The sequence below is a fragment of the Micromonospora halophytica genome (genome assembly GCF_900090245.1).
Lineage (GTDB): Bacteria > Actinomycetota > Actinomycetes > Mycobacteriales > Micromonosporaceae > Micromonospora > Micromonospora halophytica.
This window is the reverse complement of the sequence record NZ_FMDN01000014.1, coordinates 1-56,191: the sequence shown is the minus strand read 5'-3', so window position 1 is coordinate 56,191 and position 56,191 is coordinate 1. Positions and strand designations below refer to the sequence as shown.

Genomic DNA, 56,191 nt, shown 5'->3' with positions numbered 1-56,191 from the left:
CACCACCAGCCGCGCCCAGGGGGAAGGCTCCCGCCACGGTGGCCACCCGGCCGACATCGGTCGACTGGCCGTCCTCACCCCGTCCGAGACCAGCGACCTGCTCGTCACCCTCGCCGAATCCCACACCGGCCAGCCGCAGGCTCCCGCCCCGATCGAACCCGTCACCACCGCCCAGGCCACGACCGCCGCACCCGATGCGCAACCTTCTCCCGACACCGAGCCGGCGCCAGCCGACGTCCCCGTCCGCGAGGGTGACCACCTGCCGGCATCCGGCCCCGAGCCCGTGCCCGCCGCCCCGACAGCAACAGCGGACAGCGCCAGCAGCGAGACCGCCCCGGCCACCCAGGCAGCTCCGCCCACCGACGCCCATGCCGGCGGCGCGGACACTGCCCGCGACGGTGCGCCCCCGCCCGCCGTGGAGGAACCGGACACCGACGGCGCGGCCGAGAAAAGCCAGGAGACCAGCCACGGGAGGGTGCAGGTCTCCGTCCTGGGCACCGCCGCGATCGTCGACGTGCCGCCAGGGCCGACGCTGCGCAAGAAATCCCTCGAAGTGCTCGTCTACCTGGCCGTGCACGACGGCGACGCCTCCGCCGAGGCGATCCTCGACGACCTGCTCCCCGACGCCCCCGCCAACAAAGCACCCGGCCGGCTCTACACCTACGTGTCCGACCTGCGCACCATCATGCGCCGCACCGCAGGACGCGGCACCTACCTCACCCACCCCCACCAGCGGTACGTCCTCAACCGCGACGCCGTCGACGTGGACCTGTGGCGCATGCGCGCCGCGATCCGCGACGCCAACCAGGCCACCGACCCAACCGAGCGCCTCGCCGCGCTACGCCGCGCGGTCGACACCTACCGCGGACACCTGGCCGACGGCGCCGACTACGAATGGATCGAGCCCTACCGCGAAGCCGTCCGGCAGCAGGCACTTGATGCCTACCTCGCCCTCGCCGACGCCCTCACCGACAACCCCGCCGCGCAGCTCACCGTCCTGGACGCCGCGATCGGCCACAACCCGTACGCGGAAGAGCTGTACCAGCAGGCGATGCGGGCCCGCGCCGCGCTCGGGCACCTCGACGCCATCCGCAGCCTGCGCCGTTCTCTCACCCGCGCCCTCGGCGAGATCGACGCCGAACCCAGCGACGACACCATCGCCCTGGCCGACGAGTTGGTCGCCCAGGTCCAGCGCCCCGCCCGCCGACCCGACCTGCGGCCGGCGCCCCGGCCCGGTGACGGAGCTGCCGCATGACCGCCACACCGCTACCCCGGCATACCGCCGCCCGTACAACGGAGGTAGCAGAGGCCGACCTCCGGCACCTGACCCGCCTGCGGTGGGCCGTGCGGGCGGTGCTCGCCCTCGGCGTCGCCGCGTCGATCGCGGCGAACGTCCTACACGCCCGGCCGAACCTCATCAGCCAGATCATCGCCGCGTGGCCGCCGCTGGCGCTGCTGCTGACCGTCGAACTCATCTCCCGCGTACCCGCGGACCGCCGCAGCCTGGCCGCCGCGCGGCTGATCGCCGCCGCCGTCATCGCCGGCATCGCCGCCTGGGTGAGTTACTGGCACATGGCCGGCGTTGCCGCCCGGTACGGCGAAACCGACGCCGGCGCCTCGTACCTTCTGCCCATCTCCGTCGACGGACTGGTCGTCGTGGCTAGCATCAGCCTGGTCGAGATCGCGGGCCGGATCCGCGCCCCCTCCCTCAGCCCGGCCGACGGCCAGCAACCCGCCACCATGCCAGCGGAGACGCAGTCCCCGACGGCCGAACCCCCGAGCCTGAAGGCACCGGCCCCCGCATCAGGGCCGCCCCATGCAGCGCGGCAGGCCCGAGGCTTCGACGTATCGCCGACGGACATGCCGGAGGCTGCGATCCGCGGCGACGAGGGCGAGCGTTCGAATGCGGACGCCATCGGGCACTCGCCGACCGACGCGCGCGACACCAAGGAAGTTGCACCTGAGCCCCCGCGGGACGATGCACGGAACCACGAGGACGCTCACCTCGTCCGGACCGGTAACGACGCCTCGGCGTCGCCGCACACGGCGCCGTTGCGGGGCACTGACCTCTCTCACCACGACACGGACCGGTCCGGAAGCAGCAGGTCCCGCCCCACCGGCTCTTCAGTCGCGCCGGTCGAGAACTCCGACGAGCAGGACAGAGTCAATACTCCGGACGCTGCCCAAGAAATTGAACCGGACCCCCTCGAGGGCCAGGGACATGACCCCGAACCGGACGACGGCACAAGCAGCGCAGAGGCGCCGCCCGACACCGCCGGGGCCGTGGCCTACTGGTACCGCCAGGACCCGTCCCTGCACCCAGCCGACATCGCCACCAGAATCGGCCGGTCCGAGCGCACCGTCCGCCGGTACTGGCCACCCGTGCCGCGAACCGCGAACGGACACGGAACCAGCCGCGTCACCGAGGAGGTTGGAGCCTCGTAAGCCCGCTGCCGGCCGCAGAGGCCCTGACAAGCGCGCGAAGATGATCTTTCTACCGGCCCAGTGGCTGTGCCACGCTTCAGGGGTGGAACCGAGAGAGCGGGTTCAACGGCTAGTCATGGCCGCCGAGCTGTACGCCATCGAGGTGAGTACGGCATACGACGAGGTCATCAAGCAGGTCATCGCCCGGGTGGCTGATGCCGGGAGTCTGGGCAAGCTCGACCTGGGGGCTCTGAGCGCCTGGAAGCGATTACGCGCGGACACCCCTTGGATGGCGCGTCTGATGAGCTGCCCTGAGCAGGAGATCCGGCAGCATACCGAGCGGGCCGTCACCGCGGCACAGGACGAGTCACGAACGGTTGCGGAGGCAGCAGTGGCCGCCCGCTCCGCTCTCACACCACTGCCAGGCTTCAGCAACGGAGATGCCCTGGCATCGGTCGTGTGCTTTGTAGCGGCACCGACGCGGCTCGCCGTATACGACAGTCGAGCGCATTCAGGCCTGCAGCAGTTGGGCCTTATGCTCGACAACCGGCCGGGTCGTTACGGTCGCTACCTGGCGCTGGTGGAGCGATGTCGCGCCGAGTTAGCCGGCCAAGGTTACGAATGGTCAGCGCGTCAGGTAGACCTTGCTCTCTACCAGCTCGGTGGTCAGAAGCAACGGTAGATCTTGTCGCGGCGTGCCGTGCCTCGGCCCCGCAGCGCGGTCATCGATCGGCCGTCGACATGGCCCGCGCTTGCGCACGGTACAGGCATCAGCTGGCGCCCAGCCGTACTTTGCCACCAACAAAAAGAGAGCCGCCTTCTCACTCCATGCCCGGCGAGCCGCCGGGAAAGCCGGGCATTCGCTAATGCTGAGTGACTGGCTAACGGTGTGTTGATCCCAGCGACGGCCTTGACATCGGTGACGGCACAGCACGAGCCGACGTGGGCCAGCGCATCCGGTCGTGGCCGGAATCCGAGCGCCGGTAGAGGCGCCCGGATCCCGGTGGACCGCAGTTGGCCTGCCCTGTTACAGCTGCGCGATCAGCGGCTGTGCGTGCCGGTCGAAGTTGTATCCGTCGTCCCAGGGGAACCGGCCCTCCTGGTCGGGCCACACCATCTGCTGGAGGCGGATCTGGTCGCGGCCGTAGCGGTTGATCGCCATCGCGGGTAGCAGTTCGTCGGTGGGTGGCCCGTCGATGATGATGGCGTCGTAGCCGGCGATGATGTCGCTGATGCGTTGGCCGTGGGTGAACCGTTCGGCCTTGTCGTAGACCCGGCGGGCCAGGTCGTTGAGCAGGCTGTGGGCGACCTCGGGTGGCAGCCCTGCGGTGATCAGTTCGGGGTAGTCGTGGGCGGTGAGTCCGACGGTGTAGGCGAACGGGGCGGTGGTATCGGGGTCGTCGTCGGTGGGCAGGACGTGCGTGACGGCCCAGCCGGTGGTGTCGATGATCTGGTCTTGGCGTCGGAGGAAGTCGTCGATGTCACGCATAGTGGGTGTCGCCTGGGCATTCGGGGGTACGGGCGGAGTCCGGGTCGGGTGGCTCGATGTCGACGAAGCCCCAGAGTCGTTCCATGACCTGGAGTTGCCAGGTGCGGTAGCGGTCGGCGAAACCACGGCAGACCGCGGGCGGGACCGGGTTGCCGGCGTACGGCAGCGTCGAGTGGCAGATGATGTAGCCGGCGCCGCCGCGCGCCTCGGTCACCATCTGCTTGAGTCGGCCGGGGTCGAGGTGCATCGGGTTGCCGGGCTTGAAGATGCAGGTGTCGCACTCGCGGGCGAGCCGTCGGGTCTTGCGTAGTTCCGGGTCGCCGACGCTGAGTCGGGGTGACCGGTCGGCGTCCGGTTCGTCGGCGGGTTCGAACATGCTGTCCATAGTCAGCTCCATCTCGTTGCGGCGCGGGGCCCGCATGCGTGGATGCAGGCCCCGCGAATCCGGGTGAACGGAGTTCCTCGGTGCCGGTATGGCCTGGTCAGAGCTGACCCAGCCAGGTCAGCACCGTGTCGACGTCGGCGCGGCGCAGCCCGTCGTACGGGTCGACCGAGTGGAGCAGGGTGGGTGCGCCGTCGGCGGTGCGATGGTCGGCGGTGGTGAGGTCCTTGCCGCCGAACTCGTCGTCGAGGACGGCGAGTGGCCGCCGGACGGCCCAGGCATACAGGGGGCTGAGTTTGTTCTGGTGGCCGAAGCGGACTCCGCCGGCGTGGACGGGGACGTGCGGCCAGGTAGTCGGCAGGCCCAGCCGCGGCGCGATCCATGCGGCGGCGAGGTGGTTCCAGCTGGTGCACCACACAGGTTGGGCGTGCTCGGCCAGTTCCCGCAACCATGGCCCATGGTCGGGGTTTAGCCAGACGGTGCCGGTGACGTGCCGACCGTCCGGGCCGGGCCCGTCGTAGCGGTGTGGCCGGTAGCCAAGTGTCTCGGCGTGGGCCGGGTTGGCGGGGTTGAGGACGCCGTCGACGTCGATGGCCACGATGGGTGAGGAGGCGGGGTGTGCCAGCGGGCGGGTACTGGTCACGGCTGGGCCTGCTCGATGGTGATCGGGTGCAGGGGCACGGTGAGCCGGTCGGCGGTGCGGCCGGGTCCGTCGGCGGGTTGCCACGTGTCGGCGGCGGCGTGGTTGGGGAACGGGCCGACGGCAGCGAGCCACCCTTCGGTGCGGTCGAGCAGCACGAGAACGGCGGTGCGGGCGTCGTCGAGGGTCGGCCGCAGAACGTGGGCGAGGTCGGGCGGGAGGTCGACCCAACCGGTGGCGGGTAGATCCGTGACGGCGGGGTCGTGCAGCGGTACGGGCCTGGTCACGGCGAGGGTGGTGCTGTCGAGCGCGAGCGTGGCGGCGTGGGAGTGGGCTGCTTCGGCGCCGCTGGTGGGGCCGTGTGCGCCGAGGTCGCCGTTGGTGTGGACCGCGAGCAGGGCGTGCGGGTCGCGGATCTCCAGGGAGTCGAGGACGGCGAGGGTGACCGTGTCTCCGGTGCGCATGTCGCGCAGGGTGAGCAGGACCGGCCGTCCGTCCGGGTCCCGGTTCCAGGTGATGGCGTCGAAGTGTTCGCTGGTGACGTCGCGCAGGCGCCGCCAGGCGCGGTTGTCGGTGTCGAAGGGGTGTTCGTCGTCGGTGCCGTAACGCATGAGAACTCCTTGTTGGGCAGCGTCGTACCGCGTCCGGACCCGGGGTCGGTCAGGACGCGATGCATGCACGCTTCGATGGCGTGGGGTGGTCAAGTCGCGGGGCAGCAGCGAGGCCGTTCGGCATCGGCCCTCCGCGAGATGCGGGTGGGGCCGCCTGTGGCAGCCCCGCATTCCAGGCCCTGGTATGTCCTGGGTCCCGGCGTGCGGCGCTGCGCGGGCCGCAGCCGGCGCAGCGCCGCAGCGCGGAGTGGGACTGGTTGGCTGCCGGATCGGGGCCCGCTCAGCCCGGGGTTCAGGCCTGGGTGAGTGCGGTGACGGCGGCGTCGGCGATCGCCGCGATGGCCTCGGTCGGGTCGGTGACGGTCAGGGTGGTGGCGTGGGTGAAGGTGTGCCCCCAGATTTGGTCCGGGTCGGTCGGCTCGCCGTCGGTGGGCGGGTCGGCGGGGTGTAGCCACAGCACGGCGCAGCCCGCGCGGTGCAGGGTGGTGACGAGTTGTTGCCCGGCGGGGATGTCGTCGAGGTAGCCGTCGGAGACGACGGCCAGCATCCGCAGGGCGCGGCCGTGGCGCAGGTCGAGGAGTTGGTCGGCGACCTTGACCGCTTCCGGGAAGGTGGCGGTGGCCAGCCCGGTGCGCATGTGCAGCACCTGCCTGGGGTAGGTGCGTGGGGGCACCAGAACGCTGGTGCGGTCGCCGAACCCGATGGTGGTGGTTGTCGCCTCGGCGCGGCGTGCCGCGTTGGCGAAGATCCACGCTGCGGAGGACATCGCCTCGGTGTAGCGGGCCATCGACCCGGACAGGTCGACCAGGATCGCCAGGTGCAGGCGCGGTTTCTCCGGAGGCAGTTGCGCCCGTTGCTGCCACGGGGCAGCGGTCGGCATTTGCCCGGCGGCGGTTTGCGCTTCGGCAGTGATGGCCTGCCGGGTGCGCAGCCGACCGGGTGGGATCGCCGAGGGGCGCCGGCCGGGTTCGGGGTGACGGGTGCGGGCCTGCCGCAGCCGGTTGGCGAGATCGCGGGCCGCGCGGTGTTCCTGCTCGGTCGGGTCGGTGCGGTCCCACTCTGCTGGTGGGCTGTGCCGGTGAGCCAGCAGCGCCGCGGCGTACTCGTCCGGGGTGACACCAGCGGCGACGGCGAGGTAGTCGACGAGGGCCGCGGCGAGGCGACCGGGGAACAGGCCGGCGTCCGGCACGGGCGTGTCGTACTGCTGGTCGGGGTCGATGCCGAGGACCTGACACCACCGGCGAGCCAGGCAGATCATGGTGTCAGCATCGGCGTCGTCGCAGGTGTGGGCCTCCCGCCAGATGTCCCGCAGTTGCCGCAGGCGCTTGCGTCCGAGGACGCCGGTGACGGCGGCGCGGACGGGGCGGACGTCCTTGCTGGTGACGATACGGGCGTCGACGCGGGCCAGGAGCAGCGCGGCGAGTTGTCCGGCGTGCCACGCGTCGTCGACGGCCGCGTCGTCGGGGTCGAGGAGGGTCTTCACGACGTGGCGCAGCCAACGGCGGTCGCCCCGGCGGCGGGCGCGTTGGCGTCCTTCGGCCCGGGATTCCTCCAGCATGTCGGCGACAGCGGCGAGGATCGGCGGGGTACCGGGCGGGGTGGCCCAGCGGCTGTGCGCGGCGTGCGCGGCGCCGTGCACGAGCAGCCCGTAGCCGGTGGGCACGAGGCGCTTGTGCCGGGCCTTGGCCGGGTCGGTGACATCGGGGCGCTCGGCGATGTAGGTGGCGTCGACCTCGATCCGGTTGAGATCGGGGTAGAAACACTCGGGCGCGTTCCCGGCGGCGCCGGGGGCGACGAGGACAGTGAGGTCGGTACGGCCGGTCAGCAGCGGGACGTGCTTGGTCCACGCCGCGGACCAGTCATGCCAGTCGCTGGCGCCGGCCGACGTCGGCGGTGCGCCCTGCTGTAGGGGGGTGCTGGGGTGTGACACGAATTGGCTCCTTCCAGAAATCTGAGGTGAATGGCGGTTAGCGCTTGCCGAGGGCGAGCGCGGTGATGGGCGTGCCGGTGTGTCGGGACAGGGCGGCGGTGACGTCGTCGCGGGCGTCCTCGGGGGCGATGCCGGCCAGGTTGGCCAGGGCGGCGGTCATGCCCAGGTGGTCGCGGACTTTGACGAAGCCGAGCAGTTCGCGTAGCTGCGGCGCCCACACGGTCTTGCTGGCGGCGAGGTCGGCGTTGAGGTCGATCGCGGCGGCCACGACCTGCTTGGGGACGCCGAGTTGGCGGGCGAGGTCCCAGTCGGTGGTGACGTGCAGGTGGACGGTGAACCGGGAGGCCAGGGCCTCGGTGAGGACCGCGCCGTGCACGCCCGGGTTGTGGCCGGCGACGATGTAGAACCCGTCGACGGCTTCCACGGCCTCGTTGCCGTTGGCGGGGATGGTGATGACACCGCGGCCGTCCATGGCCGGGTACAGGACTGCCAGGACGCGGGGTGGGATGAGGGTGGCGTCGTCGACCAGCAGCACCCGCCCCTCCCGCATCGCGGTGACGAGGGGCCCGTGGATGAACTCGTAGCCGCCGCCGGGGATCGGGTTGTAGGAGCCGAGGAAGTCGTCGACGACGGTGTCGCCGGTGCCGGCGACGGTCAGCAGGTCGGGGAACGCCGCCTCGACCATGGCGGTCTTCCCGGTGCCAGGCGGCCCGTACAGCAGCACGGGCACCTGCTGGGTGCGCAGCCGCCGGAGTTCCTCGACGTCCCAGCCCTTGCCGAGCCGGCGCGGGTGATACAGCGTCCCGTTCGGTCGCGGTACCGGCGCGGGCCGCGCCTGCCGGCCACCACCAGCACTGCCGCTGGAGCGGGTGCGGGGTGCGGCGGGTGGGAGGGCGCCGGCGGCGTCGATGCCGGCCTGGGTGATCTGGAACCGGTGCGGGTCGCGGTGGTGGGTGGTGTGCCCGGCGGCGGCCATCTTCTTCAGCGCCTCGAACACCGCCCCGGACGACGGTGCGCCGATCGCCCGGGTGATCTCACCGACCTTGAGAATCTGGTCGGGGTGGTCGGCCAGGTGAAGGGCGACCTTGCGGTAGAGGTAGCCGGACCGGCCGGCACCCGCCTCGGTGGGGAGAGCGCCGGCGCCGCTGGCCGAGGCCTGGTCGTTCTGCGGTGAATCGGCCTGCGGGGCCGGCGGGTGTGGTGTGGTCATGGGGTTGCCTCGATTTCAAGGGTCGGGCCCGCGCACCCGTCTCCGGGTGCGCGGGCGGTGGGTACCGCACAGCGGAGACGGGTGGGGCCAACCCCTGCCGGCCCGTTTCGGGCCGGGCAGGTGGGCGACCACACCCGGTGGTGCTGAAGGGTTACGGCGACACGTCGGGTCGCCGCTGGTGCGTGCTGGTCGGTGTCGAGGCCGCGCGGGCGCTGTCGGCGCCGACGATGCAACCCCCGCCAACCCAATCGATCAAGTCGAATGGGTGCGCGGGTGCGGGATCGAGGGAGCGCCGGCTGACTACGCGTGCAACGTGAGGGCCGACAGCGATGCTGGCGGCGCGGTCGTGGTCAGTCGGCGCAGCCCCGTTCGCAGCCCTGCGGGTCGCACTGCTGTCCCTCGGCCATCCGGGCCAGGGCCAGCCTGTCGTCGCCGTCGAGGTCGTCGAGGAACGGCCAGCCGAACCCGTCGGCGAACGCCTTGACCTTGGGCGCCCCGTACATCGGGTAGCCGGCGTGGTCCATCGCCGCCACGATGTCGTCGCGGCCGAGGAGCCAGGCGAGTTCGCGGAGCTTGTCCACCGACCGGCTCGCCGAGTTGCCGCGGTGGTCGAGGATCTTCCCGACGGCGAATCGCAGGTAGTCCCGGGCGTAGGTCTCCTGGTCGACCCGCTGGGTCCACTCGCCTGGGTGTCGGGGGGCGATGACCTGGCGGGCGTGGTCGAGGTCGAGTGCCTCCACGAGCATCTCCTCGCGGAAGCCGAAGATGTCCCCGCGGTCGGCCCGCAGAGCCCAGATCCGGGTGACGATCTCCTCTTGGGTACGGATGGTCACTTGTTTCCTTCCTGGTGGTCTTACCCGTCGTGGGGTGTCGGATGCCGCCGCCGAATTCGGCTCAGCCTCGGCAGGCGCGGCGCGGTCTGGTTGGGGGTGCCGGCCTATGCCTGGTCGGGGTCGGGCAGGTCGCCGACGATCCGGTCGCAGGCGTACGGGTCGACGGCCTCCCAGCACCAGCTGCGGCCCATCACCACGTACCGGCCGTCGCCGTCGGGGGTGATGCGGTCGATGGCGTCCGGGTCGTCGGACAGGGCGCGCTGGTCGGCGACGATGACGTCGCCGTCGAAGGACAGGTCGGCCAGTTCCGCGTCGACCCGCCGGTCCAGGTCGTCGAGCGGCACGCCCTCGTCCCGGAGGCTCTGGCGGTGCTGGTCGCGGTGGCGCTGCTGGTCGGCGACGATCGCCTCGGCCACCGGGCGGGTGCAGGAGAACACCGCCCACCCGTTCCAGTGGTCGATCAGGGTGCCGACGAACCCGACCTCGATCCGGTCGTCGCCGTCGGGGCCGGTGGTGCGTGCCCAGTCGCCTGCGAACACGCCGACGTCGCCGATACGGACCCGGTCGGGGTGCAAGTGGGACACGTCGCGGCCGGTGGGGCTGGCCGCGAGGTGACACAGGTCAGCGACGCGGTTGGTGGCGGCGGTGTCGTAGGCGTCGCGGTAGACGGCCATCGCCTCGTCGCGCTGCTGGAGGCGCAGCCCGAACCAGCCCGTGGTGTCGCTGGTGGCGTCGGCGAACAGCTCCCACCCGGCGATGTCGACCGACTCTCCCGCTGCGGAGAAGTGGGGCAGGGCGTCGAGGACGGCGGGATCGCCGTCGTCAATGCCGGCCAGGATCCGGCGCGCGGCACGACGGGTGTCGCCGCCGGCGGGGGCGCCGATGGTGTCCTGCGCCCACCATTCTGCGGCGGTGCGTCCGGCCTCGGTGCCGGCGGCGCGCATCCGCTGCAGTGCGGCGGCCCATCCGGTGGCCTCGCCGACCAGGCCGCCGGGGCGAGGCGGGGTGGTGGTGACCGGTGCGATGCGGTCGCCGGCGTCGAGGCACATCGACAGTGTCGAGCCGCTGTCCCAGGTGACCTCGACGACGTTGTGCCGCTGGTCGTGGCGGCGGACGGTGCCGGTGTCTCCGGGGCGCAGCAGGGTGTGCGGGTCGCTGGTGTGGACCAGGGCGACACGCTGGCCGGCCTTATAGCTGGTCATGATGATCTCCGATCGGTCGTCGGGGTCGGTGGAAGGGCGGCCGTCATCGGCGGCCGGCGCGGGCATGTGGTCGGTGTTCACCTGGCGCTGCCCGTCGCATCACCGGTGGCGGGCTGCTGCGGCGGCCAGGGCTTGCGGACGAGGTGGTCGCCGAACATCGGGTCGGTGGCGACCGAGGAGCCGCAGCGGGTGCAGCTGGTGGCGGTGTCGTAGCCGTAGCCGGCCATGGACGGCACCTCGACGTGGTCGATCTCGTCGACCGCGCCGCAGACGGTGCACACCGTCATCTCCGGGCCGCCGTCGAGGGCGGGTGTGGTGACGAACAGGTCCTCGACCGGGTCGAGGTGGTGGGCGCTGTGCCGCAGCCAGCGGCCGTGGACCGTCGCCTCGTACACCACCAGCCGCCGCTGGTCGAGGTGCAGCAGATACAGCCACTCGACGAACCCGTCGAGGTTCTCCCGCAGCGAGCCCCGCCGGATCGTGTTGTCCTCGGTGACGATCGGGTAGCCCAGTCCGGGCACGGGCGGCTGCCGGTCCCAGCGCCGGGGCTTGGGGTTGATGGCAAGGGACCACCAGTTGCGGGCCAGCAGCGCGGCGGCCATGGCGTCGGTGTCGCGGCCGAACGTGTCGGTCCAGATCCGGCGCAGCAGCGGCACCAGGATCTCCGGTTTCTCGCCGAACTGGATGTAGCGGGCGGTGTACCTGCCGCGGAACGCGGCAACGCCGATCAGCGTGGGTGTGCTCACGTGCCTTTCCTCCTCAGAAATGTGTGGATGGGGTTGCGGCGGTCGTCCCGGGCGGGACGACCGCCGAGCTTGGGTGCCATGGATCCGCCGGCATCGCCTCTAGGGCCTTGTGCCGAGCGGGGCGTTCTGAGCCGCCATGAAGGGCACCGGGTCGATCGCGCCGTTCGGGCTGGCATCGCCGTTGTGGTGCAATTCGTAGTGCAGGTGCGGGCCGGAGCTGTGGCCGGTGGAGCCGACGACGCCGATGGGCTGGCCGGCGGCGACCGGCTGCCCAACCGTCACCATCGGCGGCTGGTCCATGTGGCAGTAGCGGGTGAGCAGCCCACCGGCGTGGTCGATGTCGACGTACCAGCCGCAGCCGCGCGTGAGAACGGGGTCGCCGTCGCGGTCGCAGCCCCATTCAGCGCCGGTGTCGGCGTGGACGGCGTTGCAGCGGACGGTGCGGACGGTCCCGGCGGACGCCGCGCGGATGACGGTGCCGCGCGGGGCGCTCAGGTCGACGCCGTCGTGGCCCGGCCGGTCACCGGTACGGAACCCCGACCCGACAGGGGCGAGGACCGGCTGCGTCCACGGGCCGCTGGCCCCGCACCCGGCCAGGCCGTCGGTGGGCAGGCCGGCGGTGTCGGCGATCGCGGTGACCAGTTGGGTGGCCGGTCCCTCCCACTTCGCGTAGGCGTCGGGGAAGGCGCTGACCTGCACGGCCTGGGCGGCCTCGGTGAGCGGCATCGCCTGCCAGCCGTCGACGGCCTGCAGCCTCTGGTAGAACTTCGTCGCCGCGTACTGGGGATCGTGCAACTGTTCGGGGGTGCCCCAGCCTTGGGAGGGTCGCTGTTGGAACAGGCCGACCGAGTCGCGGTCCCCACCCGGGGTGTTGATCAGGGAGGATTCCTGCATCGCGGTGGCCACGGCGATGACCCAGCCGCGGGGTGGGACGCCGAGGCGCATGCCGACGGCGGTGATGGTGGCGGCGTTGCCCACCTGCTCGGCGTTCCAGTCACCGATCGGAGCGATCCCGTCCGGAGCAGGGCTGAGCGCCGCCGACGACGCGGTGGCCGTGACGCTGGCGGGCATACCGCAGGCACCGGCGTCGCCGCTGAAGAGCAGGGTGGTGGCCAGCCCGGAGCACAGCAGCAGGACGCCGGCGACCACGATGGCGATCCAGGACAGCACGCGGATGGTCATGACTGGTCACTCCTTCAAGGCAGGGCGGGGCGGCGGGCGGGTGGGGCGCGGGGACGGCGAAGGCCGCGCGGGCCTGCAGAGGCGTCGCGCGGCCTTCGGGCGGGTACGGGAATCAGCGGGCGAGGACGGCGACTTTCTCGCCGTGCAGCAGGGGCGCCCCGTCGGGGCCTTTGATGTGGGCGTTGATCCAGATGCGGTACGGGTGGCCGTCGCGGTCGATGAGGCGTCGCCAGTGGCCGCGGACGACGAACCGCACCCGGTAGTGCCACTTGGGTTCCCCGCCGGTCGGCTCGGCGAGGGGGCTGGTGCGGCGCAGCATGACCACGCGGGTGTCGTGGCGGATGCTGGCGCGCACGGCGCGGCGGCGCGCCGCGCGGTCCAGGGGGGCGGCGGCGACGGTCGCGAGGGGTTGGGCCTGGATGCGCCAAAAGGCATAGGCGATAGCGGCGCAGGCGCGCATCGGGGTGGTGGTCTCGTCGATGCAGAACCTGCCGTCGGGCGCCGGTTCCCAGTCGCGGTCGTCTCCCTCGAGGACCGGCAGGTCGGGGCGGGGGTCGACGGGCTGACCGATGGGGATCTCGGTGAAGTCGGTCAGCACGTAGGGGCCGAACTGGCGGGCGAGGTCGGGCCGGTCAGCAAGTTGCGCCCGACGCCGGACGGCCGCCGGGTCGTGCGGGTCGCGGTGGTCGGCCCAGCCGGCGATGGCCCAGAAGGACCGGCCGCTGCTGGTGTTGGTGGTACGGGCCCAGGTGATCGCCCCGATCGAGGACACCTCGCCGCTGAGGCTGCGGTGGTAGATCGGTTCGGGGAGGAACAGCACCCCGCCGTCGTCGGGGGCGATGTCGGCGGGGAGCACCTCGCCGGTCAGGTCGAGGGCCGCCGCGGCGGCGGCGATGATCGCGGTCATCGCGGGGGCGATGACGTACGGCTCGCCGAATCGCCACGGGTTGGCGGTGATGGCGCGCACCGCAGTGAGGACCTTCGCCATGCCCGCTGGGCTGGGACTGGGGTGGTTGGCCAGGCGGCTGCCGAAGAACGCCCGCAGGTACTGCGCCGCGAGCGGGCTTCGGTGGTAGTCGACCATGCGGGCACGCAGGTCGACGGCGGTGCGGGCGTAGCCGGCGAGTGTGTCGTTCGGTAGGAAGTTCACTAGTTGCCTCCAGGGTGCGTACTCAGGCGGCCAACGCCGCCACGGGTGGACGCCGGTAGACGCGGGATTCCGGCGGCACCGCGTCCGGTACGGGCGCGGGCCGCACCAGGGGTGCCGGCGGGCAGGCGGGGGTGAACCAGCCGGTGAAGCGACGCGGCGCGGCGGGAACGGGGGCGCGTCCCCGTGCGACCCCGGCCGGGCGCGGCGGGGGCGCCGGGGCGAGGGTGGTGGGTGCGCTGCGGGCTTGTTGTTCGGCGCGGAGAGCGGTGCGCAGCGCCCAGCAGGGGCCGTCCTGCCCACGGCACTGCAGGTTCGTGCAGGCGCCGTCGGGTCCGAGTTGGTGGGCGGCGGCGACGTCGACCGCGAGGGCCCACAGGAGCCGGTCAGTGACGTCGTCCGGGACGGCGGTGCGGTCGCTGGGGCGCCGGCTGCGGCCCTTGGGATGTGCGGGGTGTGCCATGGCGGGTGGCCCTTCGGTCGGCGGATCGCGGGCATGCGCGGTCGCCGCCCGACTCGCGTCGGAGCCCTCGGGAATGCTGGTGTCCGGACGACGGACGACGACCAGCGCTGATCGACGCTCATCTTTCAAAGAAGGTCAAGTCCTGTTGGGCGGGCAGGACGGGACCGCCCAACACAGCGGCTCTGCCCGTCAGAGGAAGCTGGCTTTAATGCCGGATTGTGTCTTGCATGCCCGGGTGAGGCCGCGCCGAGACTTGGCGGGGTTGTGGATGCCTGGTGCCCGGCAGGTCAGAATTGGTGGTCGGAGTCGGCCCATAGGGAGGCGATCAGCGGTGTAAGTCCGCGGACACCTCGGTCATGCGCTGTTCGTAGACCGACACCTAGTTCGGAGTAGCCAACCGTGCGCCAGCGGTGGTTGTGTCGGCCGTTCGGGAACAGCGTGCTGACTGGTCTGGAGAACGGATCCAGCAGCACGAAGTCGTGGACTTGGCCAGCCTGGATTCCCCACAGCCAGCCGGGCGGATCGGGTTCATTAGCATCCTCAACGGCAACGTCCGTTTGAGGCAGCCACTCACCTCGCGCCGACAGGCACCAGTTAGATGGCGAGTAGAACCGCTTCGCCTCGATCACTATTGCCGCGCGTTCGAGTCCGCCGAAGCCGAGTACGAGATCCATGACAGGCTTCGGGGCACTGTGCAGCGTGAGCGGTCCCCGATCTCTCAATGTTTTCGAGGGTGTTTCTGCGAGTAGTAGGTCCGTGATGACGTCGCAGGTGTCCGGGTCGAGGAGTGCGGCGAGCAGAATAGCTGTGAAGGACTCCTCATGGAGCCAGCCCTCCATCTCCCGGATGCCGCGATCGGCCAGCCATACGCGATGGAGACTCCGGGCAGTGATCGCCACGCCCGTCTGCTGTGGTGTCCGGGGTGAACGTGCCATGGGCTATCACCTTTCTGGTAACTCGCACGGCAGACCTCTGCTCGGGCCAGGGGTGGCCAGCGGATCCTCAGAGTCAGCGTCTGTCGAACCGGCTCCGGCCGACGCATTGGTCAACTATTACTGGTAGTTGCTGTGGTGTGGGCTTGCTGGTCAGGTGGTCTGCGCGGGGTCGCGACGTACGCGGGTGGGGTGGGCCTCGCGCGCGTCGACGGGCGCGAGGCCCACTTGGTGTGTCCGTGAGCGGTCAGCGGCGGCGCAGGTCCCGCAGGCGGGTACCCGGCGGCGGTCCGGTGTGGCCGGTGGTGGCGGTGGCTCCATGGACCCCGGCTCCGGTTTGTTTGGCCTGGTACATGGCGATGTCGGCCTGGTGCAGCAGGGTGCGCGGGCCGACGCCGAGGGCGGCGGTGGTGTGCCCGACGCTGGCGCGCACGGCCACCGCGTGCGTGCCGAGGTCGACGGGGTGACGGCCGACCGCCCGCCAGGCGGCGCGGGCGGCGGCGGCGACGTCGTCGGGGCCGCCGGCGACCAGCAGGGCGAACTCGTCGCCCGACAACCGCGCGGCGAGCCGCACCGGCCCACGTATGGTGGCCAGCCGCCGACCGACCTCGGTGAGGACGTCGTTGCCGGCTTCGTGGCCGAAGGTGTCGTTGACGGCTTTGAAGCCGTCGAGGTCGAGCAGGACGAGCCCGAACGGGGCATCTGCGCGTGTGGCGCTGGTGAGGGCAGCGAGCAGGGCCCGCCGGTTGGGCAGGCCGGTGGTGTCGTCGTGGTCGGCGGCGTAGCGGGCGCGGGTCAGCGCCTGCTGCTGGCGCCACAGCAGCGCTGCGGCGAGGGCGAGACCGGCGAGGATTCCCCCGACGGCGGTGACGATCGAGGTCACGATGGGAGACACTTCGAGAGCTCCTTGTGAGTGAAGGAGCACCGGGGGCGGGCGTGGTTCCGGGAAGTTCGACGCCCGCCCCCGGGCTACCGGCTGGCGGGGTCGTTCAGGCGGTGGAGTCGGCGAGGGCGAACGTGGCGGGTTTCTCGGCGGCCAGGACCGCCCGCCCGGTCCCGACGAGCTTCACCGCGGCGTTGTGGACCGCGCCCGCGCTGGCCTTCTTCGCGCCGGTTCCCTCGTTGGCCCGGTCGACCAGCTTGCACAGTTCGCTGACCTTGTACTGCTGGCCGGGGTTGGCCTCGAGGATGTCGAGGATCGCGCCGCGCAGGGTGCCCGACGCCCGCCGGGTAGGGGCCTGTGCCGCCTCGCCCACCGCCTCCGTGGCCGGCGGGGCGGGTGCTTCCGCAGCGGGTTCGCCCGTAGTGCTGTCGGTGGCCGTGCCGGCAGGGACACTGTCCGGTGTGGCTGGTCGGGCGTCCGCCTCGTCTGCGGCGGGCGTCGGTCCTGTGACCTGGTCGGTGTCGCCGGTCGTGACCGGCACCTCGGGTTCGGCAGTCGAGCGGTCGCTGTCGTCGCCGTGCTCGGTTTCGGTGTCCTCGGCTTCAGCGGCCGCATCGGGTGCCGCGTCGGCATCACCAGGAGCCGGCGATGCCGACTCCTGGGCGGCGTCCGGCTGTCCGTCGGTGGGAACCTCGGCGGCTGGCCGCTGGTCGTGGTCCTGCCCGGCAGCCTCTCCGGCTTCCTGCGTGTCGTCGCCGCGCGGTCCGTGTTCCGCTGCGGTGCCGGGTGTGTCGGTGTCGCGGGTGGCGGGCTCCGGTGCGGTCGGGCCGTGATGCCCCTGTTCGGCGTGCGCGCGGCCGGTGTCGGTCAGCCGCCACAGGCTGCGGCCGGTGTCGCTTCGGGTGGGCTCGGCCAGTCCCGCGGTTTCCAGGGCGCGCAGTTTCGGGGTGGTGGTGGAGTAGCCGAGGCCGGCTTCGGTGGCAATGGTGGCGGCGGTGGCCTCGCCGAGGCGGTGCAGCGCGGCAAGGACCTTCGCGACGCTGGGTGTCAGTGGCGCTGTCGCGGCCGTATCGGTGGTCGTGTTGGTGGGGGTGCTGGTCATGGGCGCGTGGCCCCCTTTCTCCTGCCGTCGGCAGGGGTCGGTGAGTGAGGCGCGTGCACTGATGCACGCTTCGGATCAGGCATTGATCAAGTCATCTGCCCGGAGTGCGGGACTCCGGCGACGCGCACAGGTGTGCCGCCCGGCGATCGCTCGCCGGGCGGCATCGGGGATCGGGGTCAGTGGGCGGCGTGGTAGGCGTCGCGCACCGCGGCGGGGATGACGCCCCCGGTTCGTGGCCGGGGCAGGTTCAGCTCCTGCCAGTTGACGGTCCACCACCAGGTGCGGATCTCCTGGCTCTGGGTGCGGCCGGTCGCGGTGCCGTGCTGCCGCCGTGGTGCCCGGGGCTGTTTCGGCAGGCGCCGTCCGGCCGTGATGAACGGGCCGAACGCGGCGGCCATCCGGCCGAAGTTGCCGGCGGACAGGTCGATCTCGTAGGTGACGCCGTTGAAGGCGAACTGGTAGGTGGCGACGTCTTCGGTGGAGCCGTCGAGGTCGTCGACGAGGATCGCGGTGGTCTTGGTGGCCATGAGAGGGCCACCTCCTTTCTTCGAGGGGTGGGTTACTGGGCGGGTTGGTGGGTGCCGAGGCCGAGTTGGTTGCCGATGACGGGCCCGCGGTGCACGGCGGCGACGGCGGCGGGCAGGTGTCGGCGTTGCCAGCCGTGCAGGGCAGCGGTGAGGTCGGCGGCGTACTTGCGGTGCTGGGTGAGGGCGGCAGCGAGGCCGGCGGCCTGCTCGATGCCGTTGTTGGCGCCGCGGGCGGTGTGCGGGCGGACGGGGGCGAGGGCGTCGCCGAGCAGCACGGCGTGACCAGTTCCAATCGGCCAGACCATGCGCTGCGGTGCGGTGATGTCGAGGACCGGTACCGCCATCCGGGTGGTGGTGGCGTGCACGATGGCGGCGTGGGCGACCGGCAGGAGCAGGTCGGCGTGGGTGTCGACGTGGGCGCGGGCGGCGGGGCTGACGTGCCGGGGCAGGGCGAATACCCGGCGGGTGGGGTCGGCGCCGAACCGCTGCGTGTACTCGCTGCTGGTGCAGTTGAGGTAGAAGGTCCAGTCGCAGCCGCCGGGTACCGGGGCGAGGTTGAACTGCACGCCCGGGCAGGGCTGCAGCCGCAGGAAGTCCCGCAGCCCGGGCTGGGGGGTGATGTCGGCGATGCCGCGGTGAGCGACGTAGCCGGCGTACCGCAGGGTCCGGTCGGGATCCAGCAGCCGGCGGCCGGTGGAGGACCGGCCGTCGGCGAACACGACCAGGTCGGCGAGTGCGGTGTGGCCGTCGCGGAACCGCAGCACCGGCTGGCCGGCCTGCTCGGTCAGGGCGGTGACCTTCATGCCGGTGTGCAGGACGCCGGCGGGAAGGCGGCGGGTCAGCGCCTGGTGCAGCAGCGTCCAGGTGGTGTTCCGCCCCGGGTAGGTGCGTCTCGGCCGGCTGGCGGTCGCGGATGGTCATCTGGACGATGGCCTCGGAGTCGTGGGCGACGACCTCGGTCTGCGGGATGCCGAGGCGGTCGAGCACGTCGAGGGCGGGGTGTTCCAGGCCGATGAGGCCGCCGCCCAGGGGCGCGGACGCCGGCGCCGCCTCAAAGACGGTGACATCGTCGAATCCGGCGTGCAGCAACAGCAACGCGGTGACCGGGCCGGTGATACTGCCGCCGACGGCGGCGATGCGGGGCCTGCTGGTGGATGTCATGAGGTTCCCTTCTGCGGGGTGGGAACCCGGGCACGGCCGTGCCCGGGTCTGCGCGAGTGCGCGGGTGGCCGGGCATCGGCCAGGTCGTGCCAGTGAGAAGGCGCGTCAGCGGCGGTGGGCCGCGGACACGCTGATCAGCCGCCGTGGTGCGGCGGGCGGATAGAGGCTCGGAAGACGCGGCGCCGGGCTGCGTCCGCTGGTGCGCGAGGTGCGACCGGACGGGCAGAGCAGCGCGGGAAGGTGGCCTTGGCGGGTTACCGGCCGGGCGTGGTGAACGGCGGCGGCACGGGAAGGATCCGCCGCGCCCGCTGCAGCACCTCGTCGGCGACCGGGGCCAGCGGCGCCGCGTCCGATGAAGCGGTCGGGGTCGTGCGGTGCCAGCCGCCACCGGGGCTGCTCGCGATGATCGTCCAGGTGAACAGCGGGGTGAGAACCTCGGCGACCGCCGTGCTCTGCTTGGCGTAGCTGTCGCGGTAGACCCGGACCCGCAGGACGTACCCGTCGGTGTGGTGCACCCGGGTCAGCTCGTAGCTGCCAGGGCCGCCCTGGTGGAACACCTCGTCGACGATCACTGCGACCGGTCCTTCGGGTCGGCGGCGCGGGAGGTCGCCTCGGAGGCGACGAGGGTCCAGGGCCACTGGTAGGCGCCGATGGCGTAGCAGCGGTTGGCGTCCGGGGTGACCCGGTCGTCCTCGACCCAGCGACTGTCCAGGCCGTCGTCGTTCTCCCACTCGACGGCGACCTCGTCGCCGTCGAACCGCAGCCGGGGGTGCTCCCCGGGCATGTCACCGGGGTAGAGGCCGTCGAGGTGGGCGGCCATTCGCTGCACCGAGAACCGGGGGAAGCGGCACAGCACCCCGCTGTGGGTGAGGGTGGTGTAGCCGGGGGCGACCATGGCGCGGTAGGCGCCGCCGCCGACCACGTCGCAGGTGACGGCCGCCGGGGTCCAGGTGGACAGCGGTGGGGTGATGTCGCCGCGGTGGCGGGAGATGCGGTAGCGGTCGTTGGTGTCGTCGCTCGCCGGGTCCGGGTGCAGCCCGAACCAGTGCAGCCCGTGGTGGCGGGCGTAGCGGAGCAGGTCGAGCAGGTCCCGCCGGCCATCGACGTGGTCGGTGTGCAGGGGCAGGAATCCGTGCCCGTCGTCGGCGGGGACCGGGTTGCCGGTGGCGCCGGTGGCGGTGTGGGTCCAGGTTTCGGCGAGGGCCCGGTGGTCGGCGCCGTCGGCGTTGTACCAGCGGGGGATCCCGTTGGAGGACAACCAGTCCCCGTCGGTGTCGTGGGACCAGATGAGCGCGGCCTGGTCCGGGACACCGGCCCGGTACTGCTGCCGGGTCTTCAGGTGTGCGCGGGTGGCGGCGGCGTGTTCGGCGAGGGGCAGGACGTCGTCGACGCGGAACCACAGTCGGTCGGACATGGCGAAGGAACCTCCTGATAGGGGAAGAGGGAAAGGTCGGCCGTTCGCCGGCCGGGCTTGCAGGGAGCCCCAGCCCGGGGCGCCGGGCGGGTGCCATACGGGGCCGGCAGTGGGTCCACGCCACGCCGCTTTGGCCCCCCGTGGGTACGGCGGATGGCCCGCAGGAGCGGGTCGGATGTAGTGCAGGCGGGCGTGGTTCAGGTTGTGGTCAATGTCGTGTGGGGGTGTGGCCGCACTCGTCGCGGAGGGTGTGTGCGTCGCAGGGCCGGGACGCTCAGGGACGCGGCTGCAGAGCTCGCGTCTGCTGCTGGTGCGCAGCGCGGCGCGGGTGCAATTGGGGTGGAGCCGGTCGGGCCGCCGCCGATCCCAGGGAAGAGGGATGGGTGGCAGTGCCCGACCGGTTCCAGATCCGGTGGTGCTACAGGGCGACGGCGAGCAGCCGCTGGTCGGCCTCGATGGTGTCGAGGTACCGGGTCGCCTGCTCGAGGTAGGTCACCCGGTGGGTGAGGGCGTCGCTCGCGGGTGCGAACTTGTGCCCGTCCGGCGTGAGCAGGGCGTCGCCGCACACGGCGGTGGTGGCGCTGTAGTGCTGGTAGGCCATCGGGCCTGCCTGGAACATCTCCAGCTCCCCCACGGCGAGGTGGGCGGCGCCGTAGCTGGCCGCGTTGTGCATCCGCATCGCGTTGACGCGGGGCTGGTTGTGGAAGTCCGCCTCGGCCCGCTCGCGCGGGTAGCGGGCGGGGTCCGCCAGGTGGCGGGCCAGCAGGGTCGGCCACGGGGTGGCCGGCCGGGTGCCGTGCACGACCTGCTGCCACAGTTGGTGGCGGATGCCGGCGCCGACGCCGGCGGCGTGACGCATGGCGGCGAGGTCGAGCAGCTTGACCGGTCCGCCGGCGCAGTACACCGGACGTCCCTTGCGCGGTGCGACCAGCTGGCCGCGCTGCCACAGCCACATGTCCGGGGTGGCCCAGAAGCGGGGCTGCAGGGTGCCGGACACGCCGAAGTGCCGGTCGAGCTGGGTGGCGGTCAGGGCCTGCGACGGCAGGCCGTCGGGCAGGCAGACGATCATGGTGTTGATCGTCGCGGTCGGCGTGACCACCGGGCTGGTGGGCGCCGTGGTGCTGGCGGTGGTGGCCGCGGGGGCGGGCTTGCGGCCCGGGCGGGGCGTCACCGTCGGCACGCGGGTGCCGTAGCGGCTCAGCGGAGTCGCGGCACCGTTGGTTGCGGTCATGAGGGGTTCCTCCTTCGGTTGGGCGCGCTGTTGGGCGCGCGGAAGTGGCCGGCCCACCGGGTACATGGGTCGACTCACGGGACGAACAGGGACGGGTGCAGCAGAGTCGCTGCTGGTGGAGCGGGATGGTGCGGGGTGGTGCGGGTGGTGCGGTGCGACCTGGGGGTCGCCGCGCGGCGCGGGCGCCGACCGGCCGACAAGGGCGGGTGGGCGGAGCGCACCGTGAGGTGCGGCGGTGGTTCCCGAGGTGGGACCGGACCGGGTGGAGCGATATATGGGTGAAGGTGGTGCCGATGAAGGTAGCGGCCGGATCTGTCAGCGCCGGCCGCCGGCATGATCGTCAGTAGTGCCGTTGACCTGCACTGTCAGACGACCGCTCGATTCCGCGGGTGAGGGACGGCGGGACTGTGAGATCCGGTCGGTCTCACAGCCGCCCACGACGGTGGACGGCTCCCCTCCGCGTGCGTTGAAGGTGAATGTCAGGGCTCCGGGTCGGGGCCGCTGAGGTCGGTGTCGCGGAAGCGGTGCGGGTTGGTGGCCGGGTTGTCCGGGCCGTGGTCGGAGGGCAGTTCGTGCAGCCAGCGTCGCGGCCCGGGGTCGGTGGTCAGCGTCCAGGCAGGCCCGGCGGGGTGCTCGCCGTGGAGGCCGGTGGCGACCGGCATGGCGGTGGGCACTCCGGCGAGGGCGTCGAGGAGGTGCTGTTCGCGGCGGCGACCGGGGACGCGCAGCAGCACCGGGTACCGAGGCCCGTAGATGGCCAGCTGCTCGTAGGCGCGCAGCTTCCGCAGCACGGTACCGAGGGGTTCGGTGCCATTGTCGTGTTCGAGGAAGAACCCGACGGTGCGCCCTCCGGCGTGCCAGATGCCGTGCCCGTCGGGCTGGACACCAGTGCCGCTGCCGGCGGCGTAGGAGGCGGCGGCGAAGGCGGCGGTGGTGTGCTGTTCGGACCACCACCGCGACAGCCGGGCGTGTTCGTCGGTGCGGGCGTAGCTGATGAGGTCGATGAACAGCTGGTTGGTGCCGAGCAGGTGGGGCAGGCGGCGGCTGCCGATGATGCGTTCGGTGCGGTCGATGCTGGTGCGTGGGGCGCGGGCGTCGGCGTGGTTCGGGTCGTTGAACTGGGTGGGGTGGACCACGGCGCCGAGCGGTCCGAGGGTGTAGAGGTACTGGCCGCTGCCGGTGGTGACGTCGACGAACCGGCTGACCGCCTCCATCTGGTGCAACTGGGCGAGTCGGAGCCGGGCCGAGCGACGCGACGAGAACAGCGCCGTGGTGATCTGGTCGGTGGACAGCACGTAGTGCTCGGCGAGCAACCGCAGCAGCTGATGATCACGGGCGGTAAGGCGACGAAGCCGGTCAAGACGAGCGAGACGAGACGAGGAACGGGAACCAGGCGAAGAGGCGGAGGAAGAGGCAGAAGCCGAGCGGGATTCGGAGTTGTTGGTGGGCACGGTGGATGCTCCAAGCGGAAGAGGAGTTCCCTCCGAGGGAGGGTGTCTGAGTTCGGTGAGGTGGTCACCGGAGGCTGGACACGGCCGGTGAGCGGCACTGACAGACCCGGACGGCCGGATCTGTCAGTGCGGTGTGGTGATCGGTGGTGAAGGGCTGGTGAAGCCCTCACGGAAGGGGTGACCGGGACGCGGTCGACCTCGGTCGACCGATCTGTCGATCTCGCTTCAACCGTCCTGCGGCGTTCAGGTGTTCGCCTTCGGACCGCTCTTGCCCCGGGACCGGCGGTTGTCGTCGGGGCGGGCCGAGAACCGGTCGACGAGGTCGTCGATCGCGCTGGTGTCCTGCGCCGGCACCGCCTGCGCGGCGGCCTGCCGGATTGCCGTCGCCTCGCCCACGACCGGCTTCGGCGGGCGGGTCTTGAGGGTGAACGCCGGTGTTTGCCGCCCGCCGACGACGAGGCGGCCGGCGGCGGTGTAGGCGTCCAGGTGCGTCAGGTCGTGCTCATCGAGCTCGGGCAGGGTGTGCCTCGCCAGGACGCGGGCGTCCTCCGGGGCGACGGAGAAGTACAGCTTGTTGCGGGCGTTCGCCGACGCGGCTGCCAGGAGGTCCTTCGGGAACTGTGCCAGGTCCTGGTGAGCGAGGACCATCGACAGCCGGTACTTCCGCGCCTCCGCCAACATCGAGTCGAGGGAGTTGGCGAGGGTGAGGAAGTTCTGACATTCGTCGATGATCAACGTGGCGTCGCGGCGTTTGTCCGCCGGCACGGCGGCGCGGGCGGTCGCGGCCTGCCAGACCTGCGCCAGAACGAGGGAGCCGAGCAGCTTGCTGGTGTCCTCGCCCAACTGCCCCTTTGGGATGCGTACCAGCAGCGCCCCACCGTCGAGGACTTTGCCCATGTCGAAGCTGGAACGGGGGTAGCGCATGGTGCGCTTGACGAAGTCCCGCAGTAGGAACGCCCGCAACCTCGCGAGGACGGGGCCGATGACCTGTGAGCGCAGGGCGGGGTTGAGGTCGTCGTACCACTGCCAGAACCCGGACAGGCCGGCCGGATCGTCCAGGCCAACGGTCATCGCCGACCGGAACTGCGCCGAGTTGAGCAGGGGTGGGATGTGTTGGAGGGTGACGTTGGCGTGCCGCAGCAGTGTCAGGCAGGCCACCCGCATGACGTCGTCCATCCGCGGCCCCCACGCCTTGGCGAAGATGTTCCCGAAGATGCTGACGAGGTTGTCGACGACCAGGTCCGGGTCGTTCCCGGATAGCGGGTTGAGGGTGGGCGGGTTGGGCTGGTCGGGGTCGAACAGCACCACTCGGCCGGCGACGCTGGCGGGGAGCCGGTCGAGGATGTCGAGGACCATGTCGCCGTGCGGGTCGATGACCACGGTGCCCCGCCCGGCGGTGATGTCCTCGACGGCCATGTTGACCAGCAGGGTCGTCTTCCCGGAGCCCGTCGATCCGACCACATGCATGTGATACCTCGCATCGGCGACGGACAGGGCCACCGCGTGGCCACCGACTTCGGCGTCGCCGAGGACCTTCATTCCGCGGCCGCCGGTCGGCACCGCCACCGGGGCGGGCATGGACTTCGCCCGCGCCCGGTCCAGCCCCGGCACGGCCAGATCCCGCGGCAGGGCGGCGAGGACGGCCAGCTCGGGGGTGGAGGCCAGGAACCCGGATCCGAGCCGCCGTGTGGCCAGCACGGCCACCGGTTGCGCCATACGCGCCCGGTGGGCGAGCCGGTTGCGGCCGGCGTAGACGGCGAACGACGAGGCGACCGCGTCCGCGACACCGCGCAGCCTGGCCTCCGGCCGGGACCCGCCGCGGTGGTTGTTTTTCGCGATGGCGTAGCGGATGCCGGTCGTCCATAGCGGGTGGGCGGTCTTGTCGAGGATCGCCCGCACGTCTCGCTCCACGCCGGGGTCCCGGCGGCCGGCCGGCTGGCCGCCGCTGCGGGTGGTGGGGCGGCCAGGTAGGAACGCCTCGATGAGCCACAGGAGTGGGGCGGCGGGATTGATGGCCGGTACGGCGGTCTTGCCGTCGCGGAGCCGGCCGGCGGCGCGGCGGGCTCGTGCGGCCCGGCGGGGGGTGGCGGGGCGGGCGAGGACCTGCACGCAGGCGTACTCGTCCGGTTTGAGCTGCGACCCGGCCGACATGAGTGCTCGAAGCGGGTCGTTGTCGTGGTCGGTTTCGAACGGCAGCCACTCGGCCGCGGTCGGCAGCAGGTGCCCGCCGACGGCGGCCGGCACGTCCAGTGGGATCGGCGGTGGTGCCTGGTCGTCGGTGGTGCAGGCGGCGCCGGGCCAGGCGGCCCGCACGGCGGCCTCGACCGCCCCGTGCGGCACGCTGCCGGGCACCCAGATGGAGATGAGGAGCTGGCGGCCGGTCCAGGTGTACTGCCACACCACGTGCGGGCTGCCGTAGAGCAGCCGGCGTCGGCGGGACGGGGTGAGGGTGCCGTGCAGGTTCGCCCACAGCGCGGCGGCGCTGTGCGGGTCGACCTCCGGCGGTGGGGCGACGGTGACGAGGCGGGCGCCGTCGGTGTGGCGGCGGTGCCGCCACCCGTCGAGCAGGTTGCGCCCGGCGACATAGGCGACGAGCAGGGCGGCGGCGACGCCGAGTAGCCACGGCCGGTCCACCGCCCACTGCGCGGCGTGCAGAACCCAGCGCGTGGGCGCGCTCGGCGGGGGAATGACCCCGGCGCCCGGCCCGGAAGGGCCGGACGCCGGCGTCGGCGATAGGGCAGGCAGTGGTGTCACAGATCCTCCTCTGCGTCGTCGGGGTCGAGGTCGGCGAGGTCGGACGGCTTCGTGGTCGCGAGAAGGTGTTCGGCCTGCGAGGAGATCGACTCGAACGCGGTCCGGTTCGTGCCGGATATCAGCAGGCCGTGCCCGACGCGGGCCGACAGCAGCATCCGCCGTTCGCCGGCGGTCAGGCCGAACGCGTCGGCGACTTGGCCGATGGCCTGCGGGGCCTGCTTGAGCAGCACCTGCGTGGCCGCGTTCGACACGACGGCTTGGCCGAGGTCGGTGCCGAGCACGTCGGCGACGTCCTGGGTGATGACAGACAGGCCAGCGTTGCGCTTCCGGCCGGCCTTGGACATCTTGAACAGGAACCGGGCGCCTTCACCGTCGCGCATCAGCAGCCACGCCTCGTCCACCACGACGAGGCGGCGGGTGGTCAGATGGGCCCGACCGGGTGCGTCTACTGACCGCCAGATCGAGTCGAGTGCGAGCAGCGTGCCGACGGTGCGCAGTTCGTCCGGCAGGTGCCGCAGGCTCCAGACGACCAAATGCCCGTCCGGGCGGGTCGTGGTCGGTGAGTCGAACAGGTCGGAGAACGAGCCAGCCACCCACGGTGCCAGCCGGGCGGCCAACTCGTGGGCGGCGGCATTGTCGTCGGCCCGCAGTGTCGCGACCAGATCCTTCAGCAGTGGCGCGGGCCGGTGGTGGGTGGCCGGGTCGGCGGTGATGCCCGCCTGCCGGTAGACGGCGAGGATCGCCCGGTCGAGGGCGGCGCGCTCGGCGGGCGGCGGCAGCTGCCCCAGCAGCACCGAGATGAGGGTGTGCAGAAACAGCCCGCGGCGGGTGAGCACGTCCGGGCGGGTGTCCCCGGCCGGCAGATCCAGGGGGTTGATCTTCATGCCGGGTGCGCCGAGTCGCACGATGCTGCCGCCGACCGCGTCGGCGAGGCGCAGGTACTCGTCCTCGGGGTCGACGACGGCGACCTGCACCCCCTGGTACAGGTTGCGGAGCACGTCGAGCTTGACGAAGTAGGACTTGCCGGCGCCGGAGCGGGCGAGGACGACGCTGTTGTGGTTCTCCTGCGCCCACCGGTCCCACCAGACGATGCCCTGGGAGTCCGGGTTGACCCCGTACAGCACCCCACCGGTGGTGGCCGGGTCGCCGGGCAGCGGTGCGGGCAGGTCCGCCGACGCGAGAGGAAACGCGGCGGCCAAGGCCTGGGTGTCCATGGTGCGGCGCATCTGCAGGCTGTCCGTGGCCAAGGGCAGGGTGGTGGTCCAGCCGGGAAGGTGCCGCCACGTCGCGGGCTGCACCTCGATCAGGGTGGAGGCCGCGGCGGCCTTCACCTGCGCGCACGCGTCGAGGAGTTCGGCCTCGGTGCGGGCGTGCACGGTCAGGTACAGGCCGACGCGGAACAGCTTCGCCGCCCCGCGGGCGAGGCGTTCGGCGAGGTCGGCCGCGTCGTCGGCGGCGGCCTCCACGTACGGGTCGGCCAGCTTGCCCCTCTGCTCGTCCGCCCGCCGGGACGACTCGAACCGGGCCCGCTGGTTACGCAGCCGCGATGCGGCCACCGGCGCGGGGATCGGGTCGATGTGCAGGGCCAGGTCCAGCCGGCCCGGCCAGGACAGCAGCGGCTCCAGCCACGCCGGCCCGACCTCGGCCGGGTAGCCGGTCACCACCAGGGTGGCGGCGTAGCCGTCGCCGACCCGCAGGAACCGCGGCGTCACCTCCACCGAGGCTGGCGCCACCGTCGCCGCCAGTCCTGCCGACGGCAGGCTGGCACCTGGATTGTCGTCGTGCGGGGCGCGTCGGCGCCTGGCGGAGATCACGATGTCCTCCTCGTGCGCGGCCTCCTCGCCGGAGGCGCGGTGATGATGGTGTGCGGGGCGGCCAGTCCGCCGGGGCGAGGCGGCCGGTAAGGGTCGGCCGCGGCGGCCAAGGCCGTGGTTGTGGCGTGGCCGTCCAAGGCGCGGGTGGTGACGCCCAGCCCGGACAGCGACCGGACCGTCTGGTCGGCGCGGCGTCGGGCGGCGTGCTCGCCACGCTCGCCGCTGTTGGTGCGGGTGACGATGAGGACCTGCCGGCGCAGTGGGTCCCGCCGTTCGGCGAGGTCGTCGAGGAACCGGGCGTGGTCGGCCGCCGCGTCGGCGAGAGCCGGGTGCGGCATCTCTTCCGCCGCCTGGGCGAGGGTGCGGGCTGCGGAGTGCAGGTCGACCGGCTGCGCCGACACGACGATCTGTGTCGGCGTGGACAGGCTGTTGAGCCACCGGCCGAAGGTGTCGACCAGGGCGGCCTGCTCGTCGACGGTGCGCAGAGCGAGGTTGACGCTGGTTGCCGCGACCATCGCCGCCTTCACCGCCCCGAGGCTGATCTCGCCGTGTTCGTCGATGGCGTCGGCGGGCAGTTTCAGCGGCGCCGGAAGCATCACCTTCGCCGCCGGGGCCTGCACCCAGTCGGGTGTCCTCGCGGTGGTGTCGGTGGTGGACAACGCGCGTGGCGCCCGGACGTGGCGCACCGCGGAGGCCAGCCAGATGTCCATGGGCAGTCCGTCGCGGCGGCCGACAGCGAGGCCGAACACCAGGCCGCCGAGGACGACGGCTGCGCCGAGCAGCACCGGCGCGGGCACGACGGTGTGCAGGGCCTTCCAGCCGCCGTAGAAGACGACGGCGGCCACCGCCAAGATCGCCAGTTGCCGGAACGTCAGCCCGTAGAGCACCTTGTCCGGCGCGTCCACGTCGGCGGGCATGCGGGCGGTGACGGCCTGTTCGTCGCGCCGGTCGCGGCTCATCGGCGCACCGCCCCAAGGCCGGGAATGCGCAGCCCACGGGTGAGTTGCTGCACCACGACGACCCGCACGACCGCGCCGAACGCGTTGCCGCCACGCCCGCCTGCGCCGCTGGTGGCGTAGCGGCGCATCAGACCCGGCACCTTGACCGTGGTCCACAGCAGGACCATCACGACGAACAGGTTGAGCACACCACCCGGTTCGACCGGCAGGCCAAGCAGCGGCAGCATGGTGCTGGTGTCCAGCAGCATCCACTGGCCGGCGAACAGCACGAACGCCTGCACCACCGGGATGGCCAGCATGGCGACGTACGACCGCCACCACATGCGGGCGACCGGGTCGGTCTGCGGCAGGGCGTGGCACGCCAACGCGATCGGTGCGACCGCAGTGAGCACCAACGCGACCGCGAAGCGGACAATCACACTGCAGGCGGTGGCGGCGAGCAGGAACACGATGATCGCCAGGCAGACGACGAACAGCAGACCGGCGGTCTGGTCACGCGCGGCCATCAGGTGGGTCTTGACGGCGTCGAGGGCCCCGTCGCCGTTGAAGTCCTGCGCGGTCAGTGCGGTGGTGAACGCGTTGGCGAACTCGATGAGCTTGCCGGCGATCAGTTGGGAGAAGTGGGCGGTGACGAACCCGACAACGCACCGCGGCAGGAGATCCTTGGCGGTGTAGCGGGCGCGTTCGTCGCCGCCGGCGACCATGGTCAGGACACCGGCGGCGACGAACACCAGGACGAAGACTGTGTCGACGACCCAGATCGACCGCCCGGTCAGCGCCTGCACCTGCGGCAGGCTGGTCACGTCCGGGGTGATCAACAGCGCGCGGGTGATCGCGGTGATGAGCCCGTTCAGACAGTCCAGCAGCAGGCCGGCGAACCAGTCGAGAATCTGGTTGAGCGCCCAGGCCATCGTCAGCCTCCGACGATTCCCTGGACGACCTCCAGCAGGATGGGCGCGAGCACGGCCAGGCCATAGCCGATCAGGGCGTTCTTCAGTGCGCCCTTGGCCTTGTCGACCTGGGCCGGGTCGCCGCCGGCGGTGGCCCAGTACACGCCGGCTAGGACCAGGAACAGGGTGGCGACGGCGGCCAGGATGCCCATCACCCAGGTCTGCAGGTTGGCGATGACGGTGGGCAGGTCGTTGGCGGCCAAGACGACCGGGCCGCCGGGGTCGGCGTAAGCGGCGGCGGGCACGGTCAGCATCCCGAGGACAGCCGCGGCGGGTGCGGCGACCCGGGCGACGAGGCGAAGCGCGCGGGTCGTCATCGGTGCGTGGGAGAGGGCGGTGGTCAGGGCACGGGAACGTGCCAACAGCGGGCGGAACATGATGGCTGCACCTCCCGCCCCGGCTCGCGCCGGGGCGATTCGTCGAAACGGTGGGCGGATAGCCGCCGCCGGGCTCGGGAAAGACACGTCGGCCGGGAACCGGGGTGAACCTCGGGAGGAGCTCGTCCTCCCGTTCGGGTTGGCGATGATCGATGAGGTGTCAGCGCATCAACGTGGCGCGGCACCCGAGGCACCCGGTCCCGTGCCGACCCGGCCTCCCGGCCCGGCGGCGGGCGGAATCAACCCCTTGCGTGACGCCGTGGTGGCGTCGGAGGAATTCCGCACCCTCAAACCGGCGTTTGTGAGCTGTGGCGAACACCTGCCGATCCCACGGCGCTCCGACACGACCTCACAGGCCTCTGACAGCCCTGGTCAGCGGCCTGTCCGACGATCATGCCGCTGGTGGCGGGCCTCGCCGTCGGCGTCGGCGCGGAATCTCACAGCTGCCGAATCAACACCCCGTCGGCGCCGCTGTCAGATCCGTGGGAGATCCGTTAGGCCCGCTTGGCAGCGGCCACGGCGGGTCTCCCCGTACCGGGGTTGGGCCGGTCGCAGCGGTGAGAAGTGGCGGGTTCGTCGCACGCGCTCGCGGGCCCGACCAGATGGTCGGGCCCGCGACCGGAGAGCCTGCGGGATGGTCGGCGGTCAGGCGGCTGCCAGCGTCACCTGCGCCGCCGCTGGTCGTGCGGTGCGGCCGCGGGCGGCCCGGATGTGCTGCCGTCGCTCGGCCGCGGCGGCGAGGTCTTCCCGCACCCGCGGTGAGGTCACCTCGGTGAGCATCCCGGCGGCCAGCGCGTCGGCGATGCGGATGTCGATGCGCTCGACACGTCGCCGCAGTGTGTCGACCTCCACGCCGAGGCGGGCGGCGATGGGTTCGATGGCCCGGTGGCCCAGCCGCACGTCGATGTAGGGCTGCTCGTCGCAGGCGTCGACGATGCCCAGCTCGACGGCTCGGCGTACGAGGAGGTCTGGATGGCCGTAGGGCCGCTTCGGGGTGCGGGGGCCGGTGACGTGTTCGAGGTTGTCCACCGGCATGGCCTCGGCGCCGTCACGTTGCCGCAGTTCGTGGCCGGCTCGCCAGGCCGCCATGCACAGCGCCGCGTACGGCGCCGGCTTGGCCAGGTCGACCCGGTCGCGCAGGGCGGTCAGGAAGCCGGTGAGGATCTCGGCGTCCAGGTCGTGGGCATCGCCGGCCCAGCCGGTGTGCAGCCGGCCGGCGTAGCGGCGCAGTGCGGGCATCGCCAGGGCGACCGCGGCGATGACCCAGGCGGGTCCGTCGAGGCGGGCGCGGCGGATCAGCTCCCGCCACACCACGTCACGCGCCGTGTAGGCGCGGGGATGGTTCAGCAGCCACTGCCGCAACGCCGGCAGCGCGATGACACCGCCGGGCAGGCCGGTGTCATCGCCGAGCTGGCCGACAAGTGGGTCGAGGTCCAGGGACAACGGGTCGGGGTCGCATGTCAGGTCGGCGAACGCGGTGTCCACGGCGTCCAGAGGTGAGTCGGGCCAGTCGGTGGCGGAGGCGGTCATGTCACGAGCTCCCATGTCAGAGACGAATGTCGATGACGGGCCGGAGCTGTGCAGCCGGCGCGCCTGACCGCCATTGCGCCACCCCGGTCTCACGGACCCCTGACAGCGCAGGCTGCGCAGGCATGGACACCGGGTCGACGGCGTCAGTCGCCCACCGGCCACCGCTCACTGACGATCGACGTCGACGTGCGTCATCGTTCTGACAAAGCCACGCTGACCTGCCCGTTGACACGATCCGAGGCGGCGGACACGGTCCGCAACGGCGGCAGCCGGCCGGTGAGGACACGGCACCGCCGCGCGGGTCTGACGACGCGTCCCGGCAGGTCTCACAGCGCCTGACAGCGCCTCACGGCGCAACGGTGTCAGACCGCGACCGGCTGGACACCCCGCCGACTGTCGGCGTCCACCGGGCGCCGCCGCGTCTGCGTGCCGGCTGACAGCGTCCGTCCGGCGGGCCTCGACGCTCTGACGAACCTCTGTCCGAATGACAGACCGGAGCCGGTGTCCTCGGTGACGCCGCTGCCGTCCGGTAAGCCGGACAGCGGTCTGACAATGCCGGCCAGCACCCCCGTGTCATCGGTGTACGTCGCTGTCATGGTCGAGGTGGTCGTGACGCTGGGTGTCTGACAGAGCTGGGTTGATCGTGGGCGGCTCTGACAGTCTCCTGACGCTGATCCCGCCCGGTGGAGCCGGCGTCTGCGAGGGCGTGCCGAGCGGCCGGGTCAGCCACGCGGACGGGAACCCGCTGTCAGACATCCGTGAGATCACCGTGAGATCGGCAGGTGTTCGCCACAGCTCACAAACACCGGTTTGAGGGTGTCAGCGCACCACGGCGCGGCGCGGAGCCGACACCACATGAGCGAGTACACGCCGCAGCACCACAACCCGCATCCCGATTCCACCGTCGACACCGGCCCTTGGGCCGAAGTCGACCCGACACCGACCGACCTGGTCGCCGGCGACCCGCCGGTACCGCTCACCGTCTGGCGCACCGCCCGCACCCCGGGCGACGCCGGACGCAGCATCGGCACCCGACTGGCCGGCCGCCTCATCAGCGCCTACAGCCGCCCCGGCGAGGCGGTCATCGACCTCACCACCGACCACGCCCTCATCCAGGCCTGCGCGGCCGGGGCGCGCCGTCACCACCCGGCGTGGTTCACCGACGCGTCCAGCCTGATCATCGGCCCGGCCACTGCGGTCCCGCCCGCCGGCACCACCGGCGGTGCGGAACTGGACGGGGAGGACGACTTGCCTGAGATGGGCGCCTGGTTCGGTGACGATCTCACCGATCCGCAGCTGCACTCACCGGCCGACACGGTGGCCGACCTGCCACCCGGCGGCTCCCTGCAGGCAGCGACCAGTCTCGTGGTCGCCTGCTGGCCCCTGCACGGCAGCGCCGCCGCCAACCGGGTCCGGCTGGCGTGGCTGCTGACCGGCTGCGCCGCGCTGCTGCAACCGGGCGGCTGCCTGATCCTCGTCGTCACCGTCCCGGCCGGCACCACCGCCGGCCCGGAAGACTTCTCCGGCGTGGTCCAGGCCGCCGCCGGTGTCGGACTGGGCTACCTGCAGCACGTTGTCGCCGTCACCGCCGACACCGACGGGGACGCGTTCGTCTACCACGTCACCGACGAGGAACTGCTCACCCTCACCACCGCCGTCGACCAGCGGTGGCAGGTGGCGCACCTGCGCGTCCACGCGGACCTGATGGTGTTCAGCCAGGCCCAGAGCCAGCGCCACGCCCCGCCTCGACGGGGCGGGCGCGAGGGCGGTGGTCGCCGTGGCTAAGCACCGCGCAGACGCCGCACCGGCCGAGCCCGACGAGCAGAGCACGCCGACTGCCGCCACGAGCGTCAGCCCGATCGGGCGTCATCGGGCTGTTCCCGGGCCGGAGGGCCTGTCGGTGTGGGCGACCGCGCAGTCCACCGGGCCGGTCCAGCGCCGCGGCCGGTACGTGCGCGAGTCCGTGCAGCACCCGGCGCGGATGCTCCCGGCGATCGCCGCGCACGCCCTGACCGCCTACACCCAACCGGGGGACCTGGTGCTCGACCCGATGTGTGGGATCGGCACCACCCTGGTCGAGGCGATCCACGCCGGCCGCGACGCGATCGGGGTGGAGTACGAGTCCCGCTGGTCCGACATCGCCGACGCCAACATCAAGCACGCCCATACCCAGGGCGCGACCGGCCGGGCCGGCGTCATCCGCGGCGACGCCACCAGCCTCCTGTCGCTCGTACCCGGGGCTCTGGCCGGGCAGGTCGCCCTCGTGGTGACCTCACCGCCGTACGGGCCGACCGTGCACGGCCTGGTCCGGCCCGGCGCCGACGGCGTGGCGAAGTTCGACAACGCCTACAACGACGGCACCGACCGCGGGAACCTCGCCTACCGCGACCTCACCGGCCTCGCCGACGGGTTCGCCCAGATCCTCGCCGGCTGCCACACCCTCCTACGCCCCGGTGGAGTCGTCGTCGTGACCGCCCGACCGTGGCGCAAGCACGGCGAACTTGTCGACCTCCCGTCGGCCGTCATCGGCGCCGGCATCCGGGCCGGCCTCACACCCGTCGACCGGTGCGTGGCGCTGCTCGCCGCCGTCCGCGACGGCGGGCTCGTGGCCCGGCCGTCCTTCTTTCAACTCCAGGCCGTCCGCAAGGCACGGGCCGCCGGCACCCCCATGCACCTGATCGCGCACGAGGACGTCCTCGTGTTCATCAAGAGCCAGACCGACTCGGGTTCAGGAAACCTGAAGGACACCCTCGGGGGAGGGGTGGTCGCGTGAGTGCACCTGCCCACCGCCACCCGAGTCGCGCCGCGGGAGTACACAGCTGCTGCCTTCTGCTGTTGGCCGCACGCGGTGAGACTCCGACGCTCGACGCGGCGGAGGTGCGTGATTGACCACCGACCCGCACCGCGCATCGGATCGCTGTGCACCGGCTACGGCGGCCTCGACATGGCCGTCGAGCTGGTGCTCGGCGGCCAGCTCACCTGGTACGCCGAAACCGATCGGCACGCCGCCACCGTCTGCGCCTACCACTGGCCCGGCGTGCCCAACCTCGGTGACATCCGCACCGTCGACTGGACCCGCGTCGAACCCGTCGACGTCCTCACCGCCGGGTTCCCCTGTCAGGACATCTCCAACGCCGGCAAACGCGCCGGCATCACCGGAGAGCACTCCAGCCTGTGGAGTGCCGTCGCCGACGCCGTTCGCGTCCTTCGACCGCCGCTCGTGTTCGTGGAGAACGTCGCCGCCCTCCTACGGCGAGGGTTCGACGTCGTCGAAGCCGACCTGGCCGCGATCGGGTACGACACGGGCTGGACATGCCTACGCGCGTCCGACATCGGCGCCGCCCACCGCCGCGACCGGCTGTTCCTGCTGGCCACACCCACTTCAGGACCGGAAGGGGGTGCGGACGCTGCCGACACCGTGCGCCCGTGACGGCAAAGGCCCCGGCCACCAGCACGGGCTGCCCGACCTCATCGAACCGTCAGGCTCGACCCACGGCCTCCTCTCCACCTCCACCGCGGGGCGCACGGTTGAGCACCGGCATACGCGGGCCGATGGCGCGCGTCTGCTGCCCACCCCCAGGGCGAGCGACACCGGCACGCCCGGACGACGTGCGGGGGCCGGGTTCCGGCCTCCGCTGTCCCAGGTGCTGCTGCCCACCCCACGGGCCAGCGACGGTGAAAAGGGCTGCCCTGGGCAGCGCGGCTCGCACGGCGACCTGACTCTCCCTTCCGCGGCGGTGCGGGTCCCGGCGCGGATCCTGCCCACCCCCCGCGCGTCGGACGGGCGCGGTCCCGGGCGCCACGGCGACGGCGGCGCGGACCTGCGCACCACCATCGCCGGGCTCGGGCAGCCCGACCAGCAGCGGTGGGGCGGCTACGCCGCCGCGGTCGCCCGCTGGGAGCTGCTTCTCGGCCGGCCCGCACCGGAACCCACGCAGACCGGCCGGCACGGCAAACCCGTCCTCGCGCCGCCGTTCGTGGAGTGGCTCATGGGCCTTGACCCAGGCCATGTCACCGACGCCGACCTGGGGCTGCCGCGCACGCTCGCGCTGCGGGTCCTCGGCAACGGGGTCGTCCCCCAGCAGGCCGCCGCCGCCCTGCGGCTGCTGCTGTGCCCACACACGTGGCAGCGGGAGTAAATCCCTTGGCCTACCGACATGGCCAGTGATGGCGCGCCAGCTGAGGCCAGGGTGCCAGTGAGATCCCGCTAACCGGTATCGGCGTGCTCCGTGCCCCCACGGCCTCGCTCCTTGGTGGCACCGCCAGTCCGACGCGATGGCGGTGCCGCCTCCGGAGATCCAGCCCTCATCTGAAACCCAGGACCCCCCACCGCCCCTGCGACTGGCGGTCTGAGAATAGGAGTCAAGGCCATGCGATCAGCACGACGAACCCGCAACCCCGCCCCCGCCGCCAACCCAGACAGCGACGACGCAGCTTGTACCTGGACCACGGAGCGCATCCTGGCGCTCGGGGCGACAACGGACCTCGCCACCGCCGCAGCCATCCTCGGCATCTCCCGCTCGGCGGCCTACAAGCTGGCCGCCCGCGACGCCTTCCCGGTGCCCCTGTTCCGGGCCGGAGCGTACTACCGCGTACCGACCGCCCCGATCCTGCGGAAACTGCACCTTGAGTCCCCACCGGTATCGACAGCTGATGACACCGACAGGGCGGGTGCCGACGAGGACGGTGGGTATTCGGGCGGGGACAGCGACACCACGGGCTGCAGCCCTCCGCCGTGACCCGCCCGGGCAGTACGCCTGTGCACCGGCACGGCTCCGTACGCCGTGCCGGTGCAGTCGCGCCGACTACTGCTCCACGACGCCGGAGAGAAGCCGGACCAGGGCGCGGCGCAACACCCGCTCGATGTCATCCACGACAGCTGACAGGTCATCTGTCGGCTGACCGGTGAGCGTGCGCAGATCCTGCCTGCTCGGGTCGTCGCCGTGCATCTCGTCGTTGCGGAGCCGGTATCCAAGACGCAGGAGAGCCTCGAGCCGCTCGGGCGGCGCCTGCAAGACAGGGTCGTCCGCCAAGAGCGCGATCGCTCCGTCAACGACCTTGTCCTGTTTCCAACGATCCGCTGGCAGGCCTGGCAGTTTGATGAACAGCACTTCGGCGCAGACGATCAGGTCGATGAGCCGGTCGGTCGGTACCCGGTCGGCCCCCACAAGGACCAGCCGGCGCAGCGCGGTCTGCAGACCCCGGTTCTTTCGGACCGCGGGATGCGCGAGGAGGCCGTATACCTCGCGCACGGTGTCGACCTGCTCTCGCCCGAGGATCGTCGGTCGCTCCTCGTCGAAGGTGGGCAGCGCCGACAGTAACGCCGTCGGCCCGAGACCCTGGGGAAAGTCGTCGTCAGGCGGGCAGCGGATCGCCCGAGTCGCCGTGACGGACCCGCCGCACACCAGCCGCAGCGCGGTCACCAGGCGGCTGGCCGGCTCGACCAGCGAGGGAAACTCCGGCGCCGTCGGTTGGGCGGGTACGTCCGTGGACGAGCACACCGGGTACGAGATGCAGCGGGTCAGTGCCCACTGGTGGAACCGCGACACGGTCACCGAGTTCGGGCCGCCCGCGAAGGTGATCGGAACCGCGAGGTACCCGATCGCGGCGCTCATCTGCCGGTCGCTCATCGCTTGCAGCACCAGGCCGTCCGGCAAGGTGACCGCCTCGGTGCCCGCAGTGGGGGTGAAGGCATTGAGCGGGACCACCTCGACCAGCCGCGCCCGCGTGGCCAGCAGACCCTCCTCCAGCCGGCTGTACGCGGCGTCGAAGGCGTCCTGGTCGAACCGGTAGCCCCGGACGGCGGCAACCATGGGTTCCAGGACGTGCTGCACCAGCGTCCACCCCAACTGGCGGTACGTGAGCGCGAACTCCACCCCGACAAGGCAATCCACCCGCTCGCGCAGCACCTCATCGGCGACCACGACGGCGCGTACCGCCGCCATCTCGGCGAAGGTGTCCAGGAACCGGTAGTCGGCGACCCGGCTCGGCATCTGCCAGGCGCCGCGGCGGATCGCGACGAACGACTCCTGCCCGTGGCGGTGCCACTCGCCGAAGTCGGGAACGGTCGCGAACACCGGGGCCCCATCGCCAGCGGCGAGGTCGGTGAGTACCGCCGCCATCAACTGTGCCGCTGCCGCACGCAGTTGTGGGCGCCGTACCCGATACCCCACCAGCTCATCCGCCACCATTGCCCATCCTCCATGACCCGAAATCAAGCGAACCGGCCAGGATCCCAGCACCGTCAGCGGCGCGCACCCGAATTTCACCGCTACAGGGTCCCGGCGCGCGCGAATTCCCCTCACCGGCCTGGGCCCGCCGCGACTTGATCGCGCCCCCCGATCACGCGTGGATGTCGATCGACAAAACCGATGCCTCACCCCTTGACGAACGGGAGCACCACCAGCCATGCCAGACGGAAGCATCTTCAAACGCTGCGGCTGCCGCCACCCCGACACCGGCAAGCCCCTCGGCAACGCCTGCCCGAAACTACGCCGCCCGAACCGGGCCTGGAGTTCCGAACACGGCCACTGGGCCTACCAACTCGAACTCCCCGCCACCGGCGACGGCTGCCGTCGTCAGCTGCGCCGCGCCGGGCTGGACAGCCGACGCGACGCCGCCGCCGAACTCGACCACGCCCGTACGCTCCTCGCGCTGGCCGGACACGACCGCCGCCGGCGTACCGAGATCGCCGACCTGCTCCAAACCACGGTCCGCGCAGGCGGCGTCCTTCCCGACATCGACGGTGTGCGTCAGCGGCTGCGCGGCGACGGCCCACTCGGACCGATGCCGACCGTGGCCGAGTACCTCACCCAGTGGCTCAGCGACCTCACCATCGACGCCAACACCATCCGCGGGTACGAGTCGATCGTGCGGGTACACCTCATCCCGCACCTCGGCCAGGTCGCCCTGGACAAGCTGCGCACCGGTCACGTCCGCGCCATGTTTACCGCCATCGAACGCCGCAACGAGGAGATCCGGGCCGCGAAGGCCAGCACCGATCCCGGCGTCCGCGCCACGGTCGCTGGCGTCCGCCCGACCGGACCCTCAACCCGTCAGCGGATCCGCGCCTGCCTACGCAAGGCGATCAACGACGCTCTCGCCGACGAACTCATCGTCGGCTCCAACCCCGCAGCCCTGGTCAAGACCCCCGCCAACCGGCCGCTGCCCATCGTGTGGGAGGACGAACGGGTACAGAGGTGGAAGGTCACCGGGAAGGTCCCCGGCCCCGTCATGGTGTGGACCGACACGCAGATCGTGCAGTTCCTCGACTACGCGGCCGTCCATGCCCCCGACCTGTACCCGATGTGGCACTACATGGCCTACCGCGGGCCCCGCCGCGGTGAGGCGTGCGGGCTACGCGACAGCGAGGTCCGCCTGCACCGCCGCGAGACGACGATCAACAACCAGATCGCCACCCACGGCTACACCGCGGTGCAGAAGCCGCCCAAGAGCAGAGCCGGTAACCGTGACCTGGTACTCGACGCCGAAACCGTCAAGGTCCTCACCGCCTACAAGGCTCGCCGCGCCGCCTGGCAGCTTGCCGCTGGTAACAGCTGGCCGGACACCGGCCTGTTCTTCGTCCGCCCCGACGGTCACCCGTGGCACCCGAACGCCGTCACCCAACGCTTCCGCAGACTCGTCCGCCAGGCCGGGCTGCCCCCGATCCGGCTGCACGACCTACGCCACAGCGCCGCCACCGTGGCCCTCGGCGCCGGTGTCGACATCAAGGTCCTCGCCGAACAACTCGGCCACTCCACCACCACCCTCACCCGAGACACCTACCAGAGCGTCACCAAGGACCTGCACCGCAGTGCCGCCGACGCGGTGGCCAACACGATCGACCGGCGCCGCCCGAAGACCGCGTGAGAGAAGTCTTGAGTGATCGATGGCCAAGACGTGCGGGGCGGTGGCGCCATGGACAACCCGTACCCGGGCAGCCCACGCGACCCTGATGATCGATCCCTGCGCTACGTCGGTACCTGGCCCACGTCCGTGCCGGCCGCCCACTGGTCACCGCGCGTGTGGTGTCCGGCGGGATTAGCCGGAGACGCTCGCCCCACGAGGCCGGCTGAGAAATGTCGGGCCCATAACTGACCTGAGGGTGCGCGCGAAACGCGTGGTTCGCGGCAGGGAAGGGGCACGGTGCGAACCTTCCTGGACGCCGTGCTCGAGCGCAACCGTGCCTTGCCGACGAGAACACCCTCGGGCTGCGCCGCAGGCTCGCCAGAGAGCTCGGCAACCGATTAGCCTGAAGACCTATACAGCTCTTGACCTATATATAAATATAGGTATCATAGGCTCCATGACACCGACGCCACGCTATCGTCAGATAGCCGATGACCTCCGCAGGAGGCTTGCCGACGAAGAGTTCGGGCCGGTCGGCTCCAAGATTCCCCCGATCGCAGAACTTCAGAGGGAATACGACTGCGAGAACAACCTCAACATGATCCGCCACGCCCAGTCGGTCCTCATCGATGAAGGCCTCATCGAACCGAGACAGGGTCAAGGCACCTTTGTTATCGCGGTGCCCCCTCGCCAGGACAACCAGGACGACCTGTCGGAAGCGGCCGAGGAACTCAGGATTGCGCTGGGTACTGCCCAGGCGGCACTCGCGAAGTTCATCAGCAAGCTCACCCCGCCCCCCAGCGACAAGAGCCGCTGGCCCAAATAACCCGGCAGGAGCGCTGGGCGACCGCGCTCCTGCCGGGCACGACAGACGAGCAGTTGGGGTGAGACCAGACGTCGCACAGCGGCAGCAGCGGCGGTTCCCAAAGTTCCGCCGGAAGGGCTTCCCGTCACTTCGGGCGTGACTCTGGGCCGTGGCGACGACAATATGCGGCTGAGGCGGCGGGCGATCTCAGAGGAGGCCTGGACAACGAGCAGACAGCGAGACCGGGGCAACCCGCGTAGGGGGCGTACGACGAATCCTCCGGCTGCCCACCTGAAGCGCGTTCATCACGTTTCCACGTGCTGGTGCCGTTGATCAGCGCAGTACTGCCATATCCGGGCCAGGTGCCCGACCATCTTTTCGGTGGCGGGATGCCCTGGGTGGGCGCGTCGGTGGAGGGTGATGGTGTCTGCCAGCAGGGTGCGGGCTCGGACGCAATGCCCCAAGGCATGTAGGACGACGGCGAGGTTCGCTTGTGCGGCGAGGGCGGGGTGGGCGTCGGAGCCGGCCGAGATCCTGAGCGTCTCTGACAGGTTTAGATACAGGTGGTACGCCCGCTGGTAGTGGCCGCAGAGGCGGTGTGCGGTGGCGCGTAGGTGCATAGCGGTGAGCGTGCGCAGCGCTGCGGGCCCGTTTAGGCGCGCGAAGCTGTGTTGGGCGTAGGCGGCCCAACTGGTCGCTGCTGCTGGATTGCCGAGCCGGATGAGGATCTCGGCGTAGAGGTTCGCAGCGTCGGCGTGGCCGTGGTGGGCGTCTGCGGTGGCGGGGTCGACAGCGGCGAGGGTGCGGCGGAGGACCTCGCGGGCATGAAAGAGATCTGTATCGGCTAGTTTCCGAGCGTGGCGAACAGCCTCGGCGGCCGGCTGTCCTGGCTGTGCCGTCGAGATCGAACACCAGGCAAAGTGCAGGTCAGTCGCGTTCTTTCCGGCGGTGATGCGGGTGAAGACGCGGTCGGCGTGGCTGGCGGCGGCCTCCGGCGTCTTTGCTCCTGTGGAACTGTCGACGAGCTGTGGTGCGATGCGAAGGACGGCGCGGCCGATGGTGTCGACCAGGATGCCTGCGGGCAGCGGCCGGCAACGGCAGTCGGGCAGGCACTGGTAGACGAGGGTGCCGGTAACGCCGACAACAGAGCTCATGAGCTGCGCGCAGCGCTGGCAGTGCAGCAGGCCTGGGGGTAGGACGACGGTGACGTCACCGGGTAGGTGAGACATAGGCGGGGAGCCCAGTGGCGGCGCCGGTATGTGGGCGGCGCCCCGGTTGGCTTCGCTGACCCATGCCTGAACGAGGCGCCGTTCCAGGCCGAGTTCGCGGGCGACGGTGGTGACGGCGCCGTGGTGGCGACGTGCACGCTGCTCGGTGACGCGTTCAACGACCGAGTCGATGAGGTCTTGGGAGTACTTGCGGGGGTAGGCCATCGGTGGTTGTTCCTCGCCGGGTGTGGCGGTCGTGGACGGATGGTGGCCGGGCTGGATCGGTGCAGCCCTGTCGTTGGCGGCTGGACAGCGGGCGGCAGCGGTGCAGAATCGCCAAGTTCGTGTCAGCGGCGGTGCGTCGGATTCGGAATGCCAGTGCGGACGCGGTCCGCTTCGAGGCACGCGGGCGTGCAGGTGGTGGTGGCAGGCCTCTGGCCGGTGAGTCGTGCGAGGCCGGTGAGGGCGACGCGGGTCAGCGGGTCGGGGATGTGGCGAAGGCCGGCGAGCGCGATGGCGGCGATCCCGGTGGCGTTGTGGTCGTGTGGGGCGAGCTGGGCCCAGGTGAGGCAGCTCGCCGTGGCTGTGGGGTGCAGGTGGCCGTGGGTCTCGACGAGGTCGTGGACGAGGGTGCTGATGGTGGCCTGGACCCGGTGGTCGGCGCCGAGAGCGTGGAACACGGTCAGCATGTCGAGGGTCTTCCACGTGGCGAGGTGCTCGCCCGGCAGAGCGCTGTCGGCGACGGTGGCTCGGTAGTAGACGGCGGCCAGTGGGGTGGTGGGTTGCGTGGCGAGGTGCCCGGCGACGGCGAGGGTCGCGGTGATCGTGTGGGGATGTGCCGGGCCGTGACGGTGCTGTGCGGCATCCAAGTCGGCTAGGAGGGCCCGGGAGCGGTGCTCCCACGCGGGGTCGCCGGGCAGGTTGGTGGTGGAGACGATGGCGCGCATCGCGGCGGCGACGGCGGCAAGGTGTTGGGGCGGGCGGCGTGCAGCCCACAGGTCGATCGCCCGGTGGAGCACGGTTGTGTGCATAGCTGGTCCTCAAGGGTGGTCCGGATGTGGGTGCACGGCACGACGGATAGGGCATCCAGGCGTGCTGGCCGTAGACAGGAAGCATCGTCAGCTCAGCCTTGGGCGTTAGGACGCCGGGGACATGACGTTCTCCCGGCACCGGTTGTACGGCTTGCGTTCGTGTCCTGTGATTGGGGCCGCCTTTCTGGTCCGGAAGTGATTCGGGTGCCGTAGACGCCGCCGGCAGAACTGGTTGCCGAGGTTGCGCTCAACGGGCGACCGAATTGCGGGCGAGACGGCGAGGCGTCCGCGCCTGAGCTTCCTTAGCGGGGTTTGCGGGCGGTCGTGGAGGCGAACTGGTAGCCGCGAACGAGGACTGCCGGGTCGGTCATGAGTTCAGCGAAGCGGTCCAGGTCGGCTTCGGAGAGGTCCTCTTCGAGGAGCTTGTCGCGTAGCTGCCGGGCGTTGTCTGCGTAGAGGCGGCAGCCGGCGCTGCCGCCGGCCCACGTCTCGGCGATCCATCGGGTCTGGACGTCTTCGAAGCCGTTGCCGAGTAGCACGGATGGGGTCTTGTCGCCCCAGTGCAGGTCGACGCCGCGAGCCGAGAGCACGTCGAGGACGCCGTGCACGACGCGAGCAATAAGGTCGCCGTCGCTGCTGCCGGGAGTGTGGACGGACACGGGGGCGTAGACGATCTCTCCGAGGACGAGGTGCCCGCCAGGCCGCAGCGCCGTGATCATCTGGTTGAGTACGGCGTGTCGGTTGGGCAGATGCTCGAGGACGCAGCGGGCGGTGGCGAGGTCGACGGTGCCGCGTTCGACGGGCAGGGCCTGGGTACGCAGGTCGCGTTGGTAAATGTCGAGAACGCCGGTGGGGTCGAGCAGGGTGGTGTCGAGATCCACGGCGATGACCTTGCCGGTAGGCCCGACGAGCTCACACAGGCGTCGGGCGATCGATCCGGCGCCAGCGCCGACGTCGAGGGCGGTCTGCCCTGCAGTGATGTCCAAGCGGGTCAGCTCGTCGAGGGTGATCGGGTCGAGGACCTGCTGTAGCGGGTGGAGTTGAGTGGGGCTGTTGCGGAACTGGTAGCGCTGCGGCGTGGTCGTGCTCATCGGCGTGCTCCTGGTTTTGGGTAGGGCGGAATCTCGCAGGGCTGGGTGGACGTCTGCAGCCAGTGCTGTTGCGGCCGCGGATATAGGCGCCGTTGAAGCGGGGGAACTGGCCGCGCCGGGCTGGGAGGTTCCCACCAGCGGCGGGCGGCGTGGCCGTGGCCGAGAAAGAGGACGTAGGTGGCGACCTGCCAGCCGGAGCCTGTCGCGTGGGCAGCCTCGTAGGCGAGGACTTCACCGGTGTGTGGGTGCAGGATGAGCAGGTCGCGGCTGGTGCCCTCGGCGCCGGTGGCGGCGACGCCGATCCCTCGGCGGTCCGCCCGGTCGACAACGCGTGGGTAGTAGCTGAGCCCGTTGACGTCGGCGAGCACGGCCACCATGGTGGCCCGGCCGTCGCGGCGAGGGCTGTGCCAGGTGGCCAGGTAGGCCAGTTTTGCAGGACCTCGTTCGGTTCGGCGGGCTGCGGCCCGGTAGCGCGGACCTCGGCGCGCAGCATGTCGCCGCTGCTGAAGGTGTGGGCCATGCCCGCGCGCGTCAGGTCGCCGGACCTCCAGTAGTCCTTGCTGACCTCGACCAGGCCCGGAGGGTGTTGGGTGGCGAGTTGGGCGCCGGACTCATCGTCGGCGCGCCACCGGATGACCTCCCGCAGCGCTACCCCGTGTAGTGGTGGAGTGCTTGACTGCTGGTAGCGAATGAGGTCGAACCGCCCGGAAACCAGGTCGCACGGGCTGTTGGACACGCTGCGGGCCATAGCTCGTAGGGCCTGGCTCGCTGGCGCAGGGTACGACAACCGGGTGGCCGCGATGTGCCGGGTCGCCTCGGCGAGGACTTCTAAGCGCGTCGTGGGGGTTGTCGGCTGCTGGCATGACGGGGCTGCGAGGGCGAGAGCCGACGGCTGGTGCCTGGCGGCGGTTGCGGGCACCGGGACGCCGATGGCCAGAAGCACGACAGTGGTGACGCCGACGGTGGCGCGTCCGGTGTGCATGCTGGCGGGGCTGCCGGTCGTCGCCCCCTGCCGGGCCCGAGTACCAGCCGTCGCCCGGGTGGCGGTGGGCGGGTGCTGATCGGCAGTGGGTGGAGGTCCGGTCCGGTTCATCGGTTGTGCTCCACGGGTGGGGTGCGGGTGGGGCGGGCCGCTGAGGTCAGGGCCAGGTGGTGTCGTAGGGCGTCGTCCGCGCCGGTGCCGTGGGAATCGATGGGGCCGTTGAGGTGCCCGCCGGTCAGAACGTGCAGTGAGCTGGCGAGGGCGGCGGCTGATCGAGCATGGGGCAGTGCGACGCAGACGGGGACGCCGTGGCGGGGCAGGTCGGCCAGAACCGTCTGAAGGTGGGCGGCTATGGCTGGGGCCAGGCCTTCGGTGGGTTCGTCGGCGAGCAACAGCCGGGGTGCCAGGCGCAGGGCGCGGGCGATGGTGAGCATCTGCTGTTCGCCACCGGATAGTTGGTGGGCGTGATGCCGCAGCCGGGCGGCGAGGGCCGGGAACAGGTCAAGCAGATCGCTGACGTTCCATGCTCGGCCGTGGGCGCGGTGGCGGGGCGGGCGGGTGACGGTGAGGTGATCGCGGACGGTCAGAGAGGGCCACAGCCGGCGGCCCTGGGGTGCCAGGGCGATGCCGGCTCGGGCGGCGTCGGGGGGCCGCCAGCCGGTGACGTCGTGGCCGTCGCAGAGAACCCAGCCGGCGGTGGGGCGCAGGTGCCCGGCGAGGGTGTGCAGCAGGGTGGTCTTGCCCGCCCCGTTGGCTCCGACGATGGCGTGGACCCCTTGGGAGCCCATGTCCAGGGTGACTCCGTGTAGGACGGGCGCGTCGTGCTGGTAGCCGACGGTAAGGTCACTGACGCTCAGCATCATCACCTCCGGTGGTGCCGAGGTAGAGGGCGGCGACGGCGGGATCGGCGCGCACCTGGTTGGCGGGGCCGTCGGCGTAGCGGTGGCCGTGGTGCAGCACGGTGATCCAGTTGGCTAGGGCGGCGACGACGCTCATGTCGTGCTCGACGAGGACGAGAGCGATCCAGCTGGACAGCCCGGTGAGGACGTCGAGGAGACGGTCGGTTTCGGTCTCGGTGAGTCCGGCGGCGGGTTCGTCTAGCAGCAGGATGCGGGGTTGTCCGGCGAGGGCGACAGCGAGGTCGAGCATGCGCCGGTGCCCGTGCGAGAGGCTCGCGGCGGGCCGGTCGGCGTGATCGGCGAGGCCGACGAGGTCGAGCACTTGCTTGGGGGTGTATTCGGGATGGTGGCGGTGGTGCCAGCCACCCATGCGCACGCAGTCCAGGCAGGTCAGGTCGGGGTAGACGGTGGGGTGCTGGAAGGTGCGGCCGATGCCGGCCCGGGCGCGCCAGGCCGCGCTGCGGCGGGTGATGATCTGCCCGTTGTAGGTGATTCGTCCTGCCTGTGTTCGGGTGGTGCCCGCGAGGAGGTTGAGCAGAGTGGACTTACCGGCGCCGTTGGGTCCGATGACCGCGTGCCGGTCGCCGGGGGCGACGGTGAACGCGTCGAGGTCCAGCACGGTCAGCCGCTGGTAGGCATGTCGCAGTCCGGCGGCGACCAGTCCGTTGCCGTGGGCGCGGTCGATGTCGCCGTGGCTGCGCTGCGACGGCACACCGTTGGGGTCGATGCGGTGGATGATCCTCACGACATGCTCCTCGCGACAGGTTCGGCCACGCTGCTGCCATCCGGGGCGCGAGTGAGCCAGCGGGGACGGGGGAGGTGACGGATGCGGGCGGGAAGGGCGGCCAGACCGCCGGGCAGCACATACACGGCGGCGACGAACAGAACACCGAGCAGCAGGGGCGCATGGCCCGGTGCGGACAGGGCGACCACGTCACGGACGGTCAGCACCGCGACGGCGCCGGCGACAGCGCCGGGCAGAGAGGTCGCCCCGCCGATGACCACAGCGAGGAGGACGATGGCGGCGGTGGTGAAGCCGACGTCGGCGGGGGTGATCCACCGGTGGGTGTGGATCAGCAGCGCCCCACCGATCCCGGCCACGGCCCCGGCGCCCGTATGCACCAGCCACAGGTAGCGGTTCACCGGGTGACCGCTCGCGCGGGCCCGGTCCTCGTTGCCCCGCGCGCCGAGCAGCAGCAAGCGCCGGGGCCCGTGCAGCAGCAAGATCGCCGCTACGGTCGTCGCCGTGGTGACCGTAGCGGCGTAGAGCAGCACTGCTCGGTCGTCGACCAGCGCCGGGGTGACGGGCGCCAGGCTGGGGGCGGGGATGCCAGCGAGGCCATCCGTGCCGCCGGTGACCGCCTGCCACCCGGCGGCGCTGGTCGCGCTCAGCTCGGCAACGGCGAGGCTGAGCATAAGGAACACGGTGCCCCGGTAGCGGACCAGCGCCGCGCCGAGTACGCCCGCCACCACCGCGCCCGCGAGCGCGCCCGCCGCCAGGTGCACGGGGGCCGCAGTGATGCCAGCGAGGGCGAGGCGCGCGGTGGTGTAGGCGCCGACGGCATACGGGGCGACCTGCCCGAGGGTAGGCAGGCCGGCGTGCCCAGTCACTACGGCGACGCTGACCGCGAGCACCGTAAAGGGTGCCATTCGGGAGATGCTGGCCTGCAGGTAGGCATCCGGCGAGGCCACCACGACTATCAGCGCGGCGACGGTCACTGCCGGCGGGACCCACTGCCGCCCGCGGCTAAGCATAGTGCGGTGGCTGCGTGAGGTAGGCGCGGTGCTCATCGGTGGACCTCGCCGGTCAGCGGGGTACGGCGTGCCAGCAGGACCAAGGCCATCGTGAAGATCAGCAGATACGGGGCCAGTCCGGGGATCGTGGTCACTCCGACGGTCTGGACCAGGCCGACAGCGACTGCGGCGGCCACCGCGCCCGGCACCGATCCCAGCCCGCCGCAGACCACGATGATCAGCGACAGCAGTAGCACCGTGTCCGCGGTGTCCGGCCCCACGCCGAGGATGGGGGTGGACAGCGCCCCGGCCAGCCCGGCGAGAGCGCCGGAGGCGACCAGCACGGCCGCGTCGACCAGGCGAGGGTTGACGCCAATGCCCGCGACCATGCCCCGGTCATCGACGGTCGCCCGGATCAGCCGGCCAGCGCGGGTGCGGTGCAGCCCCCCGTACCCGGCGACGGCGATGGCGACGGCGATGCCAAGGACCGCCAGCCGGTCGGCCGGGTAGGGGCGTCCCGCGACGATGACGGTGCCCTCCAGCACGGCGGGCACGCGCGGGCGGAGGATGTCCGGGCCGAAAATCGTGGTCAGCAGGTCCCCGCCGATCAGGGCAGCACCGAAGGTGAGCAGCGCTTGGTCGAGGTGCCTTCGGCGGTTCAGAGCGGCGGTCGCGGCGGCCATGACACCGCCCCCGGCGGCGCCCACCGCGGTCGCCGCCAGCATCCCTGCGGCGAGGCTGCTCCAGGTGCCGGAGCTGGTGGCTACGGCCAGGTAGCCGCCAGCGGCGACGAGGGTGCCGTGCGCGAGGTTGAGCACGCCGCCGGCACCGAAGGCCAGGGTCAGGCCGGCGGCCGCGATCGCCAGCAGCAGCCCGTAGGCGATCCCGTCGATGGCCAGTATCAGGTTAGCGTCCATGCGCACCCCACCCCTCTGCGATCGGCGGTGTCAGCTGGCAGGCAGGGTGGTGAGGTCCTGCACCAACACGTTGGACAGCACGGGCCCGTCGGTTTTCACCTCGCGCAGGTACCAGCGCTGCACCGGCCGGTGCTCGGTGGGGTGGAACTGCCAATCGCCGCGCGGACTGACGATCCGTCCGACCTGTCCGATGGCGTTGTTGAGCTTGTCGCCGGTGACGTCGCCGTCGACGGCGGCGAGGGCGCGGTCGAGGACAGCGGCGGCGTCGTAGGAGGCCATCGCGAAGGTGGTCGGCTGCCCGGGGTGTCCGGCGGCGGACCAGGCGGCGACGAACTTTTGGTTGGCGGGGTTGGCCAGGGTGGGCGAGTAGTTGAGGACGTTGCGGATGCCGGTCGCAGCTGGGCCCTGTGCGTTCAACACTGACCCTTCGGTGAGGAAGCCAGCTGCGTACAGGGGCACGTCCTTGAGGTCCGACTGGGCGTACTGCTTGACGAACGCCACCGCCGATGCTCCGGCATAGAAGGTGTAGACGGCCTTCGGTTTGGTCTCGGCGGCCTTGTTTAGGTACGGCAGGAAGTTCTCCGTCGCCGGGAACGGGGTGAACAGGGTCCTGCCGCCGGGGTTGGCCAGCTTCCCGCCGAGCTTGGTGAATGTGTCGGTGAACCCACGCAGCTCGTCGTAGCCGCCCTGATAGTCCGGGCCGATCGCGTACACCTCACCGTCGTCGACCTGGGACTTGACGTACTCCGCGATCGCGATGCCGGGTTCGTCGGAGTTGTAGGAGGTGTGCCAGGTGTAGGTCAGGTCGCGGGGTTTGCCGGCGACCGGGGCGAACGCGGGCCGGGCGTTGGCTCCAACAAGGGGGATCTTCCTCTCGGTGGTGAGGGTCTGCACCTTGTCGACCGTCGCGCCGCCGACCAGCCCGGTCAGGGCGACGACGCGGTCGCGTTCGAGGAGCTTCTGTGCGGCGGGGACTGCCGTGGCCGGACCGTCGCCCTCGTCGGCAACGACCAGGTCGACCTTCCGGCCGCCGAGCTTGCCGTGGTGGCTGTCGAGGTAGAGCGTGAAGCCGCGCTGCATGTCCTCACCGACGGTGGTGTAGGTGCCGGAGAGCGATACCAGCAGGCCGACCCGTACGGTGCCGGCGTCAGCGGCGGTGCCGCTGCACGCCGCGCCAGCCATCAGTAGTCCGGAGGCGGTCGCTGCGGTGAGTCCGCGGCGCAGTCGTGAGACGGGGTGTGCCATGAGTGTGTGCTCCTTCGCGGATGAGCAATGCGGTCCGGGGGCGGTCACGTGCAGACGGAAGGCGGGGCGGGCGTGGTGCGGGTGATGACGTGCTCGACGAGGGCAATGAGCAGCCGCCGGACGCTGTCGCGGTCGCGGGCGTCGATGTCGACGATCGGCACGTCCGCGGCCAGGGCGAGGGCTTCGCGGATGGCCGACGCGGGGTAGGAGCGGGCACCGGGGAACTGGTTGACCGCGACGACGTAGGGCAGCCGGACGTGATCGACGTAGTCGAGGTGCCGGAACGAGTCCTGCAGCCGACGGGTGTCCACGACGACCACGGAGCCGGCGGCGCCCCGGACGATCGCGTCCCACATGAACCAGAAGCGGTGCTGGCCCGGGGTGCCGTAGACGTAGAGGGTGACGCCGTCGACGTCGAGGCGGCCGAAGTCCATCGCCACCGTGGTGGTGGTCTTGGCTGGCGTGAGGGACGTGTCGTCGTCGGCGTTGCCGGCGGACATACGGGCCTCGGTGGTCACGGGCGCGATGTCGGAGACCGCGCCGACGAGGGTGGTCTTCCCAACGCCGAACGGCCCGGTGAGCACGATCTTCAGGCTCGGCGGCCCGCCGGCGGGTCGCGGCGCGGCGATGGCGGGTGCGGTCATCGCTGGCCGGTCGCCGCGGTGGTGAGTGTGCCGGCGAAGGCGGGGGTGAGCTGGTCGCCGACCTGGTCGGCGAAGCGGCCGAGCTCTTCGGTGACGAACGCGAGGTCGGCGTCGCGGGTGGCCAGGGTGAGCAGCGACGCGCCGGTGCTCACCGCGACGAGGATCAGAAACCCGTGGGCCAGCTCGGTGAGGTTGCCCTGCACGCCGCCTGCGGACAGGTCACGGGCGGCGCCGTTGAGCAGGCTGTTCATTCCGGCAGCGACCGCGGCGAGGCGCTCGGCGGCGTCCCGGTTGAGCCCGTCGGTCCAGGCCAGCAGCAGCCCGTCGGCCGACACGGCCACGGCCTGGCTGATCCCGGGTACGCGGGCGACCAGGTTGTTGTTCAGCAGGTAGCTCAGATCGCTGCTCATCACGAACCTTTCGAATGGGAGGGGCGGCGGCCGAGACCGCGTTGGTATGCGGCTGCCGTGCTGGCCAGGCCGCCAGGTGCTCGGCGCGGTGCCTCGGCGGCGGGCACCGCAGGGGGGTGGAACGCGGCCATCGGCTGCCTCTTGGGAAGGCCATTGGGCGTGGTCGCGTTGCCGGCCGCAGGTGGAGGCGAAGCCGAAGCCGGGGGCATGTGCACCGTTGCGCCCTCGACGAACCACGCCGGCGGTGGCAGAAGCCGGGCGGCCTCGTCGAATACAGGCGTCGACTCCCGCGCTGGTACTGGCCGCGGGGCCGGGATGACCGGCAGCGGCTGGGTCGGACTATCGGCCGTGGGCGGGGCCGATGGCGCCCGCCGGACAGGCAGCGCCGGTGGCGGGTCCCCATGCCGGCCGGACGCGCGGGTGGCGGCGGGTAGGGGGAGGGTGGACGCCGGTGTCCCACCAGGGGCGCGGCGGCCCGCGATCGGCCCAGCGGGCAGGGCCACCGGCTCAGGGACCGCGACGAGGAGCTTCTCGGCGGGAATCTCGACTTCCGCGACTGTGCCGTGCGGCTGCGCCGCCAGCAGCCTCACCCGCAGGCCGTGCGCTGCGGCCAGCAATGCCACGGTCGCCAGACCTTGCCGGCGAATGTGCTCCACCTCGATCATCGGTGCCGGCGCTGCCAGCTCCCGGTTCAACCGCTCCAGCAGTTCCGGCTTGATTCCCGTGCCGGAGTCGGTGACCTGAACGATCGCCCGGTTGCCTAGCAGGTGCCCGGTGATCAGCGCGTCCCCAGGGCTGTACCGGGTGGCGTTGTCCAGCAACGACGCCAGCAGGTGTACCAGGTCATCGATCATGACCGGCGGCACCAGGACCCGCTCGTCGATCGCACCGAGGGTCACCCGCCGGTATTCCTGGATGCGGCCCTGCGCCGCCTGCGCCACCGTCACCAGCGCCGCCGGCTCGGGATGCACCGCCCCCAGCGACCGGCCCGAGAGCACCAGCAGGTTCTGCACGAACTGCAACAGCTGCGCGGCGAGATTGTCGACCGCGAAGAACGTCGCCAACGTCGCGGCGTCCTTCTCCTCCCGCTCGGCCATGTCCAACTCGCGTAGCAGCCGGTGCGTCATCCCCTGACACCGCCGCCCCACCGCCTCCACCGCACCCGAGGCCACCCGCCGCTGCCGAGCCAGATCCGTCGAGATCCGGTACGTGCTCAGCGCCAAGGTGTCGAACGCGGCAGCGACCTCGTCTACCTCGTCCCGCACGGACGCTGCAGGCGCAAGTGCAGCCGGCGGAGGCGGCATCGATGACTCATCGGCCGGGTCAGCGGCGCCGACCCGGCGCACCAGGTCAGGCAGTTCCCGCTCCGCTACCCGGGTGACAGCGTCGCGGACCCGCCGCAGCCGCTGCGCCAACGCCCGGCCCTGCCGCCATACCAGCGCCCCCGCAGCCGTCACGAGGGCGACCGCGACACCCGACAACACACCCGTGGTAATCCACTGCTCGGTACGCTGACGACCCACCTCTGCGGCGACGTCAGCGTCCACGCGGGTCTGCACCTCGTGCAGGCGCTCACGACGCTCGCTGGTCGCTGCCGCCCAAGCCCTGGCATCGACGCGCAGACGCTGTCCGACCTGCGTGCGGGCAACCTCGTCGTCGAAACGCTGCGCCGCCAGCACCTGAGGCCCGGTCAACGCCTGGTCCAACCACGACTGCCACAGCGCCGACGACCGCTCTGCCACCACCAGCAGCGCCTCGTCGTAACCAGCCCGCGTCGCCGCCAGCTCCGCCTGCACCGCCGGGGTCAGCACCACTCCATTGCCGGCCGCCACCGAAGCCTGCTGGATGCCCGCGTATTCCGCCGCGCGGGACAACGCCGCCGCCACCCGCAGCTGATCCGCGACCGCCCCGTCGGCGCCGCCGACCTGACCAACGCTTTCCCGAACCGTCAACCCCTGCGAGATCAACACGCGGTAGCGGACCAGAACGGCCGTCAACGGCGTCGAGCGAGCCTTGACCTGCTCCCGAAGAGCAGGCAACAGCCGAAGCTGTTCGTCGAACGGCCCGACCAACTCCACCAACACTGCGGAGTCCACCCGGTTGCGGTGCTGCTGGTAGACATCCACCGCACGGTCGGAGCTCGCCACCTGCTCCAGATAGACATTCAGGCTTGCTTCGGGATCCGACACCAAGCTGGCGGCGATTTCACGCTCCCGGCTGAGCTGATGAACCGCCTCACCCGCGCTCGCCGATACTGCAACCAACGACTCCAGGCGGTCGGCTCCGAGTGCTTGCCGGCTCGTCGACGCCACACCCCACGCAGCGAAGACGAGGGTCGCCGCCAGCGGGATGAACAACAGGAGCGCGAGCCTCCTGGCAACAGGCACAACAGTCCTCTCGATTTCGGTTAATGCGCAGCGGCTCGATCGGATCGTTGACGCAATGCGATGAGCAGATGCGTTGGCGCACCTGGAGGTCGAGTTGGTCTGCTGGGCAAGCCAACGCGACAGGCCACCATCCGACCCCGCCTGAGGGTGTCCCGTACACGATCGTCCGGCCGCGATGCCCCGCAAAGCTCACGGTGGGGGTCCACCGTGGACCCCCACCGTGAGCTGTCTCGGAAGCGATGCGCTTCGACAGAGTGAGGCATCGGCAACTGTCAGTATCCGAACGGCAGGCTCAAAAGAGGGGGACCCCTTGCGTGTCTCGGCCATGACGTCCGATCCCGCACCGTGGGAGTGGGAATTCGACTGGCACCTGACGAATCGCTGCAACTTCTACTGCGAGTACTGCCACCCGCAGATTCGCTACGTGCTCAACAAGAAGCACCTGACCGAGCCCGATCCGGATCTGGTCGTGCGGCGGTTTGAAGATCTCGACCGCGCATGTCTGGTGCACATGTCGGGTGGGGAGCCGTTTCTGTTCCCCGGGTTCGTGGAGCTGTGCGCCGGTCTGACCCGCCGTAACTGGATCAGCATCAACACCAACCTGGCATCGCCCGAACTTGTTGCCAGGTTCGCCACTGAGGTCGACCCCTCGCGCGTGGCGAAGATCGTCGCGGCGCTGCACGTGCCTGAGCGTGAGCGGCTCGGACTGCCGATGGGTGAGTACGCCGAGTCGTTCCGGATCCTGCGCAAGGCCGGATTCGACGTGGTGGCGCTGTACGTGCTGTACCCGCCGCTACTGCCGAGACTGCGCGAAGACCTCACCACCCTGGCAGCGTTGGGGGTCGAGCCGCTGCGAGCCAAGGTGTTCAAGGGCGTCTACGGAGGTCGCCGATACCCGGAGTCTTACACCGAGGCTGAGCGTGAGCTGATCCTGGCGAACTCCGGCGAGTACAACTTCAACCGGCCGTACCTCGACGGGATGCTCGCGTTCCGCGGCCAGCCCTGTACGGCCGGCATGACCTCGTTCAAGGTGACCGTGACGGGCGACGTACGGCGATGCGCGTCGGTGCCGACCAGCTACGGAAACCTCTACGACGGCACCTTCCAGCCTGCTGCCGTACCGGAGCCCTGCCCAGCGAAACGGGTGCTCGTGCTGTCGCAATGCATGGCGTATCTCGTCGACCCGCCGCAACCCGCATCCGCCCCCGCTGCCGCCGCGCGTCCGTGATCAGGAGAGGAGGAGGCGCCATGAGAGTCATCACCAGCCTCGGAGCGGTGCACCCCGACCGCGCGCCGTTCGACGTCGCGGAGCGCAAGGGCATCGGACACCCCGACAGCCTCGCGGATCTTGTTGCAGACAGTTTCTCCCGCCGCTACTCGACGACCTGCCGGGAGCAGTTCGGCGCGGTGCCGAACCACTGGGTGGACAAGGTGAACCTGGTGGGCGCCGCCGCTGACGTTCGCTTCGGCGGCTACGACATCCGCAAGCCTGTGGACTGCTACCTGTTCGGCAAACTTACGGAGCGAATCGACGGAACGGAGGTGCCCGTTCTCGAGCTGTTCGATGACGTGGTCCGTGCCGTGCTCACGGACGTGCTGGAGGACCGTGCGGTTCTTGGTCACCTACGGATGTATGCGAACAACACCGCCGGCACGGCAGTGGACCATGACGCACAGTTCTATCAGCCCCGTACGGCTGCGGCCATCAGCCACGTACTCGAGAGTGAGCTGGTCGCCAATGACACGGTCATGTGCGCCGGTGCGGGCCTCCGCGGCGTTGCGGCGCGGACGGCGGTGTGGCTGGAAACGGTGTTGACCGGCACCGCCTTTCGTCAGCGGTACAAGACCGGCACAGATGTCAAAGTCATGGTCGTCCGGGACGGCAGCGATCTGGAGGTGACCGCCGCCGTGCCTTTTCGCCCCGAGTGCACCGAGAGCTGGTCGGCCTATCGGACGGCTCTGGACGCGATCCGCGACGAGATCTGGCGGGAACTCAAGCGTTTCCTCGACGAGACACCGATCCCGTTGACCATGGGACGGTTGTATCTGAACACCAAGGATGTGCCGGGTCGCGGCTACCTCGCACCCTTTGGAACATCGTTGGGCAAGGGCGACTGCGGGGCGGTCGGTCGAGGCAACCGGTACAACGGGGCGATAGAGCCGCTCCGCCCGGCCAGCGGTGAGGCACCCGCCGGCAAGAACCCCCTTCACCACGTCGGCAAGATCTACACCGCCGTGGCGGATGACCTCGCCCGACGCATCCTCGCTGAACTCGGCGTCTACGCGGAGGTGGTCATTGCCGCACGCAACGGCGATCGACTCGATGAGCCGGCGTACGTCCTCATCCGATCTGAGGCGCCGGTCGGCAACCTCGGTGAGGCACTCGCACTGGAAGCGGTGGGGACTGCGCCGAGCTACTGCGAACGGTTCTTGACGACCGATCCGGTCAGCCGGTTCCGCGAGCCGGGGCACTCCTGATGCCGGTCGAGCTGGATGAGACCCATATCCGTCACCTGCACGAGTTGCGATCTCGACCGGTCGCCATCGACCGAGACGGACTCCGACTCGGGGACACGTACGTCATGTTCATCGCCGAGTCCGCGCTGATGGCCGAGCACGCCTCGAAGCTGATTGGAGACCGCGCCGGCGCCCACGTGTTGGAGGTCGGACTCGGTCTGGGTGTGTTCGCTGAACAACTCGCGGCATTGCGACCGGCGAGCTACACAGCCGTCGAACCGCATCCGGCGGTCGTCGACCTCGTGGCACCGAGGATCGAAGCGCAACTTCCGTGTCCCGTCCGCGTTGTCGTCGAACCCTGGCAGTCGCTCGACCTTGCCCCTGGCAGCGTCGACGCGATCATGTACGACACCTGGCCACCCGATGGGCACGCAGACGCCGACTTCGCTGCCTTCGTCGAGCAGGTGGCGATGCCTGCGCTACGGCCGAGCGGTCGGTTCAGCTTCTTCCACAGCGGTTCTCAGCTATCCCGGACGCGGGCACGGGTGCTTGACCGGCACTTCCCAGGCTGGACCGCCACCAGGTTTGCCCTACCCCGGGACCAACTACCCGCCGCTTGGACGAAGCCGACAGGAGATTTTGTCGTTCCACTCGCGCAGAAGGGGCAACATTGATGCGGACGCTGTCAGTGAGCAACACCATGCGGTCTCGCTTTCGGCGGGACGGCTATCTCACGATCCCAGACGCTGTCGATCAAGGCACCCTGGCGGGCCTGCGCACTGCGGCCGACCTGGCGTTTGAAAGGGTAGTTGGTGACACCCTCGCCGATCGGACTACGCACCCTCGGCTCACCCCCGAGTTCCGCAGTTCGTAGGAACACAGGCCTGATCAGTTCTGGATCGCTGCTGGTCACGGGCTTGCGGATGCCTCACACCGGGCCTGCGGGCCCGAAAGTGTAGTAACACGAGCAGGTACTCATATCTTGTGTGGCCAGCGGTGATGTGGTTTCTTCGTAGTCATGTATCTGCGGTTCACGTCGCGGACCAACGCCGACGGCAGCGTGGTGCGCTACGTCGCCCTGGCGCACAACCGCCGCGTGGCCGGCAAGATCAAGCCTGATGTGCTGATGAACCTGGGCCGTGTCGACCAGGTCGACGTCGAAGGAATGCGTCGGCTCGCCGCGTCGATC

General features: G+C 71.1%; 54 protein-coding genes and 1 pseudogene (1 of these 55 cut by a window edge). 15 read left to right on the top strand and 40 right to left on the bottom strand.

Annotated features, from left to right (window positions below):
- The 3 genes from GA0070560_RS18305 to GA0070560_RS18295 form a co-directional block, all read left to right on the top strand.
- Nucleotides 1–1,255: the end of a BTAD domain-containing putative transcriptional regulator gene (locus tag GA0070560_RS18305; RefSeq protein WP_091298992.1), read on the top strand. Its footprint begins 2,105 nt before the window's first position; the window shows 1,255 of its 3,360 coding nt (coding positions 2,106–3,360); its start codon lies off the left edge, out of view; its stop codon occupies nt 1,253–1,255.
- The gene (locus GA0070560_RS29905; RefSeq protein ID WP_091298990.1) at nt 1,252–2,445 is read left to right on the top strand and encodes a DUF2637 domain-containing protein; all 1,194 of its coding nucleotides are present in this window, start codon (nt 1,252–1,254) and stop codon (nt 2,443–2,445) included. Before GA0070560_RS18305 ends, GA0070560_RS29905 begins: the two co-directional genes overlap by 4 nt.
- 115 nt (nt 2,446–2,560) lie before the next feature.
- Complete coding sequence (locus GA0070560_RS18295) at nt 2,561–3,106, top strand: hypothetical protein (protein ID WP_013289179.1); 546 nt, start codon at nt 2,561–2,563, stop codon at nt 3,104–3,106.
- 345 nt (nt 3,107–3,451) lie between these two features.
- Here the strand turns inward: GA0070560_RS18295 and GA0070560_RS18290 are convergent, their stop codons facing one another.
- The 17 genes from GA0070560_RS18290 to GA0070560_RS18215 form a co-directional block, all read right to left on the bottom strand.
- Complete coding sequence (locus GA0070560_RS18290) at nt 3,452–3,913, bottom strand: DUF4262 domain-containing protein (protein ID WP_091298986.1); 462 nt, start codon at nt 3,911–3,913, stop codon at nt 3,452–3,454.
- Nucleotides 3,906–4,298 carry a hypothetical protein gene (locus GA0070560_RS18285; RefSeq protein ID WP_091298983.1) on the bottom strand — a complete coding sequence of 131 codons (393 nt, stop codon included), beginning with the start codon at nt 4,296–4,298 and terminating at the stop codon, nt 3,906–3,908. The genes GA0070560_RS18290 and GA0070560_RS18285 overlap by 8 nt, the downstream gene beginning before the upstream one ends.
- A 97-nt stretch (nt 4,299–4,395) precedes the next feature.
- A complete protein-coding gene (locus GA0070560_RS18280) occupies nt 4,396–4,938 on the bottom strand; it encodes an HAD domain-containing protein (protein WP_091298980.1) in 543 nt (180 codons plus the stop codon).
- Nucleotides 4,935–5,546 carry a hypothetical protein gene (locus GA0070560_RS18275; RefSeq protein ID WP_091298977.1) on the bottom strand — a complete coding sequence of 204 codons (612 nt, stop codon included), beginning with the start codon at nt 5,544–5,546 and terminating at the stop codon, nt 4,935–4,937. The genes GA0070560_RS18280 and GA0070560_RS18275 overlap by 4 nt, the downstream gene beginning before the upstream one ends.
- 292 nt (nt 5,547–5,838) lie before the next feature.
- On the bottom strand, nt 5,839–7,476 hold the full coding sequence (locus GA0070560_RS18270) for a VWA domain-containing protein (RefSeq protein ID WP_091298974.1): 1,638 nt from the start codon (nt 7,474–7,476) through the stop codon (nt 5,839–5,841).
- A gap of 37 nt (nt 7,477–7,513) precedes the next feature.
- Nucleotides 7,514–8,686, bottom strand: a complete 1,173-nt coding sequence (locus tag GA0070560_RS18265) for an ATP-binding protein (RefSeq protein ID WP_091298971.1) — start codon at nt 8,684–8,686, stop codon at nt 7,514–7,516.
- Nucleotides 8,687–9,036: 350 nt separating this feature from the next.
- Entirely contained in the window at nt 9,037–9,519 is a 483-nt protein-coding gene (locus tag GA0070560_RS18260; protein ID WP_091298969.1) for a hypothetical protein, read from the bottom strand.
- A 104-nt stretch (nt 9,520–9,623) separates the two neighbouring features.
- Nucleotides 9,624–10,721: a DUF4314 domain-containing protein gene (locus GA0070560_RS18255; protein ID WP_091299256.1), complete on the bottom strand. Its 1,098-nt coding sequence runs from the start codon at nt 10,719–10,721 to the stop codon at nt 9,624–9,626.
- A 77-nt stretch (nt 10,722–10,798) separates the two neighbouring features.
- Nucleotides 10,799–11,467, bottom strand: a complete 669-nt coding sequence (locus tag GA0070560_RS18250) for a hypothetical protein (protein WP_091298965.1) — start codon at nt 11,465–11,467, stop codon at nt 10,799–10,801.
- Nucleotides 11,468–11,566: 99 nt separating this feature from the next.
- Nucleotides 11,567–12,649, bottom strand: coding sequence for a M23 family metallopeptidase (locus GA0070560_RS18245; RefSeq protein ID WP_091298962.1), 1,083 nt, complete (start codon nt 12,647–12,649; stop codon nt 11,567–11,569).
- A gap of 112 nt (nt 12,650–12,761) precedes the next feature.
- Nucleotides 12,762–13,799, bottom strand: a complete 1,038-nt coding sequence (locus GA0070560_RS18240) for a hypothetical protein (RefSeq protein ID WP_091298959.1) — start codon at nt 13,797–13,799, stop codon at nt 12,762–12,764.
- 22 nt (nt 13,800–13,821) lie between these two features.
- Nucleotides 13,822–14,259, bottom strand: coding sequence for a hypothetical protein (locus GA0070560_RS18235; RefSeq protein ID WP_245675582.1), 438 nt, complete (start codon nt 14,257–14,259; stop codon nt 13,822–13,824).
- Nucleotides 14,260–14,546: 287 nt separating this feature from the next.
- A complete protein-coding gene (locus GA0070560_RS28250) occupies nt 14,547–15,194 on the bottom strand; it encodes a hypothetical protein (protein WP_139131522.1) in 648 nt (215 codons plus the stop codon).
- A gap of 244 nt (nt 15,195–15,438) precedes the next feature.
- A complete protein-coding gene (locus tag GA0070560_RS18230) occupies nt 15,439–16,086 on the bottom strand; it encodes a GGDEF domain-containing protein (protein ID WP_091298956.1) in 648 nt (215 codons plus the stop codon).
- 94 nt (nt 16,087–16,180) lie between these two features.
- Nucleotides 16,181–17,176: a MarR family winged helix-turn-helix transcriptional regulator gene (locus GA0070560_RS18225; protein WP_091298954.1), complete on the bottom strand. Its 996-nt coding sequence runs from the start codon at nt 17,174–17,176 to the stop codon at nt 16,181–16,183.
- A gap of 176 nt (nt 17,177–17,352) precedes the next feature.
- Entirely contained in the window at nt 17,353–17,703 is a 351-nt protein-coding gene (locus tag GA0070560_RS18220) for a histone-like nucleoid-structuring protein Lsr2 (protein WP_091298951.1), read from the bottom strand.
- 32 nt (nt 17,704–17,735) lie between these two features.
- Entirely contained in the window at nt 17,736–18,506 is a 771-nt protein-coding gene (locus tag GA0070560_RS18215) for a Rossmann-fold NAD(P)-binding domain-containing protein (RefSeq protein WP_425412672.1), read from the bottom strand.
- A gap of 139 nt (nt 18,507–18,645) precedes the next feature.
- Here GA0070560_RS18215 and GA0070560_RS30080 point away from each other — a divergent pair, with 139 nt between their 5' ends.
- Complete coding sequence (locus tag GA0070560_RS30080) at nt 18,646–18,960, top strand: hypothetical protein (RefSeq protein ID WP_425412671.1); 315 nt, start codon at nt 18,646–18,648, stop codon at nt 18,958–18,960.
- A 158-nt stretch (nt 18,961–19,118) separates the two neighbouring features.
- Here the strand turns inward: GA0070560_RS30080 and GA0070560_RS18210 are convergent, their stop codons facing one another.
- From GA0070560_RS18210 to GA0070560_RS18160, 10 genes are all read right to left on the bottom strand, one after another.
- The gene (locus GA0070560_RS18210; protein ID WP_091298948.1) at nt 19,119–19,436 is read right to left on the bottom strand and encodes a hypothetical protein; all 318 of its coding nucleotides are present in this window, start codon (nt 19,434–19,436) and stop codon (nt 19,119–19,121) included.
- Nucleotides 19,433–20,278: a hypothetical protein gene (locus GA0070560_RS18205; RefSeq protein WP_091298945.1), complete on the bottom strand. Its 846-nt coding sequence runs from the start codon at nt 20,276–20,278 to the stop codon at nt 19,433–19,435. The genes GA0070560_RS18210 and GA0070560_RS18205 overlap by 4 nt, the downstream gene beginning before the upstream one ends.
- A gap of 418 nt (nt 20,279–20,696) precedes the next feature.
- Nucleotides 20,697–21,509, bottom strand: coding sequence for a hypothetical protein (locus GA0070560_RS18200; protein ID WP_170839466.1), 813 nt, complete (start codon nt 21,507–21,509; stop codon nt 20,697–20,699).
- A gap of 479 nt (nt 21,510–21,988) precedes the next feature.
- Entirely contained in the window at nt 21,989–22,828 is an 840-nt protein-coding gene (locus tag GA0070560_RS18195; protein WP_091299248.1) for a replication-relaxation family protein, read from the bottom strand.
- 375 nt (nt 22,829–23,203) lie between these two features.
- Nucleotides 23,204–25,648 carry a helicase HerA domain-containing protein gene (locus GA0070560_RS18190; protein WP_425412677.1) on the bottom strand — a complete coding sequence of 815 codons (2,445 nt, stop codon included), beginning with the start codon at nt 25,646–25,648 and terminating at the stop codon, nt 23,204–23,206.
- 62 nt (nt 25,649–25,710) lie between these two features.
- The gene (locus GA0070560_RS18185; RefSeq protein ID WP_425412670.1) at nt 25,711–27,528 is read right to left on the bottom strand and encodes a VirB4 family type IV secretion system protein; all 1,818 of its coding nucleotides are present in this window, start codon (nt 27,526–27,528) and stop codon (nt 25,711–25,713) included.
- Nucleotides 27,525–28,487 carry a PrgI family protein gene (locus tag GA0070560_RS18180; protein ID WP_091298942.1) on the bottom strand — a complete coding sequence of 321 codons (963 nt, stop codon included), beginning with the start codon at nt 28,485–28,487 and terminating at the stop codon, nt 27,525–27,527. The genes GA0070560_RS18185 and GA0070560_RS18180 overlap by 4 nt, the downstream gene beginning before the upstream one ends.
- Nucleotides 28,484–29,398 carry a TrbL/VirB6 family protein gene (locus GA0070560_RS18175; RefSeq protein WP_091298939.1) on the bottom strand — a complete coding sequence of 305 codons (915 nt, stop codon included), beginning with the start codon at nt 29,396–29,398 and terminating at the stop codon, nt 28,484–28,486. Before GA0070560_RS18175 ends, GA0070560_RS18180 begins: the two co-directional genes overlap by 4 nt.
- Before the next feature lie 2 nt (nt 29,399–29,400).
- Entirely contained in the window at nt 29,401–29,814 is a 414-nt protein-coding gene (locus tag GA0070560_RS18170) for a pilin (protein WP_091298935.1), read from the bottom strand.
- A gap of 645 nt (nt 29,815–30,459) precedes the next feature.
- Complete coding sequence (locus GA0070560_RS18160; RefSeq protein ID WP_091298932.1) at nt 30,460–31,344, bottom strand: hypothetical protein; 885 nt, start codon at nt 31,342–31,344, stop codon at nt 30,460–30,462.
- Between the two features lie 855 nt (nt 31,345–32,199).
- On the opposite strand from GA0070560_RS18160, the gene GA0070560_RS18150 reads away from it, so the two are divergent.
- From GA0070560_RS18150 to GA0070560_RS18130, 5 genes are all read left to right on the top strand, one after another.
- Nucleotides 32,200–33,129, top strand: coding sequence for a hypothetical protein (locus GA0070560_RS18150; RefSeq protein WP_091298926.1), 930 nt, complete (start codon nt 32,200–32,202; stop codon nt 33,127–33,129).
- On the top strand, nt 33,113–34,117 hold the full coding sequence (locus GA0070560_RS18145; protein ID WP_091298923.1) for a TRM11 family SAM-dependent methyltransferase: 1,005 nt from the start codon (nt 33,113–33,115) through the stop codon (nt 34,115–34,117). The genes GA0070560_RS18150 and GA0070560_RS18145 overlap by 17 nt, the downstream gene beginning before the upstream one ends.
- 108 nt (nt 34,118–34,225) lie before the next feature.
- Nucleotides 34,226–34,774 (top strand): DNA cytosine methyltransferase, encoded by a 549-nt coding sequence (locus GA0070560_RS18140; RefSeq protein WP_091298920.1) that lies wholly within the window; start codon nt 34,226–34,228, stop codon nt 34,772–34,774.
- Between the two features lie 214 nt (nt 34,775–34,988).
- Entirely contained in the window at nt 34,989–35,483 is a 495-nt protein-coding gene (locus GA0070560_RS18135) for a hypothetical protein (protein ID WP_245675581.1), read from the top strand.
- 231 nt (nt 35,484–35,714) lie between these two features.
- Entirely contained in the window at nt 35,715–36,083 is a 369-nt protein-coding gene (locus tag GA0070560_RS18130) for a DNA-binding protein (protein WP_091298915.1), read from the top strand.
- 66 nt (nt 36,084–36,149) lie between these two features.
- Here GA0070560_RS18130 and GA0070560_RS18125 read toward each other — a convergent pair whose 3' ends face one another.
- Nucleotides 36,150–37,535, bottom strand: coding sequence for a hypothetical protein (locus GA0070560_RS18125; protein ID WP_245675580.1), 1,386 nt, complete (start codon nt 37,533–37,535; stop codon nt 36,150–36,152).
- A gap of 217 nt (nt 37,536–37,752) precedes the next feature.
- Between GA0070560_RS18125 and GA0070560_RS18120 the strand changes: the two genes are divergently transcribed.
- Together GA0070560_RS18120 and GA0070560_RS18115 are read left to right on the top strand one after the other, a co-directional pair.
- On the top strand, nt 37,753–39,213 hold the full coding sequence (locus GA0070560_RS18120; RefSeq protein WP_091298912.1) for a tyrosine-type recombinase/integrase: 1,461 nt from the start codon (nt 37,753–37,755) through the stop codon (nt 39,211–39,213).
- Between the two features lie 436 nt (nt 39,214–39,649).
- On the top strand, nt 39,650–40,018 hold the full coding sequence (locus tag GA0070560_RS18115) for a GntR family transcriptional regulator (RefSeq protein WP_091298910.1): 369 nt from the start codon (nt 39,650–39,652) through the stop codon (nt 40,016–40,018).
- A 284-nt stretch (nt 40,019–40,302) separates the two neighbouring features.
- Here the strand turns inward: GA0070560_RS18115 and GA0070560_RS18110 are convergent, their stop codons facing one another.
- The 12 genes from GA0070560_RS18110 to GA0070560_RS18060 all read right to left on the bottom strand — a co-directional run bounded on the left by GA0070560_RS18110 (nt 40,303) and on the right by GA0070560_RS18060 (nt 52,515).
- Nucleotides 40,303–41,430, bottom strand: coding sequence for a tetratricopeptide repeat protein (locus GA0070560_RS18110; RefSeq protein ID WP_091298908.1), 1,128 nt, complete (start codon nt 41,428–41,430; stop codon nt 40,303–40,305).
- A gap of 122 nt (nt 41,431–41,552) precedes the next feature.
- Nucleotides 41,553–42,236, bottom strand: coding sequence for a hypothetical protein (locus GA0070560_RS18105; protein WP_091298905.1), 684 nt, complete (start codon nt 42,234–42,236; stop codon nt 41,553–41,555).
- A gap of 302 nt (nt 42,237–42,538) precedes the next feature.
- Entirely contained in the window at nt 42,539–43,327 is a 789-nt protein-coding gene (locus GA0070560_RS18100) for a class I SAM-dependent methyltransferase (RefSeq protein ID WP_091298902.1), read from the bottom strand.
- Nucleotides 43,324–43,695 (bottom strand): hypothetical protein, encoded by a 372-nt coding sequence (locus GA0070560_RS28245; protein ID WP_139131521.1) that lies wholly within the window; start codon nt 43,693–43,695, stop codon nt 43,324–43,326. The genes GA0070560_RS18100 and GA0070560_RS28245 overlap by 4 nt, the downstream gene beginning before the upstream one ends.
- 721 nt (nt 43,696–44,416) lie before the next feature.
- The gene (locus GA0070560_RS18090; protein WP_281184507.1) at nt 44,417–45,169 is read right to left on the bottom strand and encodes an ABC transporter ATP-binding protein; all 753 of its coding nucleotides are present in this window, start codon (nt 45,167–45,169) and stop codon (nt 44,417–44,419) included.
- The gene (locus tag GA0070560_RS18085) at nt 45,153–45,953 is read right to left on the bottom strand and encodes an ABC transporter ATP-binding protein (RefSeq protein WP_211565906.1); all 801 of its coding nucleotides are present in this window, start codon (nt 45,951–45,953) and stop codon (nt 45,153–45,155) included. The genes GA0070560_RS18090 and GA0070560_RS18085 overlap by 17 nt, the downstream gene beginning before the upstream one ends.
- Nucleotides 45,950–46,927, bottom strand: a complete 978-nt coding sequence (locus GA0070560_RS29120; RefSeq protein ID WP_211565905.1) for a branched-chain amino acid ABC transporter permease — start codon at nt 46,925–46,927, stop codon at nt 45,950–45,952. Before GA0070560_RS29120 ends, GA0070560_RS18085 begins: the two co-directional genes overlap by 4 nt.
- Before the next feature lie 68 nt (nt 46,928–46,995).
- Nucleotides 46,996–47,859, bottom strand: coding sequence for a branched-chain amino acid ABC transporter permease (locus GA0070560_RS29115; RefSeq protein WP_211565904.1), 864 nt, complete (start codon nt 47,857–47,859; stop codon nt 46,996–46,998).
- Between the two features lie 30 nt (nt 47,860–47,889).
- Entirely contained in the window at nt 47,890–49,104 is a 1,215-nt protein-coding gene (locus GA0070560_RS18075) for an ABC transporter substrate-binding protein (RefSeq protein ID WP_091298892.1), read from the bottom strand.
- 44 nt (nt 49,105–49,148) lie between these two features.
- The gene (locus tag GA0070560_RS18070; RefSeq protein WP_091298889.1) at nt 49,149–49,748 is read right to left on the bottom strand and encodes a GTP-binding protein; all 600 of its coding nucleotides are present in this window, start codon (nt 49,746–49,748) and stop codon (nt 49,149–49,151) included.
- Nucleotides 49,745–50,158, bottom strand: a complete 414-nt coding sequence (locus GA0070560_RS18065) for a roadblock/LC7 domain-containing protein (protein WP_091298886.1) — start codon at nt 50,156–50,158, stop codon at nt 49,745–49,747. The genes GA0070560_RS18070 and GA0070560_RS18065 overlap by 4 nt, the downstream gene beginning before the upstream one ends.
- Nucleotides 50,158–52,515 carry a nitrate- and nitrite sensing domain-containing protein gene (locus GA0070560_RS18060; protein ID WP_170839464.1) on the bottom strand — a complete coding sequence of 786 codons (2,358 nt, stop codon included), beginning with the start codon at nt 52,513–52,515 and terminating at the stop codon, nt 50,158–50,160. Before GA0070560_RS18060 ends, GA0070560_RS18065 begins: the two co-directional genes overlap by 1 nt.
- A gap of 355 nt (nt 52,516–52,870) precedes the next feature.
- On the opposite strand from GA0070560_RS18060, the gene GA0070560_RS18055 reads away from it, so the two are divergent.
- The 4 genes and pseudogenes from GA0070560_RS18055 to GA0070560_RS30075 all read left to right on the top strand — a co-directional run.
- Entirely contained in the window at nt 52,871–53,773 is a 903-nt protein-coding gene (locus GA0070560_RS18055) for a radical SAM protein (protein WP_091298879.1), read from the top strand.
- A 20-nt stretch (nt 53,774–53,793) separates the two neighbouring features.
- Nucleotides 53,794–55,023 carry a methionine adenosyltransferase gene (locus GA0070560_RS18050; protein ID WP_091298876.1) on the top strand — a complete coding sequence of 410 codons (1,230 nt, stop codon included), beginning with the start codon at nt 53,794–53,796 and terminating at the stop codon, nt 55,021–55,023.
- Nucleotides 55,023–55,676, top strand: coding sequence for a class I SAM-dependent methyltransferase (locus tag GA0070560_RS18045; RefSeq protein ID WP_091298873.1), 654 nt, complete (start codon nt 55,023–55,025; stop codon nt 55,674–55,676). The genes GA0070560_RS18050 and GA0070560_RS18045 overlap by 1 nt, the downstream gene beginning before the upstream one ends.
- A gap of 344 nt (nt 55,677–56,020) precedes the next feature.
- A pseudogene (locus GA0070560_RS30075) lies at nt 56,021–56,191 on the top strand (IS1634 family transposase); the annotation flags it as partial.

What these genes read in the sequence shown, in the direction of transcription:
- GA0070560_RS29905 (WP_091298990.1), top strand. Translation starts at nt 1,252, where the DNA reads ATGACCGCCACACCGCTACCCCGGCATACCGCCGCCCGTACAACGGAG.
- GA0070560_RS18295 (WP_013289179.1), top strand. Translation starts at nt 2,561, where the DNA reads ATGGCCGCCGAGCTGTACGCCATCGAGGTGAGTACGGCATACGACGAG.
- GA0070560_RS18290 (WP_091298986.1), bottom strand. Translation starts at nt 3,913, where the DNA reads ATGCGTGACATCGACGACTTCCTCCGACGCCAAGACCAGATCATCGAC.
- GA0070560_RS18285 (WP_091298983.1), bottom strand. Translation starts at nt 4,298, where the DNA reads ATGGACAGCATGTTCGAACCCGCCGACGAACCGGACGCCGACCGGTCA.
- GA0070560_RS18275 (WP_091298977.1), bottom strand. Translation starts at nt 5,546, where the DNA reads ATGCGTTACGGCACCGACGACGAACACCCCTTCGACACCGACAACCGC.
- GA0070560_RS18265 (WP_091298971.1), bottom strand. Translation starts at nt 8,686, where the DNA reads ATGACCACACCACACCCGCCGGCCCCGCAGGCCGATTCACCGCAGAAC.
- GA0070560_RS18255 (WP_091299256.1), bottom strand. Translation starts at nt 10,721, where the DNA reads ATGACCAGCTATAAGGCCGGCCAGCGTGTCGCCCTGGTCCACACCAGC.
- GA0070560_RS18245 (WP_091298962.1), bottom strand. Translation starts at nt 12,649, where the DNA reads ATGACCATCCGCGTGCTGTCCTGGATCGCCATCGTGGTCGCCGGCGTC.
- GA0070560_RS18235 (WP_245675582.1), bottom strand. Translation starts at nt 14,259, where the DNA reads ATGGCACACCCCGCACATCCCAAGGGCCGCAGCCGGCGCCCCAGCGAC.
- GA0070560_RS28250 (WP_139131522.1), bottom strand. Translation starts at nt 15,194, where the DNA reads ATGGCACGTTCACCCCGGACACCACAGCAGACGGGCGTGGCGATCACT.
- GA0070560_RS18225 (WP_091298954.1), bottom strand. Translation starts at nt 17,176, where the DNA reads ATGACCAGCACCCCCACCAACACGACCACCGATACGGCCGCGACAGCG.
- GA0070560_RS18220 (WP_091298951.1), bottom strand. Translation starts at nt 17,703, where the DNA reads ATGGCCACCAAGACCACCGCGATCCTCGTCGACGACCTCGACGGCTCC.
- GA0070560_RS18215 (WP_425412672.1), bottom strand. Translation starts at nt 18,506, where the DNA reads ATGAAGGTCACCGCCCTGACCGAGCAGGCCGGCCAGCCGGTGCTGCGG.
- GA0070560_RS18205 (WP_091298945.1), bottom strand. Translation starts at nt 20,278, where the DNA reads ATGTCCGACCGACTGTGGTTCCGCGTCGACGACGTCCTGCCCCTCGCC.
- GA0070560_RS18200 (WP_170839466.1), bottom strand. Translation starts at nt 21,509, where the DNA reads ATGACCGCAACCAACGGTGCCGCGACTCCGCTGAGCCGCTACGGCACC.
- GA0070560_RS18180 (WP_091298942.1), bottom strand. Translation starts at nt 28,487, where the DNA reads ATGAGCCGCGACCGGCGCGACGAACAGGCCGTCACCGCCCGCATGCCC.
- GA0070560_RS18175 (WP_091298939.1), bottom strand. Translation starts at nt 29,398, where the DNA reads ATGGCCTGGGCGCTCAACCAGATTCTCGACTGGTTCGCCGGCCTGCTG.
- GA0070560_RS18170 (WP_091298935.1), bottom strand. Translation starts at nt 29,814, where the DNA reads ATGTTCCGCCCGCTGTTGGCACGTTCCCGTGCCCTGACCACCGCCCTC.
- GA0070560_RS18160 (WP_091298932.1), bottom strand. Translation starts at nt 31,344, where the DNA reads ATGACCGCCTCCGCCACCGACTGGCCCGACTCACCTCTGGACGCCGTG.
- GA0070560_RS18150 (WP_091298926.1), top strand. Translation starts at nt 32,200, where the DNA reads ATGAGCGAGTACACGCCGCAGCACCACAACCCGCATCCCGATTCCACC.
- GA0070560_RS18130 (WP_091298915.1), top strand. Translation starts at nt 35,715, where the DNA reads ATGCGATCAGCACGACGAACCCGCAACCCCGCCCCCGCCGCCAACCCA.
- GA0070560_RS18125 (WP_245675580.1), bottom strand. Translation starts at nt 37,535, where the DNA reads ATGGTGGCGGATGAGCTGGTGGGGTATCGGGTACGGCGCCCACAACTG.
- GA0070560_RS18120 (WP_091298912.1), top strand. Translation starts at nt 37,753, where the DNA reads ATGCCAGACGGAAGCATCTTCAAACGCTGCGGCTGCCGCCACCCCGAC.
- GA0070560_RS18115 (WP_091298910.1), top strand. Translation starts at nt 39,650, where the DNA reads ATGACACCGACGCCACGCTATCGTCAGATAGCCGATGACCTCCGCAGG.
- GA0070560_RS18110 (WP_091298908.1), bottom strand. Translation starts at nt 41,430, where the DNA reads ATGGCCTACCCCCGCAAGTACTCCCAAGACCTCATCGACTCGGTCGTT.
- GA0070560_RS18105 (WP_091298905.1), bottom strand. Translation starts at nt 42,236, where the DNA reads ATGCACACAACCGTGCTCCACCGGGCGATCGACCTGTGGGCTGCACGC.
- GA0070560_RS18100 (WP_091298902.1), bottom strand. Translation starts at nt 43,327, where the DNA reads ATGAGCACGACCACGCCGCAGCGCTACCAGTTCCGCAACAGCCCCACT.
- GA0070560_RS18090 (WP_281184507.1), bottom strand. Translation starts at nt 45,169, where the DNA reads ATGCTGAGCGTCAGTGACCTTACCGTCGGCTACCAGCACGACGCGCCC.
- GA0070560_RS29115 (WP_211565904.1), bottom strand. Translation starts at nt 47,859, where the DNA reads ATGGACGCTAACCTGATACTGGCCATCGACGGGATCGCCTACGGGCTG.
- GA0070560_RS18075 (WP_091298892.1), bottom strand. Translation starts at nt 49,104, where the DNA reads ATGGCACACCCCGTCTCACGACTGCGCCGCGGACTCACCGCAGCGACC.
- GA0070560_RS18070 (WP_091298889.1), bottom strand. Translation starts at nt 49,748, where the DNA reads ATGACCGCACCCGCCATCGCCGCGCCGCGACCCGCCGGCGGGCCGCCG.
- GA0070560_RS18065 (WP_091298886.1), bottom strand. Translation starts at nt 50,158, where the DNA reads ATGAGCAGCGATCTGAGCTACCTGCTGAACAACAACCTGGTCGCCCGC.
- GA0070560_RS18055 (WP_091298879.1), top strand. Translation starts at nt 52,871, where the DNA reads ATGACGTCCGATCCCGCACCGTGGGAGTGGGAATTCGACTGGCACCTG.
- GA0070560_RS18050 (WP_091298876.1), top strand. Translation starts at nt 53,794, where the DNA reads ATGAGAGTCATCACCAGCCTCGGAGCGGTGCACCCCGACCGCGCGCCG.
- GA0070560_RS18045 (WP_091298873.1), top strand. Translation starts at nt 55,023, where the DNA reads ATGCCGGTCGAGCTGGATGAGACCCATATCCGTCACCTGCACGAGTTG.